At 48.4% G+C, this 57,671-nt stretch carries 49 protein-coding genes; 34 read left to right on the top strand and 15 right to left on the bottom strand.

Annotation, left to right across the window (positions count from 1 at the left end; all coding sequences use genetic code 11):
* Positions 1-15: 15 nt before the first annotated feature.
* Together ACFSB2_RS14675 and ACFSB2_RS14670 are read left to right on the top strand one after the other, a co-directional pair.
* Positions 16-162, top strand: coding sequence for a DUF5343 domain-containing protein (locus ACFSB2_RS14675; RefSeq protein WP_377943824.1), 147 nt, complete (start codon positions 16-18; stop codon positions 160-162).
* Positions 163-798: 636 nt separating this feature from the next.
* Positions 799-1,920: a Fic family protein gene (locus ACFSB2_RS14670; RefSeq protein ID WP_377943823.1), complete on the top strand. Its 1,122-nt coding sequence runs from the start codon at positions 799-801 to the stop codon at positions 1,918-1,920.
* 331 nt (positions 1,921-2,251) lie between these two features.
* Here the strand turns inward: ACFSB2_RS14670 and ACFSB2_RS14665 are convergent, their stop codons facing one another.
* Entirely contained in the window at positions 2,252-3,661 is a 1,410-nt protein-coding gene (locus ACFSB2_RS14665; protein ID WP_377943822.1) for an MDR family MFS transporter, read from the bottom strand.
* Positions 3,662-3,797: 136 nt separating this feature from the next.
* Here ACFSB2_RS14665 and ACFSB2_RS14660 point away from each other — a divergent pair, with 136 nt between their 5' ends.
* A complete protein-coding gene (locus ACFSB2_RS14660; protein WP_377943820.1) occupies positions 3,798-4,391 on the top strand; it encodes a TetR/AcrR family transcriptional regulator in 594 nt (197 codons plus the stop codon).
* Between the two features lie 116 nt (positions 4,392-4,507).
* Positions 4,508-5,628 (top strand): IS3 family transposase gene (locus tag ACFSB2_RS14655; protein ID WP_377943819.1). Its coding sequence is split into 2 segments (ribosomal slippage): positions 4,508-4,757 and positions 4,757-5,628, totalling 1,122 coding nucleotides; the frame shifts between segments, so codons are not numbered across the junction.
* 409 nt (positions 5,629-6,037) lie between these two features.
* On the opposite strand, the gene ACFSB2_RS14650 is transcribed toward ACFSB2_RS14655, so the two are convergent.
* A complete protein-coding gene (locus tag ACFSB2_RS14650) occupies positions 6,038-6,397 on the bottom strand; it encodes a MerR family transcriptional regulator (RefSeq protein ID WP_377943844.1) in 360 nt (119 codons plus the stop codon).
* Positions 6,398-6,492: 95 nt separating this feature from the next.
* Here ACFSB2_RS14650 and ACFSB2_RS14645 point away from each other — a divergent pair, with 95 nt between their 5' ends.
* Positions 6,493-7,203 carry an SDR family NAD(P)-dependent oxidoreductase gene (locus ACFSB2_RS14645; RefSeq protein ID WP_377943818.1) on the top strand — a complete coding sequence of 237 codons (711 nt, stop codon included), beginning with the start codon at positions 6,493-6,495 and terminating at the stop codon, positions 7,201-7,203.
* 583 nt (positions 7,204-7,786) lie between these two features.
* On the opposite strand, the gene ACFSB2_RS14640 is transcribed toward ACFSB2_RS14645, so the two are convergent.
* On the bottom strand, positions 7,787-8,017 hold the full coding sequence (locus tag ACFSB2_RS14640; RefSeq protein ID WP_377943817.1) for a hypothetical protein: 231 nt from the start codon (positions 8,015-8,017) through the stop codon (positions 7,787-7,789).
* Positions 8,018-8,424: 407 nt separating this feature from the next.
* On the opposite strand from ACFSB2_RS14640, the gene ACFSB2_RS14635 reads away from it, so the two are divergent.
* The 6 genes from ACFSB2_RS14635 to ACFSB2_RS14610 all read left to right on the top strand — a co-directional run bounded on the left by ACFSB2_RS14635 (position 8,425) and on the right by ACFSB2_RS14610 (position 15,288).
* Positions 8,425-9,642 (top strand): MFS transporter, encoded by a 1,218-nt coding sequence (locus ACFSB2_RS14635; RefSeq protein WP_377943816.1) that lies wholly within the window; start codon positions 8,425-8,427, stop codon positions 9,640-9,642.
* A gap of 209 nt (positions 9,643-9,851) precedes the next feature.
* Positions 9,852-10,325 (top strand): hypothetical protein, encoded by a 474-nt coding sequence (locus tag ACFSB2_RS14630; RefSeq protein WP_377943815.1) that lies wholly within the window; start codon positions 9,852-9,854, stop codon positions 10,323-10,325.
* 99 nt (positions 10,326-10,424) lie between these two features.
* A complete protein-coding gene (gene pdxR / locus ACFSB2_RS14625) occupies positions 10,425-11,885 on the top strand; it encodes a MocR-like pyridoxine biosynthesis transcription factor PdxR (RefSeq protein WP_377943814.1) in 1,461 nt (486 codons plus the stop codon).
* Positions 11,886-12,118: 233 nt separating this feature from the next.
* On the top strand, positions 12,119-12,982 hold the full coding sequence (locus ACFSB2_RS14620; RefSeq protein ID WP_377943813.1) for a GNAT family N-acetyltransferase: 864 nt from the start codon (positions 12,119-12,121) through the stop codon (positions 12,980-12,982).
* Between the two features lie 502 nt (positions 12,983-13,484).
* Positions 13,485-14,111, top strand: a complete 627-nt coding sequence (locus ACFSB2_RS14615) for a TrmH family RNA methyltransferase (protein ID WP_377943843.1) — start codon at positions 13,485-13,487, stop codon at positions 14,109-14,111.
* Between the two features lie 37 nt (positions 14,112-14,148).
* Positions 14,149-15,288 carry a protein kinase family protein gene (locus tag ACFSB2_RS14610; RefSeq protein WP_377943812.1) on the top strand — a complete coding sequence of 380 codons (1,140 nt, stop codon included), beginning with the start codon at positions 14,149-14,151 and terminating at the stop codon, positions 15,286-15,288.
* A 1,088-nt stretch (positions 15,289-16,376) separates the two neighbouring features.
* Here the strand turns inward: ACFSB2_RS14610 and ACFSB2_RS14605 are convergent.
* The gene (locus tag ACFSB2_RS14605; RefSeq protein WP_377943811.1) at positions 16,377-17,159 is read right to left on the bottom strand and encodes a DeoR/GlpR family DNA-binding transcription regulator; all 783 of its coding nucleotides are present in this window, start codon (positions 17,157-17,159) and stop codon (positions 16,377-16,379) included.
* Between the two features lie 628 nt (positions 17,160-17,787).
* Between ACFSB2_RS14605 and ACFSB2_RS14600 the strand changes: the two genes are divergently transcribed.
* From ACFSB2_RS14600 to ACFSB2_RS14560, 9 genes are all read left to right on the top strand, one after another.
* Positions 17,788-18,846 carry an SIS domain-containing protein gene (locus ACFSB2_RS14600; RefSeq protein WP_377943810.1) on the top strand — a complete coding sequence of 353 codons (1,059 nt, stop codon included), beginning with the start codon at positions 17,788-17,790 and terminating at the stop codon, positions 18,844-18,846.
* A gap of 18 nt (positions 18,847-18,864) precedes the next feature.
* Positions 18,865-19,719, top strand: coding sequence for a class II fructose-bisphosphate aldolase (locus ACFSB2_RS14595; protein WP_377943809.1), 855 nt, complete (start codon positions 18,865-18,867; stop codon positions 19,717-19,719).
* Positions 19,719-20,654 (top strand): 1-phosphofructokinase family hexose kinase, encoded by a 936-nt coding sequence (locus ACFSB2_RS14590; RefSeq protein WP_377943808.1) that lies wholly within the window; start codon positions 19,719-19,721, stop codon positions 20,652-20,654. Before ACFSB2_RS14595 ends, ACFSB2_RS14590 begins: the two co-directional genes overlap by 1 nt.
* A 54-nt stretch (positions 20,655-20,708) precedes the next feature.
* Positions 20,709-22,166 carry an FGGY family carbohydrate kinase gene (locus ACFSB2_RS14585; RefSeq protein ID WP_377943807.1) on the top strand — a complete coding sequence of 486 codons (1,458 nt, stop codon included), beginning with the start codon at positions 20,709-20,711 and terminating at the stop codon, positions 22,164-22,166.
* A 53-nt stretch (positions 22,167-22,219) separates the two neighbouring features.
* Positions 22,220-23,482 carry a family 4 glycosyl hydrolase gene (locus tag ACFSB2_RS14580; RefSeq protein ID WP_377943806.1) on the top strand — a complete coding sequence of 421 codons (1,263 nt, stop codon included), beginning with the start codon at positions 22,220-22,222 and terminating at the stop codon, positions 23,480-23,482.
* Between the two features lie 46 nt (positions 23,483-23,528).
* Positions 23,529-24,869, top strand: coding sequence for an ABC transporter substrate-binding protein (locus tag ACFSB2_RS14575; protein WP_377943805.1), 1,341 nt, complete (start codon positions 23,529-23,531; stop codon positions 24,867-24,869).
* 88 nt (positions 24,870-24,957) lie between these two features.
* Positions 24,958-25,875: a carbohydrate ABC transporter permease gene (locus ACFSB2_RS14570; protein WP_377943804.1), complete on the top strand. Its 918-nt coding sequence runs from the start codon at positions 24,958-24,960 to the stop codon at positions 25,873-25,875.
* On the top strand, positions 25,875-26,717 hold the full coding sequence (locus ACFSB2_RS14565; protein ID WP_377943803.1) for a carbohydrate ABC transporter permease: 843 nt from the start codon (positions 25,875-25,877) through the stop codon (positions 26,715-26,717). Before ACFSB2_RS14570 ends, ACFSB2_RS14565 begins: the two co-directional genes overlap by 1 nt.
* 423 nt (positions 26,718-27,140) lie before the next feature.
* Positions 27,141-27,395, top strand: a complete 255-nt coding sequence (locus tag ACFSB2_RS14560; protein ID WP_377943802.1) for a DinB family protein — start codon at positions 27,141-27,143, stop codon at positions 27,393-27,395.
* Positions 27,396-27,523: 128 nt separating this feature from the next.
* Here ACFSB2_RS14560 and ACFSB2_RS14555 read toward each other — a convergent pair whose 3' ends face one another.
* The 3 genes from ACFSB2_RS14555 to ACFSB2_RS14545 all read right to left on the bottom strand — a co-directional run bounded on the left by ACFSB2_RS14555 (position 27,524) and on the right by ACFSB2_RS14545 (position 30,853).
* The gene (locus tag ACFSB2_RS14555) at positions 27,524-29,029 is read right to left on the bottom strand and encodes a sensor histidine kinase (protein ID WP_377943801.1); all 1,506 of its coding nucleotides are present in this window, start codon (positions 29,027-29,029) and stop codon (positions 27,524-27,526) included.
* Complete coding sequence (locus ACFSB2_RS14550; RefSeq protein WP_377943800.1) at positions 29,007-29,699, bottom strand: response regulator transcription factor; 693 nt, start codon at positions 29,697-29,699, stop codon at positions 29,007-29,009. The genes ACFSB2_RS14555 and ACFSB2_RS14550 overlap by 23 nt, the downstream gene beginning before the upstream one ends.
* A 221-nt stretch (positions 29,700-29,920) precedes the next feature.
* On the bottom strand, positions 29,921-30,853 hold the full coding sequence (locus ACFSB2_RS14545) for a hypothetical protein (protein ID WP_377943799.1): 933 nt from the start codon (positions 30,851-30,853) through the stop codon (positions 29,921-29,923).
* 993 nt (positions 30,854-31,846) lie between these two features.
* Here ACFSB2_RS14545 and ACFSB2_RS14540 point away from each other — a divergent pair.
* The 3 genes from ACFSB2_RS14540 to ACFSB2_RS14530 all read left to right on the top strand — a co-directional run bounded on the left by ACFSB2_RS14540 (position 31,847) and on the right by ACFSB2_RS14530 (position 35,009).
* Positions 31,847-32,632: a phytanoyl-CoA dioxygenase family protein gene (locus ACFSB2_RS14540; RefSeq protein ID WP_377943798.1), complete on the top strand. Its 786-nt coding sequence runs from the start codon at positions 31,847-31,849 to the stop codon at positions 32,630-32,632.
* Between the two features lie 132 nt (positions 32,633-32,764).
* A complete protein-coding gene (locus ACFSB2_RS14535) occupies positions 32,765-33,988 on the top strand; it encodes an enolase C-terminal domain-like protein (protein WP_377943797.1) in 1,224 nt (407 codons plus the stop codon).
* 61 nt (positions 33,989-34,049) lie between these two features.
* Positions 34,050-35,009, top strand: a complete 960-nt coding sequence (locus ACFSB2_RS14530) for a DUF4380 domain-containing protein (protein ID WP_377943796.1) — start codon at positions 34,050-34,052, stop codon at positions 35,007-35,009.
* A 185-nt stretch (positions 35,010-35,194) separates the two neighbouring features.
* Here ACFSB2_RS14530 and ACFSB2_RS14525 read toward each other — a convergent pair whose 3' ends face one another.
* A complete protein-coding gene (locus ACFSB2_RS14525) occupies positions 35,195-35,962 on the bottom strand; it encodes an ANT(4')-I family aminoglycoside nucleotidyltransferase (RefSeq protein WP_377943795.1) in 768 nt (255 codons plus the stop codon).
* 502 nt (positions 35,963-36,464) lie between these two features.
* Here ACFSB2_RS14525 and ACFSB2_RS14520 point away from each other — a divergent pair.
* Positions 36,465-38,117 carry a glutamine--tRNA ligase/YqeY domain fusion protein gene (locus ACFSB2_RS14520; RefSeq protein WP_377943794.1) on the top strand — a complete coding sequence of 551 codons (1,653 nt, stop codon included), beginning with the start codon at positions 36,465-36,467 and terminating at the stop codon, positions 38,115-38,117.
* 94 nt (positions 38,118-38,211) lie between these two features.
* Here the strand turns inward: ACFSB2_RS14520 and ACFSB2_RS14515 are convergent, their stop codons facing one another.
* Positions 38,212-39,411: an MFS transporter gene (locus ACFSB2_RS14515; RefSeq protein WP_377943793.1), complete on the bottom strand. Its 1,200-nt coding sequence runs from the start codon at positions 39,409-39,411 to the stop codon at positions 38,212-38,214.
* Positions 39,412-39,714: 303 nt separating this feature from the next.
* Between ACFSB2_RS14515 and ACFSB2_RS14510 the strand changes: the two genes are divergently transcribed.
* On the top strand, positions 39,715-40,479 hold the full coding sequence (locus ACFSB2_RS14510) for an SDR family NAD(P)-dependent oxidoreductase (protein ID WP_377943792.1): 765 nt from the start codon (positions 39,715-39,717) through the stop codon (positions 40,477-40,479).
* Positions 40,480-40,963: 484 nt separating this feature from the next.
* Complete coding sequence (locus tag ACFSB2_RS14505) at positions 40,964-42,211, top strand: GNAT family N-acetyltransferase (protein ID WP_377943791.1); 1,248 nt, start codon at positions 40,964-40,966, stop codon at positions 42,209-42,211.
* Between the two features lie 240 nt (positions 42,212-42,451).
* On the opposite strand, the gene ACFSB2_RS14500 is transcribed toward ACFSB2_RS14505, so the two are convergent.
* The gene (locus tag ACFSB2_RS14500) at positions 42,452-43,075 is read right to left on the bottom strand and encodes an NUDIX hydrolase (protein WP_377943790.1); all 624 of its coding nucleotides are present in this window, start codon (positions 43,073-43,075) and stop codon (positions 42,452-42,454) included.
* A 241-nt stretch (positions 43,076-43,316) separates the two neighbouring features.
* Here ACFSB2_RS14500 and ACFSB2_RS14495 point away from each other — a divergent pair, with 241 nt between their 5' ends.
* From ACFSB2_RS14495 to ACFSB2_RS14485, 3 genes are all read left to right on the top strand, one after another.
* Positions 43,317-44,117 (top strand): hypothetical protein, encoded by an 801-nt coding sequence (locus ACFSB2_RS14495; RefSeq protein ID WP_377943789.1) that lies wholly within the window; start codon positions 43,317-43,319, stop codon positions 44,115-44,117.
* Positions 44,118-44,192: 75 nt separating this feature from the next.
* Positions 44,193-44,753: an RNA polymerase sigma factor gene (locus ACFSB2_RS14490; protein WP_377943788.1), complete on the top strand. Its 561-nt coding sequence runs from the start codon at positions 44,193-44,195 to the stop codon at positions 44,751-44,753.
* Entirely contained in the window at positions 44,750-45,121 is a 372-nt protein-coding gene (locus tag ACFSB2_RS14485) for a hypothetical protein (RefSeq protein WP_377943787.1), read from the top strand. The genes ACFSB2_RS14490 and ACFSB2_RS14485 overlap by 4 nt, the downstream gene beginning before the upstream one ends.
* A 65-nt stretch (positions 45,122-45,186) precedes the next feature.
* Here the strand turns inward: ACFSB2_RS14485 and ACFSB2_RS14480 are convergent, their stop codons facing one another.
* Complete coding sequence (locus ACFSB2_RS14480; RefSeq protein ID WP_377943786.1) at positions 45,187-45,951, bottom strand: class I SAM-dependent methyltransferase; 765 nt, start codon at positions 45,949-45,951, stop codon at positions 45,187-45,189.
* A gap of 195 nt (positions 45,952-46,146) precedes the next feature.
* On the opposite strand from ACFSB2_RS14480, the gene ACFSB2_RS14475 reads away from it, so the two are divergent.
* The gene (locus tag ACFSB2_RS14475) at positions 46,147-47,223 is read left to right on the top strand and encodes an undecaprenyldiphospho-muramoylpentapeptide beta-N-acetylglucosaminyltransferase (RefSeq protein ID WP_377943785.1); all 1,077 of its coding nucleotides are present in this window, start codon (positions 46,147-46,149) and stop codon (positions 47,221-47,223) included.
* Between the two features lie 123 nt (positions 47,224-47,346).
* On the top strand, positions 47,347-48,579 hold the full coding sequence (locus tag ACFSB2_RS14470) for a diguanylate cyclase domain-containing protein (protein ID WP_377943842.1): 1,233 nt from the start codon (positions 47,347-47,349) through the stop codon (positions 48,577-48,579).
* 296 nt (positions 48,580-48,875) lie between these two features.
* Here the strand turns inward: ACFSB2_RS14470 and ACFSB2_RS14465 are convergent, their stop codons facing one another.
* Entirely contained in the window at positions 48,876-49,253 is a 378-nt protein-coding gene (locus ACFSB2_RS14465) for a VOC family protein (RefSeq protein WP_377943784.1), read from the bottom strand.
* 149 nt (positions 49,254-49,402) lie between these two features.
* Complete coding sequence (locus ACFSB2_RS14460) at positions 49,403-51,103, bottom strand: ATP-binding protein (protein ID WP_377943783.1); 1,701 nt, start codon at positions 51,101-51,103, stop codon at positions 49,403-49,405.
* A gap of 223 nt (positions 51,104-51,326) precedes the next feature.
* Between ACFSB2_RS14460 and ACFSB2_RS14455 the strand changes: the two genes are divergently transcribed.
* Both ACFSB2_RS14455 and ACFSB2_RS14450 read left to right on the top strand, forming a co-directional pair.
* Positions 51,327-52,175: a DUF72 domain-containing protein gene (locus tag ACFSB2_RS14455; protein WP_377943782.1), complete on the top strand. Its 849-nt coding sequence runs from the start codon at positions 51,327-51,329 to the stop codon at positions 52,173-52,175.
* 217 nt (positions 52,176-52,392) lie between these two features.
* Positions 52,393-53,685: a homocysteine synthase gene (locus ACFSB2_RS14450; RefSeq protein WP_377943781.1), complete on the top strand. Its 1,293-nt coding sequence runs from the start codon at positions 52,393-52,395 to the stop codon at positions 53,683-53,685.
* Between the two features lie 221 nt (positions 53,686-53,906).
* Here ACFSB2_RS14450 and ACFSB2_RS14445 read toward each other — a convergent pair whose 3' ends face one another.
* Positions 53,907-55,139 (bottom strand): MFS transporter, encoded by a 1,233-nt coding sequence (locus ACFSB2_RS14445; protein ID WP_377943780.1) that lies wholly within the window; start codon positions 55,137-55,139, stop codon positions 53,907-53,909.
* 141 nt (positions 55,140-55,280) lie between these two features.
* Positions 55,281-56,093 carry an Fpg/Nei family DNA glycosylase gene (locus ACFSB2_RS14440; protein WP_377943779.1) on the bottom strand — a complete coding sequence of 271 codons (813 nt, stop codon included), beginning with the start codon at positions 56,091-56,093 and terminating at the stop codon, positions 55,281-55,283.
* A gap of 199 nt (positions 56,094-56,292) precedes the next feature.
* On the opposite strand from ACFSB2_RS14440, the gene ACFSB2_RS14435 reads away from it, so the two are divergent.
* On the top strand, positions 56,293-57,671 hold a 1,379-nt coding region (locus ACFSB2_RS14435), incomplete at its 3' end, for a HEAT repeat domain-containing protein (protein ID WP_377943778.1).

Below are 57,671 nucleotides of genomic sequence, written 5' to 3'. Positions count from 1 at the left end.
GTAGGGTGAGTTGGTATGGCTCTTACAAGCTCATATTTACAGACTACCAAAAACATAAACGATTTTTTCAATGCTTTGATTGCTGCAAAAGCGCCAGAAAGGTTCAGCCAGAAGTTTCTACAGCAGTTGGAATTCACGAGTTCGAATGACCGACCTTTATAATCAAACGGCACTCCGGCGAACCGGAAGGGCCTTCGATCAAAAAACTGCCCTGCAACCTCTTGTCTAGGCATATCTCGATGGAACCGACGTTTCGGTCCTTGATTTCGAGTCAGCGAATCATCATGTACAGTAGCACCTTTTGCTGCTCTAGCGGAGACTTCTCCATTAGTGGAACTTCGTCAACAGTGCCTTGACGACAAGCGGTATAGGTGACACGTTTACGTGCTGCTGAGATCCCAGTTACGTACACAGTGCCAATTGACGAGTTTTCAAGTGATCGGCATCTGCCTTAAGTTCCTTTAAGCGATTCAACGTTAACTCTTTCGTTGCCGTCCTTGACCACCCTGGTAACTAAGGCGAGGCTTTCGCTTGCACTCCTCTATTCTAGCCTCAGTGCTTGATACCCATCTTGCCGTTGTTCACGATGGTGTTGTGCTCCAATTTGCCAACCACACCGAATATCTGCAAGGCGTATCTGTCGATCAGCGTTTCTTGCATGCACTAGGAATGTGTTCAAGTTCCTACCGTGATCACTTGCATCAGGCTTCACGAATTTCGTTGTTTTCCTAAATAGGGAAACGAATTTTCTCTAATTGGGTTATAATAGAGTAAAATAGCGAAGGTGGTTGACAGTCAATGTATCAACCCCGATTCACGTATACCAACGATATTGTTAAGGATTTAATGTTAATTGAAAAATCAAAGGTCATGGTCGATATTCTTCCGATCCCAGTGGACGTAGCACGAAGTCTACGAAAGGAAGCCCACCTTAAAATGACGCATTACTCGACGCGAATAGAGGGCAATCCATTGAGTTTGGAGCAGGTATCGGAGATTGTGCAGTCTCGTCATGAGGCTGCACGGATTCGTGCAGAAGAAGAAGTAAGGAACTACTGGGATGCACTGACTTTCCTCGACACCGCGAGAAAACTAAGAGTGCCAATCACAGAATCATTTATTCAACGTTTGCACGCGATTATTGAGAGAAGTGGTGCAGGTCGAAGAGTCAAGCAAAGTACCTACAGGGGGCCAACGCCTCCAGGAGTCTTGTTTGCCGTTTACGATACTCAATCCCGCCAACCCGACTACATTCCACCTGAATGGACAGATGTGCCCGAGCTGATGAAAAATTTCGTCGAATGGGTTCAAGTAGAGCAGTCATTGCCTGTGCCGATAAAGGCCGCAATAGCTGCATATCAGCTCTTAACAATTCATCCTTTCGAGGATGGAAATGGTCGAACTTCAAGGGCGTTAGCTACATATATACTTTCAACGGGCGGATACAATCTACGTGGATTTAATTCCATGGAAGAATATTATGTGTCAGACCTTGAGGGTTATTATAGAAACATTCAAATGGGGTTACCAGTCTTGTACTACGACGGTCGCAATCATCCTCCAGATTTAGCGCCTTGGATCGGCTATTTTACTCGAATTATGGGGTATGCTTTTGAACGCGTGGCTTCTAGGGCAAAGCAGAATAGTCAACCTGTGGTCCACCCATTGGTCTCAAAATTGGAACCTAATGAAATCGTGCTATTACGCGCTCTATTAGACCGTGATGGGTTTATAAAACCTAAGGAGATTGCAGATTTGTTTCATGTATCTCCGCGCACAGCAACTAATTGGGCGAAACGGTGGTTAGAGAAAGGACTTTTAAGTCCAGCCGGCGGTGAACGCAGGATTACTCTATACGCTGTCGGCTCTGAATATGCTGGCTTGAGTCAGTCTGATCTTGGATATATCATGAAGGATTAATCATTTTCCCGAAGCGATTTGATTGAACTTGCCGTTTGACCTGTTACGGTGAACCATACCAAAAATAACGGCAAGCGTTATAAGCTTGATCAGAGACGGTTCTAATGGGGAACCTCGTGGAGAGAAGAACCTAACGATCTGCCCCTTGGCAAGATCCGTTTCAGGGTTGCAGGTGGCGCGTTCACCGGAGGACCGCGCGTTGGTGCTGCAGGTGATCCAGAGCGTTCGGGTTAAGGTTGAATGGGAAAGTGATTCTTGACCAAGATTAAAGTGTTGAACCAAGGCTTCCCGGTTGAGAGCCTTGGAACCTTTACCATCAACGGAGTACAGTTTAAATTTCGTGCCTTTTTTTATTGGTCAAAAATAGTGCTGGAATAAAGATAACCACATTCAGTACGACGGCCACCAGAAACCCGTCGTGGTAAGCCGTAGTCAGGCGCGCGAGGGTCGAGGTACCATCTTTTATTTGCGCTGCTACGACCGTGGCTAATACAGCGGATCCAAATGCGCCACCTATGTTTTGAATAATACGTGTCGCAACACTGGCTTGGGGAATTTGCGTTTTCGAAAGACCGGTATAAGAATCTGCCATGACCGGAATGGTAATGCCTCCTACGCCGATTCCGCGAATGAACAACGCGATGGCAATCAACCAAAACTGTGTTTCGGATGAGAACCACAAAAAGGGTATCGTCCCGATAAACGTAATGACTGCCGCTATGATGACAACATTTCTGGCGCCGCTTTTATCAATCAGCTTCCCAATTAATGGCCTTGCAATAAACATGCCCAATCCTTGTGGAATGAGCGCAAGCGCGGCAACGATGACTGTCTCTCCTTGAATATTTTGAAAGAATAGAGGTAAGAGCAGCATAGGGCCGTTCGTCCCGATACCTGCCAAGAATAATGCGATGATGGATGCGGTAAAGCTTCTAAACTTGAATAAACTTAAAGGCACAACGGCGTGTTTAGGCCGTAACGAAGAATAAATGAAATACCCAATTAGTAAAGCAATCCCAATCGCTACAAATATGATAGTGTAGGAATTATCAAATCCAGCACTTGATGCGGCTTTTGTAATTCCATAAATGAAGCTGGCAGACAACACGCCTAGCAATAAGATGCCGAACCAATCCAGTTTTGCTTGCCTATCGGCTGCAGCAAATCTCGGTAACTTTGTGAAAATGAAATACAGTGCTATCAGGCAAACAGGGACGTTTATAAAGAAAATCCAGCGCCAGGTCAAGTAATTTACGAAGACCCCACCAATGACTGGTCCAAGGATAGGACCGATAATAATGGGCATTCCTACAATTGCCATCAATTTCCCGATGTTCTTTTGCCCCGCCGCTTGGACTAACAGCGTTGTTAATAATGGGATAATCAGCCCGGCACTAAATCCCTGAATCAGGCGGAAAATAATGAGGCTCTCAATATTCCATGAAACCCCAGACAGAAGGGAGCCAAGTAAAAAAAGACTTTGTGCTGCCATATAAATGATCTTGCCATCGAAACGATTGATGAGCCATCCCGAAAAGGGGACGCCTATGCTTGTTGTTAAGACATATCCCGTGGCGACCCATTGAATGGTATCGAGCGAGGTGTTGAAATCCTTGCCCAAATCATTTACTGCCATATTTACCATCGTTGAGTCCAGCATTGGTGCAATGGCACCAAGTACCAGGACCAATGCCACCCCGATGAGCCCTTTAGGCAATGCGTCTTTCGTCTTTCCGGTCATGCTGTATCTCTCCTCAATTAGGATTCATTTTGTATCTTATTTGTACTGAGTGTACACCAGGAGCAAATAAAGTACAATATGTATCTTAAAATTTGTGATAAAATCAACTTGAGACTAGTCTGGATGTGGTTTAAACATGGCTGATGAACGAAAAAGAGGACAGGAGTTAGAAGTGGCGATTCTCGAAGCAGCCGATGAAATTATCAAAAACTTAGGATACGAGCAGTTGACATTCCAAAATGTTGCCAAACAAGCGGAGACAAGTCGTTCTGTGATTTACCGTCGCTATGAGACACCGATTGACCTATTACGTGCATTGGTGCGGTACAAGCTTGAAAGGGCCCTCGGTGGGAATATGATTGACTTGTTCGAGGAAAATGGCAGTTTGCGTGCGGATCTATTGGCCGCTATACGGCTCTATCATAAATTCTCTGAAGCAGTGGGTCCGGAAGTCCTAAGTGCGATGCTGTTTGAATTGAGTCAAAAAAATCAAGGATCACAACGATGGGTAAAGCAGGCACGAGAAGGTAATATTGAGTTGATGAAAAAGATCCAGGAATTTGCTAGCCAGCGCGGGGAGATCAACCATGAATTCTCGACACTGCAAATGACGCTGCCTTTTGATTTATTGCGCCTTGAGTACATCATCAACAGCGGAAATGTAACGGACGAGTACATGACTCAATTGGTAGATGAAGTGCTGTTGCCTATTTATTTAGGGAAAAAATAGAGGTCCCTCCGGCGAGACGGAAGGGCCGAACGTATGCCCTGGACCGGCTACACTTTGTTAGACAGAAAAATTAAGGTCGAGTAGACTGGGGCTACCGAAATAAAGGAGCGTCTACAATGACCCAACGGGAACGAAGGACTTTCACGTCCGAATTCAAGCAACAGATGGTTCAACTTTATCTGAATGGAAAGCCACGGAAGGACATCATCCGTGAGTACGAGCTAACGCCATCAGCATTGGATAAGTGGATTCGGCAAAGTAAAACGTCAGGGTCATTTAAGGAGAAGGATAATCTCACGCCTGAACAGGAAGAGCTCATTCGTTTGCGCAAAGAAAATAAGCAACTGCTCATGGAGAACGATATTTTAAAGCAAGCTGCGCTGATAATAGGACGAAAGTAAATGTGATTCGCAACAATGCGCACAAATACTCGATATCAGCAATGTGCAGCGTCCTACAATTACCCAGAAGTACGTATTACTACGAGACCCAGGAAAAACAATCTGAAGACGAACTGGTCGAAGCAATTCAAGAGATTTTCTACAACAGCCGAAACACCTATGGCACTCGCAAGATCAAAGTTGAATTGAAGAAACGGAACATGATTGTATCTCGACGAAGGATCGGCAGAATCATGAAAGAGGCCGGACTTGTTTCGGTATATACCGTAACACAATACAAGCCTCATGTGGATTCCTGCAACGAGTCAAAGGTAGCAAATGAGCTTAACCGGCAATTCCAGCAAGAAGAGCATCTAGCCGTCGTTGTGAGTGATCTAACATACGTAAGGGTCGAAGGAAAATGGCAATACGTATGCTTGTTAGTTGATCTATTTAATCGCGAGATTATCGGTCATAGTGCCGGTGCACACAAAGATGCAAAGCTTGTTCATCAAGCTATTGCGTCGATCCAGGGAAACCTGAGTAACGTCCAGATGTTTCATACGGACCGTGGAAACGAGTTTAAAAATAAGCTTATTGATGAAGCCCTGACAGCGTTTCAAATTCGGCGTTCCCTGAGTTTGAAAGGATGTCCATATGATAATGCCGTAGCTGAAGCAACATTCAAAATCTTCAAGACCGAGTTTGTTCGGGGGCGTCACTTTGAAAGCTTGAAACAACTAAAGCTTGAATTAGATGATTATGTGCACTGGTACAATCACATCAGAATTCACGGTACGCTCGGCTACTCAACACCGATTGAATACAAATCTACCCATCTTAAAAATATTGTCTAGTTTAGTGTTGACGATCCACCCTTTGTTGTATTGTACCCTTGGTGATTCAAAAGGTTCGCGATGTCCCTCAATCTGTTCAGCGCGACTCTCGTGCCTGCAGGTCGCGAACGTGGCCATGCTCATCGCAGGCGGTTTTCGTCGTCGCAGTCGCCATTCAGGCCAACCGAAGCCGCCATCGGGAGCAGAGTGCAACTGCAGGTTCGGAAGCTCGCAATGGGTAGGACATCTTGTATGCCCGTAACCGGGAGGGGCACGCTGGGGGCACAAGTCTGGCGACCACGGCGGTTGCTAGATTCGCCTTGCCGACGAGTTTTCCTGTGGGGTCAATCGACTCAAGTGTCGCTGCTCATTTCCGATGACGGAAAATGGGTGGCAATTTCGTTTCTTATGTAGGGTGAATACACGTACGTCAATAATTTTCCCCACGATAATAACGCTCAAGCTTATGATCCAAGTGAACGAGCTGTGATCGTTTCTCTTCAATTTCATTCAACAGTTTTTGCCTCTGGTTTTGAATGAGTTCGATCCGCTCGGGTAAAGTAGAAGTGCCGGCATTGACCAACTCGCGGTACGCTTTGATTTCCTGCACGCTCATGCCAGTTTCACGCAGGCATTTGATGAAAATCAGCCAACCGACTTCGTGCTGAGTATACAGGCGGTTATTGTGTTCGTCGCGTGCGGCTGGTTCTAAAAGCCCTTTTCTTTCGTAAAAACGGACTGCCCCTATATTCAATCCCGTTTCTTTGGCGACTTGCCCAATGGTAAACATTTTGCTCACTTCCAAACTTCTTCTTTGACCTACACCAAGTGTAGCATAGTAGACTTGAGTCGTTGGAATGACACTTCACGAAAGAAGGACCAGAAATGAAACAAATCGCTTTTGTGACAGGCGCGAATAAAGGGATTGGTTTTGAAATCGCCAAACAGCTTGGTGAAATCGGCTGGACGGTATTACTTGGCGCGCGCAGCGTTGAACGCGGCGAAGCTGCAGTTTCTGAATTGAAAGCTCGGGGATTAGATGTGATATTTGTGCAAATTGACATGACGGATCTGGAGAGCATTGAAAAATCAGTCGAAACCATCAAAGAAAACTACCCTGATTTGACGCTCCTTATCAACAATGCGGGTATGCCGGGCAAATTTTCCCCTTCATTTAGCGAAACCAAAGAAGAGGATTTGCGCAACGCGTTTGAAGTGAATTTCTTCGGCACATTTCGCTTGAATCAACTTCTCTTTCCATTGATCAAGAAAAACGCAGGCACCATCGTGAATGTTTCAACCGATATGGCGTCGCTGCATCACATGCAAAACTTTGCATTTGCGCCAAACGCGTTTGACTATAATTCGTCCAAGACGGCAAACAACGCAATGACGGTGTCCATGGCGCTTGAGTTAAAAGACAGCAAAGCGCAGGTATTCGCGGTGACGCCTGGTTTCACCACAACCGATTTAAACGGCAATGCAAAGGGCGGTAAATCAAAAGACGCTGGGGCGGCCATTATCGTGGATTATGCAACCGACGGGAAGCGTCACAATGGGGAATTTTTAGATGAAAATGGCGTCATGGCCTGGTGATTGGATGGGCAGGTCCCGCAGCATGTGGGGCCTGCTTTTTGTATAGATCCGTTGCTTTGACGGCCGATGGAAAGTCCAAGCAGTTTGCGAATCGGGATGCTAGCATTTATGGATGACTGTCTTCAAGGTTGGCTGCAATACACCGTCAAAAATAATATCTAACAGCTTTGCGTCAGGACGGCCAAATCCTGCCCTGTTTGATCCTGATACCACACCTGAACATGCCTCGGTATGTGCCCCACAAAAGGTGAACCAACTCGTCAAAGCGAACGTTCTCCCGGATCTCGCCGCGTGAATTGGCTCGCTGGTAAGCGGCTTGGAACATGGTATTGGCAGGATCCAACGCTTGTATGCCAATGTGGAATTTGATTCAACTTTTGGAAGCGGGTCGGTTTTAAGCGTGTTTGGGATGGAACCACGTGGACAGTGGGTAATGAGTAAGTGACAGATACGGGCCTCGATCAATGTTGAGGCCCGTTGTTTTCATTGTGGCAGGTGGGTGCGCTTTGCATGGTCTGTACATATGTGAGATTTACATAAAAAAACTCACTCCCCAGAAGGAAGTGAGGGATTTGCCATGAATTCAATGGTGCGTGTCGCCGGAATCAACCTTGTGGCCATAGTGTTTCTTCACATTTTCGATGGCGTCGCCGTCGATTAAATACTCCGCGTTTGGCGTGCTCAGTTTCAGGATGCGTCCCTTCAAATCAAATGTGGAATCTCCCAAGTGAATTTCATAAGAGTCTCCTGCTGCCGTGGTGACGATCAATTCTCCCCATTGTTGGAGTTGTTCTTGAACAGCTTCCATTTTCATGATGCCATGCCTCCAAAATATTAGAATTTGGTCGGTATTAGGCCGGGAAAGTCGTGCGGCCATGTCGCCAACGATAATCTTTAATATCTTTGTTACCTTTTCTAAGCTGATGTATACGTGGAATCTGATTTGAAACGATGAAATGCAGGGAATTTAGCACAGCAAGTTATAACTGTCGTTCCTGGCTGATGATAACGAATGTTGAACAGTAAATTTGGGATTCGCAATTGCGGAGGATATTATCTGAATGGTCATTGTTTTCACGTGAAACATCCATGCGGCGAAAGGTGGTTGCTCTGCTTCACATTGAAGAAAGTCATATAAAAATAATAGTATACTGATAAAGTATCTCAAGTAAGAGGTTTCAAACGTCTTGTTCATTTCCAGCAAAGGGGGTGCATGATATTTTGCAACAGTCAAAGGACTCCATTCTCAGGCAATCATCATTTACAAATTATTGGATCTCTCAAATTTTGTCATCGACATCTTTCCAGATGTTATCTGTCGCCATCGGATGGCAAATGTATTCGTTGACGCACAATGCTTTTAGTCTCGGTTTCGTGGGACTTGCCCAGTTTATCCCGATGGTGGGGCTTACACTGATTGTCGGTCATGTGGCGGATCGCTTTGACCGTCGCAAGATCGTGTTCTTATGTCGATTTATCGAAGGCGGCATCGCTGGCCTTCTGCTGTTTGAGAATCTGGTCGGGACGCCGAATCGCGAACAAATTCTGCTAGCAGCGGCGGTGATCGGCGCTTGCCGAGCTTTCGAAGGGCCTTCGTCTTCTGCGCTCTTGCCGCAGTTGATCCCAACAGAGAACCTGCAGCAGGCCATCGCGTGGAGCACTTCGGGCGGGCAATTGGCGCAGATACTCGGACCTTCGCTTGGTGGGCTGCTTTATTCATTAGGCCCTTCTTACGTGTACGGTGCTTCCACTGCGGCGCTGTTCGTCGCTGGGATTCTCACTTGCTTCATCCACGTGGAGAGAAGCGCTCGCGAGTTGAAACGCGTATCCATACGTTCACTTTTCTCTGGTTTGGCTTTCATCTACCATCGTCCAGTGATTTTAGGCACCATCTCGCTTGATCTCTTCGCTGTTCTGCTGGGTGGGGCGACGGCGCTCCTGCCGATCTTTGCGCAGAATATTTTACATACGGGCGCTTGGGGGCTGGGGCTTCTGCGGACTGCGCCGGCGATCGGCGCATTGGTGATGTCGCTCATTTTTGCGTATTTCCCGCTCAAAAAGGCGTATGGTCCCACATTGTTCGGGGCGCTCGCCGTTTTTGGCTTGGCCACGATGCTTTTCGCAATTTCAACCAATATGATCGTGTCTTTGGTGGCATTGTTTCTTGTCGGGGCTTCGGACGTCATCAGCGTTGTGATCCGCTCTTCACTTGTTCAGTTGCAAACGCCTGATGAGATGCGGGGGAGAGTGAATGCGGTCAACTCGCTTTTCATCGGGACGTCCAACCAATTGGGCGAGTTCGAGTCAGGGATGGTGGCAGGGTTTATTGGCGCTGTTCCGGCGGCATTCTTCGGTGGCCTGGGGACAATCGTTGTCGCGGGTCTGTGGATGTATTTGTTCCCGTCGCTCAGGCGGATGCGGTCGTTGTCCGAAGGGTAGAGCACACTAGGGGACATGTGAAAATCCGTCAGACTGTATGACCAAAAGACTTTTCACAAGTCCCCTAGTTGATTGCACTCATCTCGTGTCTTCTCTTCAGTTATGGCAAGACAATCCCATCCTTTTTTTCACGTGAATTGTATCTACAAACCTCCTGTTTGGCTTCGCTATAATCCGTTGCAAGTTCAACGGATTTGGGGGGAAGCAAGATGAGCGAATTTACGTTGAGATGGTTGCCGGACAAGCGGATGTACAGGGAACTCCGCAGGATCGCAAAAAGCTGGCCGCAACACCAGCAAGAAAGCATGGATAACCTCGGTTTGATTCTCTACGAAACCTGGTCAGCCGTTCAGCGGTGGCAACCATTTCCGAGCGTTTGCGTCTTAAGCTGCAATGACGAGTGTGTAGGTGTTTTGTGTGGCTTTTTATGGCCGCGTCAAGGCGCTTTTCGCATTCAGCACATCGTCATTGCCCAGCCTAGCCGCCATGATAGGGAACAGTATCGAGAAATCCAGCACAAGCTTGTCGAAGCGGCTATCGATTTCAGTCAAGAGAACGGGTATCACGGATGGGTAAGCTGTGCGCCAGAAGAGAAGGACGCGCCGATGTGGACAAAACTGGGCTTTCGTCTCGATGTCGATGGGCTCACATACCGACGGATGGGATATTTCGCTGGGCTATGAGGACAATTTGGCATCTGAGTGTACCTATATTGTTTCTATCCACAAAGGAAATGTCCCAGTATAATTGTCCCAATCAATCATTCGTTTGGGGCGATTTTAATGCAGCATATGCAAATTCCACTCAATCGAAACTCGTCGGAACCGATGTACCTGCAGATGGTCCAGTTCATCAAACAGCAGATTGCTGTTGGGAATCTTTCTTCAGGCAGCGTTCTGCCGTCTATTCGCACGATGGCAGAACGGCATGGTGTCAGCAAGACGATTGTCTCGATGGCCTACGCAGAACTACAAGCCGGTGGACTGGTGGAGGGGCGAGTCGGGCAAGGTACGGTGGTCACCGCCTCTTCTAAGTCATCTGCGCAACCCGTGTATCTATCACCTGAACTCTCCTCAACCCCTGGGTTGATGTACGATTTTCTCAATCGTCCAGCTCAGGAATGCACCATCAATTTCGCGATTAATTCTCCATCGCCTGATCATCTGCCATTACAGGCGTTTAACCGGTATTTGCGGGCTGTGCTGAACGATGGCATTGGCGCTGCGCTTCAATATGAACCTTCTGAAGGGTACGGGCCGCTTAGGAAAGCCATTGCCAGGCATCTGATGGATCGCGGGATCGTCGCTGCGCCGGAGGAGATCATGATCACATCTGGCGCACAGCAAGCCATCAGCCTTGTCATTGGCGAATTGGCCGCGCCTGGTGAGTGTGTCGTGGTGGAAAGTCCCTGTTACATGGGCACGCTGGGCATCTGCGCCGGGCACAGTGTCCGGGTTGTCCCCGTGTCCGTCGCCAACGGCGGGATCGACATGGACGTCGTGGAGGACGTATTCAAACGCATGCGGCCTCGGTTGCTCTACACCATGCCGTCATTTCAAAACCCGACCGGCGTGACGCTCGATCTCGCTCGTCGCAAACGTCTCATCGAGATCGCCTCGAAGTATGATGTGACCATTGTCGAAGATGGGGTCTGCAGCGAGCTTCAGCTGTTTGGCCAATCCCCTCCAGCCTTGCATGCGTTGGGTGGGCCTGTGATTCATTGCGGCTCGTTTTCAAAGTCGTTGCTACCGGGGTTGCGGATTGGCTATATAGTGGCGCCACCGGACGTCATCCGTCGTCTGACCTTGCGCAAACAGATGTATGATATCAGCAATCCAGGGTTGTTTCAGCGCGCGCTCACCATTTTTCTCGACAATGACCAATTCAATCCACATTTGCGGAAGGTTTTGGCGGTATACCGTCAACACAGAGACGCGACTTTAGAAGCTTTGCGAAATTACATGCCAGAAGATGTGACCTGGAGCGAACCTGAAGGCGGTCTTGGCATTTGGGTGCGCTGTCCGCTGCAGATAGATACCACAGCGTTGTATCTGGACGCCAACCAGGCGAAAGTCACGTTTGCGCCCGGCAGGGTGTTCTTTGCTGCAAATGCGCCGACGAATTATTTGCGCATCAGCTACGGCGTGGAGACGCCAAAACGGATTGATGAAGGCATCGGTCTGCTCGCCGAACTCATACGAAAGCATATGAATCAGGCAGTGGGACATCACGCGATTTTGTGATGGAAGGCTGCTGACAAAGCTGAGTTCATCTGAATGGGACTAAAGTCGGATTTCCCACTATTCAAACAGTGGTAAAATTATCATATTGGCGCAAGAAAATAACGGGCCTACCTTTAGTTGAAATGCAACCACATAGGTATAGGGGGGTGAAGTAGCTGTTGTATGAAATCAAAACGCTGACATCACATAACTATAAAGACGTGGTTTGTGAAGCATCTCAGGAAATGCCTTCTGTGAATGTACTTTCAGATCAGGAACAGAAGTGTCAATCCAACACAATCCTGCACCGTGTTGCGGTGGTCAGTGAATCTGGTCAGATGCTTGGATACGGCAGGGTCGTAAGCGGGCCATGGGATCCAGGTACCAGCCCAGGGGACTTCAATTTCGTGATTTTGGTTGCAAAGGAATGGCGGAAATCTGGCATCGGCAAGCATATATATGATCATATCCTTCAGTTTTCCAAACAAAATGGTGCAAAACGCCTGTCTACATTTGTCTATGAAACAGAACAAGAACAGTTGAACTGGCTGGAGAGATTGGGTTTCGCGAAGAGCATCCATACGTTTAATTCCGTCCTTGACTTACAAAAGTTCGATCCCCATTCGTTCTCGACTACTTTACAATCTGTTCGATCTACTGGTTTGAAATTCGCTACTTTGGCGGATTATCCAGATACGGACGAGATGTTCAGCCGGTTCTTTGATGTGATGATGGAATTGACCAGCGATGTTCCCAATGCCGATAGGATGCAATTCCCGGACTTTGATACCATGAAGTACATATGTAAACATATGGCGCCGTGGGAGCCGTCCGCCATTCAGCTCATTGTGGATGATCATCGCTGGGTGGCGATGTCAGTCCTCACGCGGATGCCAGATCAGTGGTATAACTGTGTTCTTACGGGGGTGGATCGCGATTATCGTGGTAGAGGGCTTGCGTTGGCAGTCAAGGTAAAATCTGCTGAGTACGCGAAGAATAACGGTGGGCAATTTATTCGGACCTACAACGATTCCACGAATGATCGCATCCTTCGGGTGAACCAAAGAATGGGTTTTGCAGCGCAGCCAGGTCAATACACACTTGATAAAATGGTTTGATGACAAGGAACCATTGTTTTTTGAATCTTCATCAATTATTATAATCACATCCATTGTGCGAGGTGAGCCATACAGTGATACATGCCGTTTTTGGTCAGTTAATGTAAATTAACTGAATCGTTGTTCGTCGCGGAAAAGCATAGTCTTGTTTGAGTATGCCCGTTTAGGAACAACGTTGTGAAGAACGATGGCATGTGACACCTATGGTTTCATCGGAAAAGATACGGACTAAATTCGTGCGTTCTGTGCGGAATTTATATGCGCTTTTGGGTAACTCCATTTTTGGCTTACCCAAAAAGGCGATATCTTCTTCCAAAGAGGCTGTAGATGAGCGTCAGCGTTCATCTACAGCCTCTTTGTGTTGATTTAGGCATTCCAATATTAAAGGGGGAAGTGGCTCCGTGACACCAACAAGGCCAAAACCATATAAAAAAATCTCGAATACGCGTATTCCTTTGGCGTATTCCCGACACTGGAGTTACTTGACGCACAGTTGGATAAAGTGATGTACATCATCATCAGTTCAAGAATAACGCCCGGCGTTGGGGAGGAGAAATTATACGAAAAATGCGCGATGGGGGGCATCGATATTTACATCAATGACCAGTGGATCGAACGGCTATCGCCGCGGGAGGGCTGCCACGCAATCGGTGTATTTCGCAAATATAGCAAATCGGTCGATCACGACGCGAATCATATTGTCCTTGTGAATCCAAGCAATATGGGCAATCTGGGGACGATTCTGCGTACGGCCCTAGGTTTTGGCATCATAGATGTTGCCATCATCCGCCCTGCCGTTGATATATTCGATCCACGCGTCGTCAGGGCTTCGATGGGCGCTATTTTCAGGATGAGATGCGCGTATTTTGATGATATTGACACATATTTGAGCGAATTCGGCAATCGCCGGATCTACGCGTTTATGGTGAATGGCAGGCACTCGCTATCAGCTATTTACAATCATCATCCGCACGGCCCGTTCAGTTTGATCTTCGGCAATGAAGCAACGGGTTTGAGTGAGGAGTACCACAACCTTAGTGAGTCGGTGTACATCCCTCACGATGAATCCATTGATTCACTGAACTTGGCCATTGCGGTAGGCATCGCGTGCTATACTTTTTCTACGTAGATAAAGAGCAGTTCCAAGCGGGAGGTGAGGTGCCTCGATGCGGTTATCACCAACGGAGTCTGATATGTCTTATGAGGCTCGGCTTGCGCGTTTCGCCGAAGTGTCCACTGCCCTGGCGCTGCTTAGTGATGAACGGCTTCGCGAGTTAGTCGCAGAAGCTACCATCTTTGGTACCGGTATTGGTGGCACGACGGCGTTGTTGCGGCTTGAGGACATATCGGTGTTCGTGAAGATCATTCCACTTACGGATTTGGAAATACAAGCGGAGCATGTCATGTCCACCGCAAATGTATTCCAACTTCCAACGTTTTGCCACTATGGTATAGGTTCACCGGGGAGTGGCGTGTGGCGCGAGGTCGCCGCGCACGCAATGACCACCAATTGGGTGCTGGCGAAACGTTCCGATAGCTTTCCGTTGATGTATCACTGGCGGGTGCTCTCAAACCACGAACGCAGAACGCCTCTTCACGAGGAACTGAGCGACATTTCACGCATGGTCGCGTTCTATGACGGTTCCACGGCGGTGCGGAATCGCCTTGAGGCAATTCAACAGGCCGCGAATTGTGTCATGCTATTCTGTGAGTACGTCCCCTATCATTTGCACGACTGGCTAACCGAGCAAATCGCCTGCGGCGAAGAAGCAGCGAACACTGCGTTCGCCATGGTGGAGCACAGCTTGCGCTCCTCGACTGCGTTCATGACCGCGAACGGGTTGCTGCACTTTGATGTCCACTTTAGAAATGTGCTCACCGATGGACGGCGTCTTTACATTTCAGACTTCGGTCTTGTGACATCCGCTCGCTTTGAATTGTCCGAAACAGAAAAGGAATTTTTCGCGCAGAATAGGCTGCATGATGGATGTTATGTGGTGATGGAGCTTGTGAATTGGTTAGTCAGCGCTTTGACTGGCGCGGAGGAACGGAAAGCGCGTGTCGACTTCATACGCCGGTGCGCTGATGGTTACGAACCAACAACAGAGATGATGGCTTCAGCCGCAGCCATCATCAAGCGGTACGCACCCATAGCTGCTGTGATGAACGAGTTTTACGGTAAGCTTGTTTGGGAGAGCAGAACGACACCCTTCCCAGTCGAGGAGATTCAGTCGGTTTGTGCAACAACCGGGTTTGATCCAGTGCTGTCACCGAAAGCTTCTGCCTTGTCTGAGTCGGGAATCTAGTGTTTCGCCTATGAGGCGTGATCGCGATAATGGAGATTTTTTATGTATAGCACCTTTACGAACAAGTCGATTACGGCATTTTGTACACCTGAGTGTATATTTTATGATATAAATGTGGCAACAATGGAACAGACAGTTCTGTAATAATTTTATAAAATTTGACTGATCAAGTCCGAATTTGTGTGTACTTTCCCTCTTCGGTTATTTCTTAAGCTGGTTGCCTATCAAACTGGGTCTTTCACCAGGCCCAGTAGTCGTCCATCGTCAGATAGACTTGTCGTCCACTGCTCATCCATCTCCATCAACAAAGCTCCCAGTCCCCAGATCGAGTTTTGACATGGCGATCGGTCACCGTACAAGTCAACGATGGACTGACGTGATCGAAATTTAGAAACGAGTTCCATTGAACAAAACAAGAAGAACATGTAGTGTATCCATGCTAGAGTTCCTTTTCGTGGATTTGGACAGACACTACCCTTCCTTCATGATAAGGAACTTTTTATTTATCTTCGACCTCTGAAGACAAAATACCGTGGATCTTACAAGAACATTAATGCAACGCTAGTGATAACAGTTCGAGACCCATACTCGTCAACATCAGAGATTCAGGAACGCACCTACCAATTATTTATCACGCATTGTATATAGCGGTGAACGAATGGTGAAATCAAATTCGGATTTTTTAATCCTGTATAATAGCAAAAGCCGGATGGGGCCTATCTATCCAGTGTCTTTTGCTATTATTTTCGGAATGAATACATTTGCTGCGAATCAAGTGTGTCTGCAACCATGTGGTGACAAATCAGCCCGCTCTGAATTGTGAGCGCGCTCCTACCATGACATGGGATATGGGCAACCACATCTTGTGAAGTTCATGGGACAATGCATCCGCGACCTGTAAGGATCAGTTCGGGCCGGAGGTAGGCTGGAAGTGCATGATAAACGAATGAGATCCTGGAAAACTGCGTTATTGTGACCAAGCGAAACGCGCCTGATACACTTGTTCACAAACGGCATGTTTATTGCAATACGGACCAAGTTCTTTTATGAACATAAAATCACAGTAATAGAACTCGGTTATCTGTCTTCTAGAATTTCGATGAATTTCTGTGTGCCGACAGAACCTTACAACCTGCCTCTTGTAATTGTTCGATGTAATTCTCCGGTGCTTCACTATCGGTGATAAGTAACGCCACCTCATCCAATCGAGCTACCGGCGAGAATGCCACCTTTTCAAACTTACTATGGTCAGCAACAATTACGGGTTGAGTCACAGTATGGAGCATCGTTCTGTCTGTACGGCTTTCCATTAGGTTGGGCGTAGTAAATCCAGCCAAAATGTCCACACCATCTACCCCGACGAAAGCGTAGTCCGCGTTCATTGTAATTAAAGCTTCATCAGCCATATGTCCAGATGCGACATAGGAGTTTCTGCGTACAATCCCACCAATAACCACCAAATTTACTGTGTCATAACCAACCACTTCTGTAGCTATATTGATAGCTGGAGTCACGATGGTAATGTCTTTTTTTTGGCACAATTCGCGAGCTATGTATTGAGTAGTCGTTCCACCGCTCAACATAACTACTTGCCCGTCTTCAACCAGAGATGCTGCCACCTTCGCAATTTCTCTTTTCAACGCATTATTTTGACCCAGCTTCTCCTGAAGCCTTATCTCCAATTGAGGTGAGCTGTTTAATACAGCGCCTCCACGTACTCTTCGTAAATATCCTTGGGACTCTAGAATATCGAGATCTCGTCTCAAAGTAACATCACTTACGCCAAACTGAAGTTGTAATTGTTCAATGGTGAGTTCTTTATTTTTTTTGGCCAACTCGGTGATTGTTCTGCGCCTTTCACTTGCATTCATCGTTTTCACCTCAAAGTTCAATCTTGTTCACCACTTTATTGTTTGTTATATCTGATTTTCATTTTAGCACATGATTAGGGGAAATTGCGACCATTCATGTTATTTTAGTGTTATCATATGTTTATATTTTATTTCTTATTTTGCTTAAATTTGATTGGTATGTGTTGATTGTTTTGTTTTGATTCAATGATTACCGATAGAATATCGCTTGGTTTTAATCAATAAAAAGTGGACGTTATAGAATTTATTCCAATGCAATTATCCGTGTATATCTTGCCTGTTCATGTTTTGTTTATTTTACGATATATTTATATTTTTATTTTATTTTAATTATTTTATTGATCGAATCTTTGTCGGATGATAATATGAGTTTCGAATAACGATCATTATTGTGTTGTGAAGTAGATTATCCGCGGAGACTTCTACCACTGGAAAGGGGATGAAATCATCACTGCTCCGCAATTGTGTAGCAAGACCCGCTTATCGGTAGCATGTTGTCGTCATAGGAATGACAGGAGCCTTTGTACTAGTCGGAATATTGAACAATTAGTCATGACGGTAGTTTTGATAAAAATGAAAAGAGCGTGAAGACGCACGAACGTTGGTGCAGAATGAGGTGGTGCTGATAATGGATGCAACTTTTGAAGAGATTACAAATCAACCGAATTCGTGGGCAAAAACCCTCGAGGTTATGAGTGAAATGTGGCCGAGCTGTGGGATATCTTTGGAAGCCGGTAATACGCATGTTTTGTTTATTGGATGCGGTACTTCATTTTACTTGGCACAAAGTGCAGCTAGATTATTCCAGGAAGTCACAGGTAAGGTTTGCCTAGCTGTTCCAGCCTCAGAAATTATCTTTGCTGATACAAGTATCATTCCTAATGATGTTCCTGTTGTAGCCTTTGCGATTTCGCGTTCGGGAACAACATCCGAACTTCTGATGGCGGTTGAACACTTGCAAAAGAACTATCCGTATGTTGAAACGGTCGCTGTCACTTGCCATTCTGACCAAATGCTGGCGAAGATATCGCAGACTGTGATTAGCCTGGATCACGCAAGTGAAAAATCTGTTGTAATGACACAATCATTCACAAATATGCTACTTGCATTGCAGTGGGTTGCAGCCACTAGTGCAGGAAGGGAAGACCTATTAACTGAACTGAATCAATTGCCAGTAATACTTGAGCGCGACATTTCAAAGATGATGGATTTCGGAAGACGGATTGGAGCGAATATCGATTTCAAACAGTACATTTTTCTTGGATTGGGTACTTATTATGGTTTAGCTACCGAGGCAACTTTAAAACTGAAAGAAATGACCCAGACTCCTTGTGAATCTTATAATCCTTTTGAGTTTCGGCATGGTCCGATTTCCATTGTTGAAAATGGGACTTTCGTCGTGTTTTTGGTCATGAGGGAAAATATATCCTACACCTTGGATATCATTGCAGATGTAAAGGAAGTTCATGGGCAGACGATCGCACTGATTCCGGATTCTATATCCGATAATTGTGGGGCTGATTTTGTTCTTCCTCTTGATGGCGCTCTTACCGATTGGGCGCGAAGCTTGTTGTATATGCCTGCACTGCAGTATTTGGCGTATGCTCGTGCGAAGTTACTTGGATTAAACCCAGATCAACCTCGCAACCTAAACCAAGTGGTTGTTCTAAAAAGCGTTTCTCAGTAATGATTGGAGGAAGACCTCGTGCCGCTGGTTACGACGCAGAAGATGTACGTGGATGCTATGCGCGATGGATATGCCGTCGCAGGTTTTGCTGGATATAATCTGGAGACCCTTCGTGCTTTGGTTCAGACAGCTGAAGAATTGAGAGCGCCAGTGATTGTCCAAACGACTCCAAGTAATATTGAGAACATTGGGATTGACTATCTTGTTGAAATAGTTAGGCTGGCAGCGGAAAAAACGAGCACACCGGTGGCGCTACATCTCGATCATGGGGATTCCCTAGAACGGGTTGAGCAGTGTGTTAAACGTGGGTTCACGTCTGTTATGATCGACGGATCCGCACTTCCATATAACGAAAACCTTGAACTTGCTAAAGAAGCAGTAAAGATTGCGCATCGATTTGGTGTGTCTGTGGAAGCAGAGCTGGGTCACGTGGGCGGCGTGGAGGAGGAGCTTCTTCCTGAAGGAGACCATGCGTTCTACACCGATCCAGGCCTGGCAAATTCATATGTTCGCGATTCGGGGATTGACTCTCTCGCTGTTGCAATAGGAACGGCCCATGGTTTGTATCAAGGAGAGCCTCATCTCGATTTTGAACGCCTTGCGGCGATTCGCTCAAGTGTCTCAGTACCACTTGTACTCCATGGGGCATCTGGGGTACCTGATAACCTAATTAGAAATTGTATCAAGTACGGCATTAGCAAGATTAATATTGCAACAGAACTTAAGATTCCTTACGCAAATGCCCTTAGAACATTTCTACAGGAAAACCCTGATGAGGTGGATCCGAGGAAATATTTCAAACCAGGTTTACATGCTTATGTTGATGTAGTGCGGGAAAAGATTCGACTGGTCAATGCAGAAGGAAGATATTAATGGATCGCATCTTCGTGATAACAATGAATCCTGCCGTTGACGTTACTTACAAGATGAATCGTTTCTTACTGGGCGGCACAAACCGAGTTGCGGAAGTATGGCGTACTCCTGGTGGCAAAGGATTAAACGTTCTTCGTGTTCTTCACTCGTTGTCCATTCCCGCATCTGGTGTTGGTTTTTTAGCTGGAAAAGCAGGGGAATGGATGCTAGAGAGAATGCGAGAATTAGGAATTGACTTTGAGGGGGTGATGGTTCCAGGAGAAACGCGCTCCACCATCACAATGATTGGTGATGATTGTGTCACTGAGTTGTTGGAGCCTGGCCCAACGGTTTCTATGGAGAGCGCGAAACAACTACTTGAACATATTTTACAGTATACCCATTCAGGTGACTATGTGGTGTTAAGTGGCAGTCAGTGTAAGGGATTACCTTTAGATTTCTCTGCTGAGTTTGCCCAAATGGCAAAACGACGAGGATGTTTGGTTTGCGTTGATGCTAGTGGTGCAGTATTAAAGGAAGTGTTACGAGAACCACCGGATATCGTCAAAGTCAATGACTCGGAGTTTCGAGAATTTATAGGTGAAAAGGAAGATGCTTCTCTTTCAATATTACTAAGGTCAGCAGGTGAGCTTCTACGAATGGGAAGTCGACTAGTTGTTATTACGCAAGGAGCTTCTGGGAGCATTGCTGTTACTGAAAATGGAAAATGGATAGTGCAGGCGCCAAAGGTTCCCGTGCTGAATGCTGTTGGGAGTGGCGATGCTTTTTTTGCAGGGTTGATTGCTGGTTTATCCACAGGAGTTGCCTTGCAGGATGCGTTAGTGCAGGCGACGAGTTGTGGTGCTAGTAATGCAATGTTTTCACAGGCTGGCGTAGTTGAGCCGGACGACATTAACCGTCTTGCACAACAAGTCAAGATTCTTCCTGTAGGTTAAGCATTCAATATTGATTTCTGAAGTTTCAAGTCTTTAGAAAGGAGGGGGAATTGAATGCAGGATAGATTTGTGCTTGTGGGGTTGGATTATGGAGGGACTGCTATTAAAGCAATCGCTATAGATGAGATGGGCACAGTAATCGCTAAGGCTACAATCTCAAGAACAACGATTGCTTCAATGAGTTTTTCATTTTCTGGGCATTTGTTCGAGGGACTTTGTTCACCAGATAGCCTAGTTGATGCTGGGGTAACGTTGCTTCAGGAAATTCGTAGGGAAATCGGCCCCACGCCCATGTCTGTAGCGATCTCCGCGACAGGGACTGCATTAGTCGTGGTAGACAGTACAAATCGCGCTATTGTTCCTTGTGTTAATCATTGGGGAGTTCTCGCGGATGAATTAGATGACGCAATTCCGCTTGATCCTGATACTTATGCGAGGATATCTGGTTTTCCCAAAAAATACCATCCTCCGATATTTCAATTGGCTTGGATGGCTCAACAAGACACAATGTTTCGAAGGCAAGTTCATCGAATTATGTCCATCAGTGATTACGTTGCAAGTCGGCTATGTGGTGTGTTCGCAACTGAGCCGTCAACTGCAGCCGCATCTGGTGGCTGGGATCATGATAAACAAGCTTGGTCTACCACTATCTTGGAGGCAGCATCATTGTCTCGAGAATGGTTTCTGAATCCAGTATCCAGTGGATCTTGCTTGGGGCAAGCAGATAGTGGTTTTCATCTTGGGCAAACCATCGTAACAACTGGTGGTCATGATTATCTATGTGCTGGTTTATCGGCAAATACACTGAATGTACATGATTGCCTTAATGTGCTTGGAACTTGGGAAATGGTTGCGCGATTTGAGCCGGTGGAACATTGGTCAACTATTTCTAAGAGGGATACGGGGCCATTACTCCATGATAGACACGTTATTCCTGGCATGATTACTAGCACATTAGAATCTTGGTCTGCTGGACAACTTGAGTGGATTAAGAAACTGTTGAGAATTACTGGTGAGCATCGACTCCCTAATGAAGAAGAGGTTGGAATGCAGGCAATTCACGGAAGGTACTTCAAGCCTTTTTTAGGACCACAGTTATTTCCGTGGACGTGTCACGACGCTGCTTTGGTTGGTCTTGATAGCAATGTTGGATCGAACGAAGTTCTGCGTATGGTAATGGAGGCTCTTGCTTATATTGGCGCACGTATGATTGAGCAGTTAGATGTAATTACTGGTATTCCTAGTACGCGAATTATAGTCGGAGGTGGATCTAGTCGAAATCGTCTGCTTATCCAAATCAAGGCGGATATGCTTAACAGGTCGATTTTTGTACACAAGCAGGCTGACTTATCGACTATAGGAGCAGCATTGCTATCTGGTATAGGTGTAGGTCTGTACAAAGGATACCAAGAAGCAGCAATGGTGTTGTGTGATCAAGTTGAGGAAGTAGTACCTGATACTGAGCGGCACTTTAAGTACAGGGAACTGTTTGATTCCTTCCAGTGGGATTAATCATCATGACATGTTGTTTGTAAAATAGCTCTATTAAAGGAGATCTCAAACCTATGAAGAAGATTCGCGTAACTGTCATTGGCGCTGGTAGTGTTTTCACTCCTGAGTTGGTTCAATTACTACTAGATCGAAACCTGGCTGTTGAGGAATTAGTACTCATGGATATTGATCGTCAACGTCTTGATATCCTTTCTTCTTTTGCAGAAAGGCAGATTGCGCAGGCCGGCGCAAATACTAAAGTGAAGAGTGTAGATTCATACCGAGATGCAATTCCAGGAAGTGACTATATTTGCATACAGGCGCGAATTGGTGGCAACCACATGCGAACTCTGGATGAAGAGCTCGCTCGTAAGTATCATATCCCATTTGTTGAAACTGTCTCGATACCGGGACTAGGGGCGTTTTTACGGTCAGTACCAGTCTACGACGAGATAGCCGACTTGATTAAAGATCATGCGCCCAATGCGATGGTAATGAATTTCTCGAACCCTGCCGGGGCTCTAACGGCCTATCTACATGCAAAAGGTATCACGCAGGCTGTCGGAGTGTGTAATTCACCAATTGGATTTGCTTCGACAGTTGCTGAGCTCCTCAACGTGCCCAGTGAATCCGTTTGGATGAACTGGAAAGGACTAAACCACTTAACAGTTGTTGATCAATTGCTTGTTGATGGAAAGGATGTAATGACTGAAGTTATAGAGAAGGCTTCTGAATGGTCTTCTGGTTTTCCGTTTTCACGCAGCGTGATTGATGATACTGGGTTGGGATTGAGTAGCTATTTTCAGTACTATTTTCACTCGGGTAGACGCATGAGAGAGTTGCTGGAAAAAACAGTAAGTCGTGGACAAGAGGTTATTGATCTAGAAAGGAAATTGCTCACAGAATATGCTCGTCAGAATACGGTTTCCATACCGGACCTATTGAAGTCCCGCGGTGGATATAGATACTCAGAGGTCGTTGTCGACTTAATAGAGAGCATACTTACAGATAACCACAAGATTCACTATGTAAATGTTCAAAACAACGGAACGATTTCGGGATTGCCAGATGATACGGTGGTCGAGGTACCGGCCATTGTGGAAAATGGGGCAATTTTACCGCTTAAGACAGGGGAATTACCTGTATTAGTAAAACCTTTGGTTCTTACCATGGCAACGGTTTACAAGTATTGGGTATCTGCTGCTCTAGCGAATAGCCTCGCGGATCTACGCAGGTCGTTATTAATTCACCCGTTGTTTCCGGATGCAGAGCAATCTGAACAAATATTGGACGAATTCTTTGATTTGAATAAAGAATTTGTACATCCGTATTACTAAAGCCTGATTTCGATTGGGATTGTGCACCTAATTAGGAGGGATATGGATGAAAACAATAACGGCAAGGGTAGGTTTGTTATCCGTTAGTTTGGGTGTGGGAATGAGTTTTCTGGTAACTGGGTGTGGGACGTCAAAAGGATCGAACTCATCAGGTAGTTCGAAAACCAGTCAATCCATTACTACGGGTATTAACAAGGACTACTCAGGAACTACTATCACTGTTCTTTTACCACCATGGGGACAAATGCCGCAGTCATCCCTTGATGAATTTACAAAACAAACAGGCATTAAGGTAAAGATGGAAAGCATGTCGTGGGATAATATTCATCAACAAATCGTTACATCAGAAGCTGCACATATTTCCCCGGCCGATGTTACGGAGGTGGACTGGTCTTGGGTAGGCCAATTTGCCGACTCCGGTTGGTTTACGCCGCTAAATGATTATATGTCCAAGAAGGCGGTTCAAAATAATGCTGCAGCGAGCATATTCACAGTTAACAACAACTTACTTGCAATGCCATATAGCCTTGATTATCGGGTCGTATTACTTAATATGACCGAATTTAAAAAGGCAGGTATCAATACAGTACCAAAGACTTGGACAGATATATTAAATGATGCAAAGGAATTAAAGAAGAAAGGTATTGTGCAGTATCCGATCGCAGTGCCGATGTCCGTAACGGAAGCGTCAGCGGTCTCTTGGTTTGAACTAATCAAATCGGATGGTGGGCAATTATTTGATAATAAATGGAATCCGTTGTTTGAATCACAATCTTCAGCCGGAGCTCAAGCATTAAGCTTTGAAAAGAAACTGTACGATCAAAAATTGGTTCCACCTGGTGAAGTTACATTGACTGATGTTGAAAATGGTGATCTCTTTAAGGCTGGCAAAGCTGCAATTTCGCTTGAATCCAGTCCAGGTGGCTTGGCAGGTTATCTTGATCCAAAGACGTCAAATATATCAAAAGATGACATAGCTATGATTGCTCCGCCAGGCCAATCTCCCGGTCAAAGTGGTACATTTGGCCTTCCTGAAGGATTGGGTGTCCCGGCATTGTCCAAAAACAAGGGTGCAGCAGCCATGTTCATTAACTGGTGGATGCAGATGCCTCAACAAATTACCGCGTATGAAAACCCAAATATGGGAGATCTGCCGACTGAGAAGTATACATTACAACAATTGAGTAAAGATAATAAACTTGTAGATGGTAAGGATATCATGAGTACAGTTTCTAGTGTCAAGCCACTATTTCCACAAGGAACGCCTTCTTGGTATCCACAGTTTAGCAATGCAGCGGCTACAATGATTCAGTACGTTGTCGAAGGAAAGGAAACTCCTAGTCAATCTCTGAAAACGCTAGCAAAACAAGTAGATTCCTTCCGTTAAAATTCGTAAGAAACTCGGAGAAGGGGCATGTGGATTCCACTTGCCCTAGATGGTTTTTAAATATTGAAATAGAGGAGGTCGTTCATCTGTGAGTACAGTGCCGACGGGCAAATTAGATAGCATGAGATCTAGTAATAAAAAGCCTAGTCAAATAATAGGGTATTACTTTGTAGGTCCAGCTTTAATTATTATTGTGCCACTTGTTCTGTATCCGCTTGTCGTGAGTCTTATCGATAGTTTTAGAGTTGATAATTTGTTGCAGGCCAATAATCACAAATTTATCGGATTTGGGAATTACGCTGACGTACTGAAGGATTCGTTGTTTCTCCATTCAGATTATAATACGTTGGTATACCTTATCCTTACCACTGTGGGGTCGCTCATCCTCGGTTTAGTAATGGCCTTTTGGTTGAAGAGTATTACTCGTTATAGGGCACTTTTCTTAGTTTTAATTGTATTACCTTGGGCTGTTCCAGGAACTGTTGCGGGTATATTGTGGTCGTTCATTTACAATCCAACAACAGGGCTCTTAAACAGCATATTAATGACACTTCATGTCATAAAACAGAATGTTGTTTGGTTTAATGGGTCTTGGATTGGGCTGGTGCTGATCACATTAACATTGCTATGGCAAATAGCCCCAATTACAGCAATCATATTTTTGGCAGGGTTAGAAAGCATCCCTCCACAATTGTATGAATCCGCAGAGATTGACGGCAGCCGAACGGTAACGACATTTCTTCACATAACTTTGCCACTATTAAGACCCTCGTTAGCTATTGGTTTACTAGATGCAGGGGTATTAGGTATCGGCGTGTTTGATCAGATATATGTTCTTGCTGGATATTCACCAGGTACGAAATCGGCAGTGATGCAAATCTATTTATATGCCTTTCAAAACTTGAACTTTGGAGCAGGAATTAGCGCATCGATAGTGTTGACAGTTGTCACCTTGCTTATCAGTTTAATATATTTGCGCTTTCTTTATAAGGAGGTCGTCTACTAATGAATAAAGTAACACGTCGTATTCTACAAATTATCATTGGTATTGTACTTCTTTTTTGGTCACTGGCTCCATTATATTGGGGGCTGATTGTTAGTCTGTCAAATCCATCTGGATTACAAGCTGTTCCTCCGCCGATTATTCCGAAGCCTTTTACAATTTCTTATTACACTAGCTTATTAAATGGTCATTCTGCAGTTTCTTTAACATTTTTACATGAGTATCTTAATTCAGTCATCGAAGCCGTATTGACTACGGTGGTTACTGTTGCGATCGCTGCATTTGCAGGTTATGGGTTTATACGCTTAAAGTTTAAGGGATCGACGGCCATCTTTTTCGTAATTATTGGAACAATGTCTTTGCCGATATATGCAGTTCTCATACCTTTGTTCCAAATGATAACCAACATGGGATTAACAGATACTTACTTTGCGATAGTGGTCATTAATTGTTCGGGAAGTCTGCCCTTAGCAATATGGCTCATACGGAGTCACGTGGCGTCACTGCCTGTGTCAATCGAAGAGGCTGCCCGAATCGATGGTGCAAGCAGAGGTAAACTTGTACTGCGGATTGTAATACCCCTTATTGCCCCGGGCATGGCCTCGACATCTATTGTCGTGTTGTTGACCTCGTGGTCATCTTTTTTAATACCTTTAGTATTTGCACCAACGCCACAAGCAATGCCACTAACAGTCTTGATTACCCAATATGCAACCAAGTATGCTACAAACTATGGATTACAGGCTGCTGCAGGAATTCTCGCCTTAATCCCTCCGATTATCGTAGTGGCCTGGTTTAATCGACATTTGATTCGCGGCCTTTTGGGAGGGTCTGTAACTTCTTGATGGACAGTGTAACTTCATACTATCCTCCTTTGTCAGTGTCAAATCTTAGTTGGGGTTAGTAATTAGGGGCTGCTGAATGATTTAAGACGCAGCCCTGAACATATGAAATTTCATGTCCAGGAGTCCCCGACAAAATGGGCTTTCTGTGGCGCTGCATGAACTTGGACAATTGAACGTCCCCTGTTTTCCCTTGATTGAATGAAGAACTTTGCGTTAAGGCGTCGTGTACAGACGGGTCAAGCTCTTCCTATTGGACAAGCAAAGTTTAAAAAGAAACTAACTCATAATTCAAACCACAGCTTATATCTCACCGGAATTTATGGTCTTCCTATTTTTTAAACAAGTATCGGTTTGACTGGTAGCAGTCCGCGTTTTAGGTATTCACGATTGAATATCTATCGACGACAGGTAGTGAATACTTGAGTGAATTTGTTCATGATTTTCTCATCGTATATATATGATGTGCCGATAGAGACGTCCATATTGCTCATCGAGAGTCTGCAGAGCAGATTTGTGACTTTGTTGCGCAAACTGGGTCCATCCGATTTCCAGCGGACAGTTTCGACCCCAGCATACGGGGACATGACGCTGGATTCAGCGCTGCAGCGGTACGAATGGCATGGGCGCCATCATATCGCGCACATCACTTCATTGCGCGAGCGTATGGGGTGGTCATAAAGGTCGTGCGCATTCTGCTGTGCCGATGCCTCGGTGGATGATACGGGGACAGGCGCGTGATAGCGTGATCGTCAATGTAAATTGGTGGGGCGTTGCCGATCACGCTGTTTCACGAATACCGAGTAGTATTACAAATGTTGCGCCAATCCCGCATCCAAGATGACAGTTGCTTTAAATAAATCGCCGTCCACTTCCAGATTCAAGTCCCCGCCGTGGAGATCGACAATCGACTTGGCAATGGCCAGTCCGAGCCCCGAGCCATCCGTATGGCGGGAGGCATCGCCGCGTTTGAAACGTTCAAACAGCTCGTCGATGTTGTCGCTCAGCTCATATTTGGTGATGTTTTTGAACGTCATCTCGACCTTGTCCTCGGTTGTGGCGATGGAGATGTAGACCCTGGTATGATCCAACGCGTATTTCAGGATGTTTCCAATCAAATTATCAAACACCCGCCATAACTTTTGCCCGTCGACAACACAGTAAATCGGCGTATCCGGCTTTGTGACGCGAAATTGCAGTGTGGACTGGCGGATCATTTCATCGTGTTCTGCCAGTGCTTGTTCCAACAGTTGGCCCATGTCGACTTTTTCTTTGGCCAACTCGATACTGCCGCTCGCCATTTTCGATATCTCAAACAGGTCGTCAATCAGCACTTTCAGGCGCTTTGATTTGCGATCAATAATCTCGACATAGGCATCGCGGTGTTCGGCGGCGAGTTCAGGGGTCTGCAGTAATTCCGTATATGTGATGATGGATGTCAACGGCGTGCGCAAGTCGTGGCTGACATTCGTGATCAAATCCGCTTTGAATCGCTCGCTTTTTGCTTGGGCTGCCTGCGAAGTTTCCATGCCTTGTTTCAGTGCGTTCACATTCCTGGCCAATGTGGCCATCGTTGACGCGCCATGGATGACGAGGTCTGGTTGGATGTTTCCTCGAGCGAGTTCGGTGGTATGCAAGACGATACGGTTCAGATGGCCGACCCGCCTGCAGATGATGGTCAGCGCAGGAATGGTCACTATGATGAACAGCGGCACATAGACGACGATGGTTGGCGGTGAGATACACACCACCAAGAATCCAAACCCGGATGCAAAGATGATGCCCAGCAACAACAGCACCTGCACACCATTGCTACGACTTAAGAAGGCATCGTGAATCGCGGTGCGTGTCTTGTAAACCACGCTGTTCCTCCAAGATGTCTGCCATTCGTCATGATTGTAAAATCTTTGGAGGATGCAGTAGGCTTGGGCCATGGTCAATGCAACGAGGATGGTGCAAGTCACCAGGCTTCTGACATGTTGTAAAAATTCATAATAGTAGTCCAGTCCGATATCCGTCAGCTGGGAAATGGTGTATATACCAATGATAGTGATGATGGCAAAACTGATGTCGATAGGAATTTGATTGTAGTATTGCTGCCACTGCCGCATATCCAGTGACTCAAAGATGGCCACCCGCTTCAGTACGAAAAGACTGAACAGCAGGGCGCCGATACTGCAGATGATATACAGGTACAACGACAGTTGGTTTGCGTAATCGTGGTGAAACAGGAAAAGAGAAATCCCACTCAGTCCAAAGGTGAACAAGAGCAGCCAACCACAGATGATGATTCTACTTTTCAATTTTGTATCCAATGCCCCATACCACCTTTAGATACCTTGGATTTTTCGGATCGATCTCGATTTTTTCGCGGATCTTGCGGATATGCACGGCGACGGTATTTTCGGCGTTGAAACCAGGTTCCTTCCACACGCGCTCATAGATTTCCGCTATCGAAAACACACGCCCTGCGTTGGTCATCAGCAACTCGACAATCTTGTATTCAATCGGAGTTAATTTCACCACTTCACCGTTTACCGCGACCTCTTTCGCCGATGAATCCAGTGTCAGGCCGTGCAGTTCAATCACCTTGTCGTTGCCTTCATAAGTGCCAAGCGTCACATATCTGCGAAGCTGTGATTTCACTCTGGCGATGAGTTCTAGTGGATTGAATGGCTTTGTGAGATAGTCATCTGCGCCAATTTGCAGTCCCAATATTTTGTCGGTGTCTTCGCTTTTTGCGCTGAGAATGATAATGGGGATGTTCTTCTCCTCACGAATTTTGAATGTCGTTTTGATCCCATCCAGACGTGGCATCATGACATCCAATATGATCAAGTGAACATCACATTCGTTTAATTTTTCGATGGCCTCTATGCCGTCTTTTGCCTTGATGACGGTGAGTCCCTCGTTTTTCAGGTAGATCTCGATGGCATCGCGCAGTTCCTTTTCATCGTCGACGACCAAGACAGTGTGATTGTGCACGGTATACCCACCTTTTTCATGGCTTGCTGAGGATAGTGTAGGCCAAAACTATGAAGAAGAAGGATACATGAACCTTAAGATTCTCTTAAATTCAATCGGATTCTCCTATATTTTAACCATATATCGGTTGGTGGCGCTTTGGATAATGGTGGGGAGATGGGGCGTTACAGTTCGTAAATGAGTTCCGTGCATTCACGTATCGATTCATTACATCGTCTTCCTTAGTCCAAGAACTTGGTTAGATTCACGGAATGAACTTGTGCCGTAATACTATTGAAGCCCTCTGCTGCCATGGCCCAAAATATTTCAGGGTCTTTGAACGAGATCCTACTGACAACCCGATGGATATTTAACTCTTTCATGCTGACCAGTGCAGTTTGAAGTAATCTTCGTTTGTCTGACTTGTCAACCGGGGATTCGGGTTTAAAAATCAAGCCAAATGCCAACGCATTATATTCATCGTACTTATAAATTACCTTGTAAGAAGCTATTCCTTGTATTTCATCTGAACCCGGCTCTTTCAAGGTAAGGATGACATGATCTGGTGCGCCAGATTCGCCATCGCTCAAATATTGTTTTCGAAATAACTCGGCATCCAGGGGATCATTGGCAAGCAAAATCTGATGGATATCCGACAGTTCTAGAGCGGGATTATGTTCAATCCGACTCGTGTCCAGCTCAGTGGGAGGATCCCATTTCCATAGATTCATGTTTGTTGAGGTATAAATATACTCGTCCGGAATGAACCCCAGTCTCTCCCATAGCGTGATCATTGGGCTTCGTATCTGACCGAAATTGATATATTCCCTCAGAACGATCCTCGAACGTCCTTGTCCTTGGACCGCATCCATGCATAGATGTAAAAGACTTTCCAAAATTGATGCGTCTGTATCTATAAATCCACAGACAAGTGATGCCTCTTGCCGCTCTTTAGGGAATCTTACACCCATGAACGCGACGATTTCCCTACCTTTCAGTGCCAGGAATCCCGCGTTGTTCTCAAAGTACTGCTCTCGCAAAAGCGCTGGGGTGTGCCCGCCAAAGGACATAGGTGTGGATGGATGATAGATTCGAATGGTCTGATTCAACAGTTTTAAGACGGCTCCATAGTCATCGTTGCCGCTCAAGGGCCTGACATGAAATGCTCTTCCCATATCAAACGCCTTCCTTTCGTGTTTGGTGTATTACTAGTGTCTCGAATGGGAAAGCGTCCGTCCATACTGACTATTTTTTAAAATAATTTCGTGGATCAAGTTTCCTCTCTATCAGAGTGATGGACTTTTTGAATTTTTCCCGACGCAAGGCAGGTTTATATCGACAATATTCCAGGATTTAGTTAACATTAGAGTAACACACGACTTATTGAACGGGGGACAAATAGTGACTGAATTACTGAATGATTTTAGGGACTTTTTTAGTCATTATCAGTCAATTTGGAACAGATGCGACACAGATGGAATATCCGATGTTTGTTCAACGGATTTACATGTACGGTGGGCGTATCCTGGTAATCAAATATCCGACTGGGGATACAAAGAGGCTTGTGAGGGCTGAGGTCAAGCCTTTCGTTCTTATGCAGGACGCAATCCAAAGTGGACATTCCATGAGATGTCTTTTACAGCCATTAGTTAGAATGAAGTATTGGCTTTGTTTTGGGTGACGTTTGAGATGGACGATAGACCTACTGAAGAAGCAAACATGTTTGTGGAAACCTTTTGCAGAGAAAAATCGGGATGGAAATTGATTCGAAGCTATGTTGAATCTTCGATATCTAAAAAATTTGTTGGGTTATAACATTCGGTAGTGATGAATTAAATATCTTTAAAACAATGACGCTTATAGAAGGACTTAGGTGCCGTAATGAACACATATGCTCAACAATACATTTAAGATACAAATCCATCAGGCATAATCACACCCATAGTCTAGTATCTAGTGGCATCTAATTATAAATGTTCAGTGTTGACAAAGCATTTTAATACATATTTAATATATATTAAATATAAATTTAGAGTAGCTAGTCGTTTCCCTTGTAATAACGGCCTCGTGGCACGAGTCTTGGTAAGGTGGCCGGAAGGTACAGCTTACGTCTTGAAGTTCACATCAGAAAAGTCAGTTGATTTAGAAAACGCGTGGAGGTGACCCACATGTTGGATCCGGTAGTCGAGCCCGGTGAGTTGACGGAGTTGGATCGATTCATTTTTGAATCGTGGGGTTATTTCATTATTCCCGATGTTCTAAACCAAGATGAAATTCGTTCTGTTCTGGAGGCGTCACAACGATTGCATTCTGGGCACAAGGGGGTATTTCAGCAGGTTGGGAACGGATTTGAGCGCGAACCGTCCATTGAGCGCCTGCTCGACCATCCTGCAGTGCTCCCCAAGGTTCGAGGGCTGTACCAATCGGACAATGTCATTGTCCAGGCTGCGTGGTGTACATTGCAGCCAGCACATGGAAAGACGGGTGGATGGCATCAAGACGGATCGAGCGCATTCGATTTTCGGCAGCTAGGTTACCCAATCCCGCTTCTACAGTTGCGGGTGTCGTACTTGCTCACGGATCAAACTCGACCTGGGATGGGGAATCTGGAGTTGATTCCGGGCAGTCACAGGAGCCGTGTGCCATTGCCTGAGCACGTGCGCACGGAACACGCAGAGACGCCAATCAGTCATATCGTGTGTGCTCCAGCGGGTTCCGCGCTGGTATTTCACAACGCTGTTTGGCACCGGGCTTATGAACACAATGAAGACTATGATCGGTACACCATGCACTTTGTGTACAGTCCACCGTGGATGCGATACGCTGACCGTTTCGAAAACACAGAAGCGTTTTTAGCGCGTACAACACCGGTTCGCCGCGGGTTGATGGGTGACCTGAGCAAGCCTGATGCGGCCTACGCTGGCGGTTACCATACACCACCCTATCTTCCGTGAATCTTACAGTGTTTCGGATGTTGGCGCTTACAGGGGGCGCAGATAGTAAGGCATTTGAATTGCCTACGGAGGCATTTGAGCATGGTCAGTTGAGGTTTTTCTAAGAGATAAGGCTGATTTGGAGGAATTTGAGTGGCAAAAATTAAGGCAGTGCGCTGTATTCGGACGAGACGGAATGCCAGCTGGACCATCGTTAAGGTGGAGACAGACCAACCGGGTTTATATGGGATCGGCTCGGCCAGTGACGCGTATAATCCGAACGCAGTCGTGACTGTTGTGGAAGAGTTGCTGGCTCCGCAGTTGATTGGGAAGGATGCTGGCCACATCGAGGATCTCTGGCAAGCGATGTATGCGAGCGGCTATTGGCGCAATGGTGCGCTGGTGAATACCGCTATCAGCGGGATCGACATGGCGCTGTGGGATATCAAGGGAAAGGAGGCGGGGATGCCGGTCTACAAGCTCTTGGGCGGTCCCTGCCGCTCAGCTGCGCCCTGCTATGCCCACGCCAGCGGCCGCGACATCAAGGAGTTGGAGGAAGACGTCCAGCGCTATATCGATGAAGGATACCAGGTGATACGGTGCCAGATGGGCCAGTACGGCGGCGGCGGTTTTCTCGACGCAAAGCACGCTGTGTTGCCCGACAATGCATGGAGCAACCAACATGTGTTTGATGAGGAATCATACCTCATCAACATTCCGAATATGTTCGAATCGCTGCGAAGCCACTTTGGTCCGAAGATCAAGTTCACCCACGATGTGCATGAGCATTTGTCACCAACTGCTGCGGTGGCGTTGGCAAAGCTGTTGGAACCCTATCGCCTGTTCTTTTTGGAGGATGTATTACCGCCGGAGCAGATTCACTGGTTTCGACAATTGCGCCAACAATGCAGCACGCCACAGGCCATCGGGGAACTATTCGTGAATCCGCATGAATGGACCACCTTGATTAAAGAGCAGTTGATTGACTTTATCCGTCTCCGCGTTTCCAAAGCGGGTGGTATCAGCGCGTGTCGCAAGGTGGCCGCTTTGGCTGAAGCATTCGGCGTTCGGACGGCATGGCAAGAGGGCGGAGACAACGACCCCGTCAATCAGGTCGCCTCGCTTCATCTGGACCTCGCCGTGTGGAATTTTGGCATCCAGGAGGAGAACCACTTCCGGCCCGAGGAACTGGAAACTTTCCCAGGGCACGCCATCCTAAAGAATGGGTACCTGTATCCCAGCGACCAGCCAGGGCTTGGCATCGACATTGATGAGGAAAAAGCGTCGGCGCTAATGGACGATGAGAGACGATTGCACAAGTATCACAGTCCTTACCCGATTGACCGGAAGGCGGACGGCACCGTTGTTCGGCCCTAACTGAAGCCACAAAACGAAGGTCGACGGCAAGTAGTGGCATTAAACGATGGAGTGGTGGACAGTGAGTGTACGCAGAGGGTTGTACCACGGATTCGAGACCATTGACGTAGAGTGGATGGATTACAAGCTGTCGATCGCGCCGTCAATTGGCGGGCGAATCATCAGTTACTCGTTCCAGGGGATGGAAGCGTTTTATGTGATGCCTTCCCTTGAGGGGAAGTTGTTTGACCTGTCTCTAGGGGACGGCGAATCCATCGAGCAAAAGCGAATGGAACTGGGCATGAAATTGTACGGCGGCTTCAAGACGTGGCTCGCGCCGCAAAGCCGATGGCAAAGCGCCCCCTATATGGATTTGGATCTTGCTGAACACACAGCCGATTGGATAGAGGAAGGCGACACGGTCACAGTGACGTTGGAGAGCCCGGTCTGTCGCGAGACAGGCGTGCAGTTCGTCCGCAGAATCCGCGTTGCCTTAGACTCGCATGCGGTGTACGTGGACATGGGTATGCGAAATCAAGGCCGAGAGCCCGTGGAGTTCGGGCTGTGGGATGTGACACAAGTGGTGAGTCCGGGCAAGGTTTATTTTCCGCTGGGGTCATCCATGGGACTGTCTTCGCTCTATACATTTGAAAGGCCAATGCCTTCATGCGCGCAGGTCTTTCCCAACGGCGTTGCAAGCGTTGACTGCAGCCCAAACGACGGTGTTTACAAGATTGGGACAGCGTACTCAGAGGGCTGGATGCTGAACACGATTCAACATCCCGACGGCGCCTTGGGTTATCTCAAACAGTTCGAAGTGTATCCTGACGCCGCATTCGGGCACGGGTGCGCCGTTGAGGTGTACAATTCCGAAGACTATCCGTACTATGAGGCGGAGATTCATGCTCCCATGATGACACTGATGCCCAGTGACGAGTTTTTCACGACACAGGTTTGGTCCCTGTTTCCAATGAATGCGGCATCTGCCTCGGATGTGAGATCCATCGTGGCCAAGCATTTGGTGGACACGCTCCCGGTGTAGTTTGCCCGAACAACGGATCGTATGCGGCCATGAGCTTATTGTTAGGCATCACCGGGGCCATCTACCGGAAGCCGATCTCTTTACGCTCGGTGACGCATCGTTTCCCGGATTTAACTGGGATGTACTTGTAACAGTTCATAAACAAAGAAAACAGCCCCGCAAATTCTCTGCGGGGCTAGCATGATTCAAAACGGCATTCGCTCTCCATCAATTGTGTAGTGATGCTCATCTGCCCAGTCAACAATTCCATCCCAGAAATCTCCACAGGCTGTCATTGTCTTTGAATGTTCAGCCAATTCTCCACTCATGACGAGCTCTGCGACTGTATCGAACCCATGTGGGCGATTTGGCAGTGCCAGCGCCTCAGGCAGAACCTTCGCGCCTGTGGAAAAGAGGCTCTGGTTGTGTAGCCCAACCAACATGGCGCCGTAATGCGCAATCTGCATAGCCAGGTAGGGCAAGTAACTGTATGGACCATTGGGGCGTAGATTCCGCAACTTCCCCATAAACTCATACTCATTTATCAGGACTTCATTTATCGCGCGGTTGAAATCTGATTGTGCGGGGGACTCAACCGCAGTCCGCAAGTCGTGGAAAAAACCGTCGGGATCGTACAAGCTCAGTGTGGAAAAGTATGCACCGTGCGTCAACGGCCATCTTCCTTTAACCGTCGCGGCGTTTTTCAGCAGGATGTTCGCGCTATAAACATCCACCTCTGCCCTCCAAGGGCCTGCCGACCATTCATAACAATATTCCACTGTCTGACCGGAATCGTGTAAAACGCAAAACATCTCAATGTCCGAGAAACAGCCATCCGTTCCTTTGGCCACAGAGCCATAAACACCAATGGCTTGAATTTTGCTCCCATATACCTCATGTAATCTCTTGGCAATTTCACGGCATGTTTGCAGTCTTTCACTGCGTGAAATCGCCTTTGGCCCGCTTATGTTCATCCGTGTGCAACCCCCTCGTAATGTTAGGTAAGCAGTCACGAGCGATGAACGGAGGCCCTCTCGCTTAGCGGGGGATTTTCGTCTTTGACATGAGTGATCCTCCTGACATAATACGCTTTCATCAAACATACGCAAACGATGTTGCTTTCGCAAGTAAGAGAAGGGCTACCGTGTCAGCCGTATAGAGAAGCATAGAAAACCAGGCTATTAGGCGCTGTGCTATGATGGGGACATGGACATGGCGGAGATGAAATCATGTTTGGCGCCAGTATACCAATTAAAGATTCTGATGCGAGCGGTGCAGTGAACATTGGGATCGCACAGAAAGTGGACGTCAAAGACTCGTTGGACTACAGTTGGTTCATAATGATATTGTGAACAGTTGGCGAGTGGTATACTGACAAAAACAAAACCAATCCAACTGGATGGTGGGTGAAGACGGTGTTCGCGCTCACCTGAGGTTTGGTATGCATAGAAACAACTCCGGCGAAAGGTTGATACGATGCAGAACACGTCAATCGCTTCCGACTTTATTCGGGAGATCATCAGTGAGGATTTGAAAACACATAAAGTCACAGAGGTGGTGACTCGCTTCCCACCAGAGCCCAATGGGTACTTACATATCGGCCATGCCAAATCCATCTGTATCAATTTTGAGATTGCTAAGGAATTCAACGGCAAGACCAATTTGCGTTTTGATGATACCAATCCGCTCAAGGAAGACGCCGAATATGTAAAGGCGATACAAGAGGACATCAAATGGCTCGGGTTTGAATGGGACGGGCTATTTTTCGCTTCTGATTATTTCGAGGAGATGTATCAGCGCGCGGTATTGCTGATAAAAAACGGCAAGGCATATGTGGATGATCAATCTGCAGACGAAATTCGCCAGGCCAGAGGCACCTTGACAGAGCCGGGGCAGAACAGCCCATGTCGCACGCGTTCGGTTGAGGAGAATCTCGATCTCTTCAAGCGCATGCGCCATGGGGAGTTCAAGGATGGCGAAAAAGTGTTGCGCGCCAAAATTGATATGGCTTCACCAAACATCAATCTGCGCGATCCGGTGCTCTACCGCATCTCTCACGCGACACATCACAACACAGGTGACCAGTGGTGCATCTATCCGATGTACGCGTTCGCGCATCCGCTCGAAGACGCGATCGAAGGGGTGTCCCATTCCCTTTGTACACTCGAATTCCGCGATCAACGCCCTTTGTACGATTGGGTGATTCGCGAATGCGAGATGCCGCATGTTCCGCATCAATATGAATTTAGCAGATTAAGTCTCACCGATACGGTCATGAGCAAGCGACTTTTTCGGCAGTTGGTGGAAGAAAAGACGGTCGATGGCTGGGATGATCCACGTATGCCGACCATTTCGGGTCTGCGCAGACGTGGGTTTACACCGGAATCGATTCGGGCGTTTGTGCGCGAGTTGGGCATCACGCTCGGCGGTGGTGACGTGGATTACCGGATGCTGGAGTACTTCATCCGTGAGGACCTCAAACTCAAAGTGCCGCGCGCGATGGGCGTTATCCGACCGCTCAAGGTCGTTATCACCAATTATCCCGAAGATCAGGTGGAGATGCTGCCAGCGGAAGTGAATTCGGAAGTGCCGGAGATGGGGATGAAAGAGATCCCGTTTTCACGCGAGATTTACATTGAGCAGGAGGACTTCATGGAAAATCCGCCGCCGAAGTATTTTCGGTTATTTCCCGGGAATGAAGTCCGCCTGAAGAATGCATATTTTATCAAGTGCAATGATGTCGTGAAAGATGAGGACGGCAATGTAGTGGAATTGCATTGCACGTATGATCCCGAGACCAAGAGCGGCAGTGGATTCACAGGGCGCAAAGTCAAAGGCACCATCCATTGGGTCGATGCAAAGCGCGCCATCCCTGCGGAGTTCCGCTTGTATGAGGCGCTGCTGACACCGGATGAAGGGGACGGGCGCGAACTGATCGACCGGGTCAATCCTCATTCGCTGCAGGTGGAACATGGGTACATTGAGCCAGATTTGCAAATGGCGCAGCCGCAGGACAAGTTCCAGTTCTTCCGCCACGGTTATTTTAATGTAGATCCGAAGGATACAACGCCAGATCACAAAGTGTTTAACTTGATTGTCGCCTTGAAAAGTTCGTTTCAGATTAAATAACGATTTATGCAAATGGCGAGCCGCCCTTGGCTCGCCATTTGTTTGTCGCAAAGGGGCTGGGGAACATCAGGGCATCTCTCGCCTGTTCCCACCATTATTCAGCCTGCACGTTTGCCTGATAGCGGTGGCGTATCGCATGTAGGATGCAAAAGATCAGTAAGAACAGAGCCAGCAGCGCTGCGGCAAAAGCGAGCATCAGCCAAAGCACATGGTTTGGCGTGAGGCGATCCATGGCGTATCCGATGACGGCAGGAAACACAGCCCCGCCGATTCCGGCGAACGCGGTGACGGCGCTGGTCACCGTGCGCTCCATGCCAGGGAACGTGTGATTGGCGTACACCATCGTGATGGAATACACCGCGGACATCGCGAGTCCCAAACCAAACACCGTGGCGTACGAGGCCCATGGACGGTGGAGCTGTGTCAAAAGCAGAAAGAACACGATGCACAGGGAGATGCTCCACAGCAAATACCGCTCATAACTCACGCGGCGGACAATCCATGCGATGGCGATCCGCCCGCAGACCATCGCGATCCAAAAGGTCGTTGAACTAAGCGATGCGAAATAGGGTCGGACTTTCATATATACAGTGAAAATCGTCGGCATAAAACTGTTCAGACTGCCCTCCACGCCGACATAAATGAAAATCATCAGGAGAAACAGAGCGAGTACGCCGTATTTTGAGAAACTTCCCTTGAATACAGGCGGATCGGCCGTGCGGGCGTCCATTTGTCCTTCGTCTGCCGTCGCTTGCAGCGAAACGGAAATCGTCTGCCAGAAGATGGCCAGGAAAAGGGCGAAACCACCTGCCACTAAAGAAGTGAGACGCCAGCAGTGCGCTGCGATCAGTCCGCTCGCAATTGCGGGCATGCAAAGCGCGCCACTGCCGAAGGCGACCTCCAGGCGGCTCATGAATATCGCTCGTCTGCCTGCAAACAACTCCATAATATACGATGCCACTGCTGTTTCTAGCGCTGATGCGCCGATGCCGTTTAAAACGACGAGGATATCCACCCAGAAGAGCCGCGGCAGAAACAAAATCACGGTCTGCGCAATGGCAACCGCGAGCGCCGACGCAGAGAGGATAAACCGATAGTGGTATCGCTTCATGCAGCTTGCAGTCAGCGGAACGCCAATGATGAAGCCAATGGATTGAAGCAGGATGAGAAACCCGCCCATGGCATAGTTCACATGATAGTGGGCCAGCAGTTCAGGCATAATTGCTCCGAAGAAAACACTGGTGATGCCACCGAGAAAGTACATACCGTAAGATGCCCAAACAAAACGCTGCAACCAGATATCCCCCTAGTCCGCCATACCCGTGCTACATCTTGCACCAGCAGCAGCATCAAAATGCCAGGCACTTGAGGCATCGCGAATGGTCGGTGTTTCTCCACCAACTATACTATAAATTCAGACATAGGCTGTATGCTCACTTACCGTGTGTGGCAACGGCACAGTTTGAACTTTACTTTAGGTAACTAAGTGAAGAACGAGTAACCATAGCAAAGAGATTTCACTACTTACAAAATTGCAAAAACAGTACTATGGTACAGAGGATGAATGCAACTTTAGCGGAGAGGACTGTGAAAGCGGATGCGTATTGATTTATCAGGTAAGATTGCCATCGTCACAGGCGCAACTGGCGAGTTAGGACGCGTAATGGCGCGATCCCTAGCGCAATGCGGGGCTGATGTCGCCGTGCATTATATGCAAAACGCCCAAAAGGCGAAGGAATTGGTAGAGGAACTTCAAGCCACGGGCGTTCGCAGTGTAGCTGTGCAAGCAGATGTCACCAATCAGGATTCCATTTCGCAAATGGCCAAGACGGTGCAAGCGGAATTGGGCGATCCCGATATCGTGATCGCCAACGCTGTGATTCAGATTCATCCTTGGTCGAGTGTGCTGGAAGAGGACCCGAGTGATTACGAGAGCCAGTTTCAGTCATGTGTCATGCAATCTGTCTATTTGGCCAAGTCGTTCATTCCCGGCATGGTGCGCAAAGGCGGCGGGCGCTATATCGCCATCAATACCGAATGCGCCATGGAAGCTGCAGCGAATTCTTCGGCGTATGTGGCCGGCAAGCGCGGCTTGGATGGCATCGTGCGGACGTTGGCGCGGGAAGTCGGAAAGCATCAAATCACGGTCAATCAAATTGCGCCCGGCTGGACCGTCAGTGAACAATACTACGATGCGCCGGAGGATCATGACGCCGGATACCGTGCGACGGTGCCGCTTGCACGGCGGGGGACGGATCAGGAAATCGCGAATGTGGTGGCATTTATGGCCTCTGATTTGGCTTCGTTTATCACGGGGGCGTATATTCCGGTTTGTGGCGGGCGGATCATGCCAGCCATCTGAGTTTTGGTCAAATGGCGTGCCGATTGGCGCGCCATTTGGCTATCGCATTCAAAATGTCTAGATATGGGGCCATAGCCCGCAAATACTAGACTGCGCTTTGACCTTCTGTTAATCTTTTTGAGAAATGGCTTACCAATTGCTGCTGTGGGAAGGAGCGTTTTCACTCCATGCCGGCAAACTTGTGATGGTTGGATTTTGAATAGCGCGTAAAATCGTATCCTGTTTTTTTGTGTCGGAGACACATTCCAGGGTAACTGCGCCTATTTTCAACCATACAAGGGTGCGAGCAATAGCGGGGGAAATGCAATCACTGCGCGGTGTATCTTTAGAGATAATGTCTTTTTATTGCGGGATCACACCAGTGCATTTGTATCAAATTCCCACACTTTTATCCGTATTTAGCCACGTCTGGCAACCCCTTGAGGCGCAACCCTATCGTTCTGTCTCCGACACATTCCTAAAATGATGTCGGGAGGACCACACCATGTCACGTCAATTCCAAAAGTTAGATCTCTCTTTTGTTGATTCCATTGTTCATACCGCTGTGCATGCTTATCCTGGCCAGGGTCAGTCTGAAGCGCATCAGCAACACATCAAAGAATGGGCCACCAACAGCATCGTCAACTGGCCGTGGCAAGACCTATTTGGCATTGTGGAGGAAGGTGAACTGCTTGCAAGTTTGTGTCTGTTTACGATGGATTTCAATGTGCGCGGTTGTATCTTGACCGCTGGCGGGATTGGGTCAGTACAAACTGCGCTCTTGCATCGGAAACGAGGCGTTGCCTATGACATGATACAAAGTGCGCTTCGACACTATCGCGCGCATGGGGTGAGTCTGGTGACCCTATATCCATTTCGCGCTGGCTTTTATCGCAAAATGGGGTTCGGCTATGGAGCCGAGGTGAGGCAATACCAGGTCAGTCCCAAGGATTTCCCGCATGGTGAGACAGCGGGAAGTGTACGGGAGCTTACGGGTACAAACGCGGACAGGCAAGCGACAATTGACTGTTACGATGAATTTTTTCGCAGGACGCACGGCATGAGCGCGCGATTGGATCGATCACTGGGCGATGTATTTGCCCCCGATAAGGTTGTGATGGGCTACGAGGAAGAGGGGGTATTGAAGGGGTATCTCGTCTTGGCATTCGTGTGCCAGCATGCTTTAAAGAGCGATCTGAAGCTCGTGGAATTGGTGCATCACACACCTGACGCGCTCAAGGCATTCAGCGCTTTTTTGCACAGGCAAATGGATCAATTTGAGAAAATTATCATTGAGACGCAAGATGATACACTGCAATTTATGTTGGAGGACATTGCTCGTCACACCTATGACACCTTCGCGTCACGGTATGTGGAAACCTGCAGCATCGGTCTGGGCCTGATGTACCGCGTGGTGGATGTCGCGGGGATGTTTCGCGCAGTGGAGAACCAGCCGTTTGATGTGACGGATGTGACGCTTAAACTGGATATTTTGGACGATTTTTTACCTGAAAATTCCGGTACTACTATTGTTAAGTTTGAGAATGGCCGGGCAATGCTGGTCAGCGACGGGCCGTGGGATGTCGAAGTGAGTATGGATGTTGCCTCATTCTCGTCATTGTGGATGGGCGCAGTGGACTTGCGCAGCCTGCTGCGGCTGGGCCTGGCGACCGTTTCTGCGCTGGACTGGGTTCCTGTGCTCCAAAGATTATTCCGCACGGACACCAAGCCGATGTGCTGGGGGCATTTTTAGATCTGGCTTGTGCGCGAGGATACGCTATTTCATCGTACATTGTACGTGAGTGAGTGCAGATAGGTATGCCGAAAGGCGCCGCAAGGATTTCCGTGTACGCCTGTGTCTTCCGAGCGAAAAGCGGCATCTCTCGGATGCCTGCTGCACACTTGAAAATTAAGCGCCTATAGAACTGGAGAATCGGCGAACCGAAGAGGACCCGAAATGCCGAGGGAATCGGTTCTATTCTCAAAAAGACGCTCAATCAAAATCAGTTGCCAGATGAGGGGCATCGTGATGCTGGAACATCCGGTGAATTTGCGCTTTGGTGACGCGATCCACCGATAATGGCGGCAGACCATCTTCGGCATAGAAGCCGATGGCATCCGTCTCTATGCTGGTTTTCGGAGATCCTCCTATGCGTTCGCAGCGGATAAATAGTTTGTATACATGCCAGAACATAGGCGGGTGAGGATGTTTTTGCCGATCCCACACCGCCAGCATCTTGACTGGCTTTACTTTGTAGCCCGTTTCCTCTTCCACTTCACGTACAGCGATCTCGCCCACGCTTTCACCGATATCCGCCCAACCGCCGGGCAAGGACCAACGGCCATCTGACGTCTCTCTGGCCATTAGAATCCGCCTGTCATCATCAAAAACAACTGCGCGAATGTCGGTCTTGGGTGTCGGATACCCACTTTCCAGTGAAAGGATCGCCTGAATATCCTCTTTTTGCATCTCAGTATGTGCAGCGAGCATCTCTGCAGCAAGTGTTTGCAGATGGGTGTACCGCTCTAAATCGAAGACATCTTTGCCATAGGTTAAGCCGCTTTGCGCAATCGATTGGATCTGCTGCGCCCATTTGAGCCACTGTAATTCGTCCATTGATCTCGCCAGCCTCTCTGCATCTGCAATGACTAAAGCATAGCGCTAGACATTATCATACGCAGAATCAGAATTCGCAGACAAGTTCCTTGGTTGAATGCCAGCGTAACTTGATACATCGACAGGTCGACAAACTGTATCATAGCTCATCTAAAAAATTTTCTGCCGATTCAGCCAACAGTCTGTGCACTTGTGCGTCTTTATCTATGAGCAAACGACTTGAGGCGAAGGAGGAAATACAATGGAAGAGCATGGGCAGCAGAATGAAGTGTTGGAAACGCAGGCACAGCAAGAGGAAGCACAGGTACAGGAAGTAGAGACGCAAGAGGATACGCAGCCAGAGGCGCAGGTAAAGCAAGGTAAAATCATGAATGTTGGATTCCTTGATTTGCGTGGTGTTCGCTCAGCAGAAGAGTTTTCTCGTATTGAATCAATTATGAACGTCGGAATGATCTTGGTGCAGGAGGATCAGATGGCTTATGTCGGCACTGTGCCGATGGAAAACGTCGGTGGTATTGTCCCCGTACCAGTCGGGCCAGACGTTAAAATCCTCTCGGGGCAGATGGAGATAAGTGGCGAATCACTGGCCGCACAGGGAGACGAGAATACGATTCTCGTTCTGGCAGGTCAATTGATATTAACGTCGCCAGTCACAGCGCTGAAATCACAACTTGTCGTAGCTGGGCAGCTTCTCGCGCCACGCGCAAGCGAAAGCGTTATCGGAGCCAAGCTCCAGTATTCAGCTGGGCAGATCCTCTATTACAAGGGCGGCACGCCTCGCATGTTAGTTGGGAATAACACCATTACGGCAGATTTCCTTGAAATGGCTTCGGATCCACTCACCTTAATTCTCATTGGCGACACTCGGTTTACATCAGAAGTGACGGTTGATCTACTTCGGAATAAGGTTCATGATCTGGTCTTAATCGGAAACGTGCACGCTCCTCTTCGCTTGCACGGCGCCCTGCAGTATCTCGCAAGCACAAAAGTCGGGGATCTTATCGACAGCGAAGCTGCAAAGGAGACCACCTCGCAGGAATGACGACGAGGTGGCCACTGGTAGCAAAGGCGTTCGCAGATGACCGGCGGCGCATACACTGCGAAGGGAGCGTCCAACATGATGCAGCATGAGCAGCCAGATGCCGCGCGCAAAGCGGCGTTTGACAACTTGTTTGAGGCGCTGCACGAGTCGGTGTTCGCTTATCTGTTGGCCCGTACGGGGCAACGGGAAACCGCGCGGGATCTCATGCAGGACGTGTTTCTCCGCGCGTGGCGGACGCCGGATGGTTGGCTTGGGCAGTCTGATGCCGCGCGGCGGTATTGGCTGTTTACCGTCGCCAAACATGTGGTCATTGATTATTTTCGGCGGCGGTCCGTTCAGACCGCTGCTTTCTCTCGTCTGCAGTCCGACATCTCGGCACCGGCTGCACCGGCTGCTGAGGAGCGGATCGTCAACGAAGAAATGTGGCGTGACGTCCATCAGGCAGTGATGGAACTGCCTGATGATTTGCGTCTTCCGCTGATGATGCAGACAGTCGGGGGCATGACCAGCCGTGACATCCAAGAAGCGCTCGGCATACCGGCAGGGACAGTTCGTTATCGGCTGACCGTGGCGCGCAGGCAACTGAGATCGAAGCTGCAGCTGGGCGAAGCAGCATCAGGAGGCGAAGGTCAATGACGGATCGCGAAAATGGATTTGCAGCGCAACTAGACGCTTGGGCAAAAGCGCAGCGGATGCGTGCGGTGGAAGTGCAAGAAGTGCATGCCGCGCTATGGCAGCGCATATATGAGGAATCATCTGCGCCAGCAGTTGGCGCCGCGCCGAATCAGAACGAGCGCGAGCCATTGGTGGTGGAGTGGTGGTGGCCAATGCTCCAGCTGGCCGAGTGGATACAGCCGGAGCGAATGGCGAAATCGATGAATTTCTGTCTGCCAAAACACATTGCGCAGTACACGGGCAACTTCAGCCAGGGCGGCTACTTCGATGGTTGGAGCGGTAGATATGTGTACCCAAACGCGGCAGCTAAACTGAAGCGACATGTTTAACTATCCGGCGTATGGGTGTCATTTTGTATCTGTCATCTCACAGATTTTCACAATCCCCTGGGCAGTCATTGTGTCGGCTTGGCGCATTTGATGATGAAAGTCGCTGGGAGAAGCTGTGCCTTTTCGGGGGCGTACCATCTGGCTGGGTTGCCCTGTTCAGTCGTCTCCGGAATGCATGCGTCCTCTATGACCCTGACAATTTGAAAGCCGGTTTGGGTGAGTTCATTCAGATACGTGCTCAACTTGAATTGACTCATGACAGCGTGATGTTGATTCCATGCCTCGCTTTGTTGCAAACCTTCCTCGTGGTACGATTTTTTGACCACATACGCCCCCTCTTCATATTGAATCCGGTTGTGCAGAGGATGTTCCCAGCTAAAGATAAAGATGCCGCCAGGCTTCAGATAATTGAACGCGTTTTGTAGCGTCTTCCGCAAATCTACTGTCCAGCCTAGCGCATAGATGGAGTAGACGATGTCAAACGCCTGATGGGGAATGCCGGGGTCCTGCTCCATAGGGCCCTGAAACAGTTTGACGATGGGCGCATAGGGGAGGAGCACAGTTTGGGCGGTGGCAATCTGTGTATCGGATAAATCGATTCCCCAAAGTTCAGCAGCGCCGCGGGACGCCATGTACGCCAGCGAATGCCCGCTGCCGCAGCCAATATCCAGCACTTTTAAATTTTTCACATCACCAAATAAGTTCAGTTGATCTTCTGTGGGCGCAAATGGGCCGTAAGTCGGCAGCGCGGTTCTGCCAAAGAAGCGCGGTGCGACTTCATCCCAGCTTTGTTTATTCGACTGGATAAACGCCTCCTGTGTGGTCACCATAGTAGGCCATTCCTTTCTATCCTGTAATAAAGTCGATACATCAGGTTGACGATATTACTAGCGATCATACCAATAAGCCAACAATTGATCAGCTGCTTGAGCACATGTAGGACAACCTTTGTGCGATGTTCTACAGACGTCCGGCTTGCACTATAATGGGTAGATAATTGTCCGTGGTATCGGGGGTGTTCAGCATTGAGAACCATCGTGCTCACCGGAGGCGGATCGGCAGGTCACGTGATGGCGAATTTGGCGCTTGTCCCGTCTTTGCGCGAACGGGATTGGAACGTGGTTTATATCGGATCGCGCCAAGGCATCGAGCGCCAATTGACGCAAAATCTCGACATCCAGTACGAGGCGGTCGCTACTGGGAAGCTGCGTCGTTATTGGGATGTTGAAAATTTAAAGGATCCGTTCCGGGTGCTAAAAGGCGTGGCGCAATCCTACAAATTGCTTCGGCGGCACCGTCCGGCTGTGATCTTCTCAAAAGGCGGCTTTGTGGCCTTGCCAGTTGTCGTCGCCGCCAAATTCCTGCGCATACCGGTCATTCTGCATGAGGCGGATTTGACGCTTGGCTTGGCCAACAGACTGGCCTTGCCTTTTGCTGCAAAAGTGGCCGTCACATTCCCGGAAACCGCAGCACATCTACCGCCCGCCAAGGCTGTATATACCGGATTGCCGCTCCGGAAAGAAGTGTTTTCCGGCAGTCGGACAAAACTGCTCGCAACATACCAATTTTCGCCGCAGTGCCCCATTTTGTTGGTGACGGGCGGCAGTCTTGGCGCGCAAAATATCAATCAGGCGATTTGGCGCCAACTGGCGCAGTTGACCGCTCGGTTTCAAATCATCCACTTGTGTGGAAAAGAGAAGACGAATGGGTCGCTGCAAGCGATGCCCGGCTACATCCAGATGGAATATGCGCAAGACGAGATGCCGCATCTGCTGGCCATGAGTGATGTCGTCATTTCGCGCGCAGGATCGAATACCATTTTTGAGTTGTTGGTGATGAAGAAACCGAACATTTTAGTGCCGCTGCCTGCTTCTAAGAGCCGTGGGGATCAGTTGCTCAATGCACAGCTATTCGCTTCACATGGGTACTCGGTGGTTGTGGAAGATGAAAAACTGCCGTCTACGGATCTCTCCGCGTTGGTGGATAGGGTGTATCGTCAGCGTGCGGTTTATATCGATGAAATGAAAAAAGCCGCAGTGCCTGATGGGGTGGAGGCCGTTATGCAATTGATTTCCGAGTATGCGAATGCGGCGGGGGTTTGAACAGGCGGCAGGAAAGATGTACAAAACATCTGTTATGATAGACGCGGCACTCGTTGCCGAAACTATACTGGATTGAGAGAGAAATCCCCTTTCTGAAACAGAAAAGTGGATTTGTGCGTGATTATGGTGCGACATCATTTACTTACATTGCCTGGCGCATTTCAGCATTTCTTTGAACACCATCTAGATGCGATGTATGTCGTCGATTTGGACGGTCGTGTTTTAAGTGCGAATGCTTCGGCCTTGAAAATGTTTGACTTTACAATGGAGGAGCTATCCCAGACATCATTGGTACAACTGTTGGATGGGCCTGGCGCTAACTTCGGTAACTTTGATGAGACCTTTGAGGGTCGAACTGAATGGGCAATTCTGCATAAACGAGGCCATTTGGTTTATGTCAGAGTGACATGTACCTCACTTGTAAGTGATGGACAAGAGATGGGAAAGTTAATTGTGTTAGAAGATATCACGGAGCAACGGGAACAATATAAAAAATTGTTAGAGATTCAGGAAATGTTCGCGTTCATTTCGGAGAAGTCGCAAAACATTATTTCTTCATTTTCAGCAGATGGCATGTTCACTTACATATCTCCAAGTGTAAAGCCACTGCTTGGGTATACGCCAGCAGAGGTCATAGGGAAACCCGCGGTGGCCTTCAATCACCCAGACACCAATGAGGAACTGTTCAAACTTCGAATGTCGTTATCTGCAAATCAAGATACGGGGCGGTTTACAGGTCGTCTTCGGCACAAAGATGGTGAATATCGGTGGTATGAGACCACAATCCAATTCATTCGAGATCAAACTGGTGCCATCAGACAAACAATAGGTGTGGGCCGCGATATCACGGACCGGAAAGAGGCAGAGGACAAGATCTCGTACCTCGCTTACCACGACACCTTGACCGATTTGCCAAATCGTCGGTTGTTTCATCGACGTGTCAGTCTGGTTTTGGAAAGGAACATACATCAACGTCACAGCCTGATGTTACTTGATTTGGATGGCTTTAAATACGTCAACGACACTTTTGGGCACGAAATGGGAGATCTACTGCTGATGGAGGTCGCTCAAAGGTTGACCCGTGTCATTGGCGATACAGGGGTTGTCGCTCGTTTAGGCGGCGATGAGTTCACGGTGTTTCAGGAGAATATCGTGGACAAAGATGATTGTGATCTCACTATGGATCGCGTCAAGCGCGCAATCGCTGAACCGATCGTGATCGAAGGCAAAGCGCTTCATGTGACAGCGAGTATCGGTGTCGCGTTTTTTCCTGCGGATGGGGATTCGGTTGAGAAGCTGATGAGACATGCGGATGTCGCAATGTATTGTGCCAAACAAGGGAGAAATCCGCCTTGAGATATCGATAGATTTCGATCACGCCTCATTTCCCAGCGGCTGGCATGCGGGAGAAACGGCATCACCAGCCAGGAAAGGGAGATGAGTGAACAAAGGTGATCGTCAATGAGATAGGTGATGGAAAAGCGAACCGGTACACGTCCTTGTTCACGCACGGGTGCTGTCGATTTCATGTTCCTGCCATAATGAAATCCTCGTAATAGGGCGGATGGCAGGGTGATGATGCCGATGATAAATAGTGCCCATGTGATCCAATCATTCATGTATCGCGATTCCTTTCCGTCGTAAACCTTCCCCTACACAGCTGGGACTTCACTTTGAATGGCGACGGTATTCCCTTCTGAATCCGTAAAGAAAGCCATCCATACAGCGATATCCCCTAATTTCCCGATTTCGTGGGGTGGACCGTGAAACATAACGCCGCGTGTGGACAGGACATGAAAGGCTGCTTGAATATCATCCACACTGTAATACAAGACAGAACTCGGATGGTCAAAATTCGGATCTTCGGGCGTACCCAGCATCAACCGCACTTCTCCACAGGTGAAAAAAGCCATCCCGTTTGTTTGCCACACGTATTGCAGTTCCAGTACATCGCGGTAAAACGCAATCGCCCGCTGTAAATCACGGACGTTGATGGATACTTGTCCAACTTTTTGAATACCTAGCGTCAATGTCTACGCCTCCTCTTGCTTCCAATGCCTAAACTCAATATAGCGAATGGGCCTCTGGCCTGTCTTCTCGAAAATCACTTAGTTTGCGATAAGCCATCGGAGTGTGGCCAGTCCTCTGCCAAAAGGTGGAGCAAAATGAGCCCAGGCTTTCAAATGGGCGCAAGGGCTGGTTCACTGACAGCGTCCATACAGTTGAGCAGCACCCGCACCGTGGTGCCGTTTCCCGGACTGCTTTCATAGTGAATTTCGCCATCGTGCTTCTGAATGATCTGATGCGACACCATCAAGCCGAGTCCTGTCCCGGTCCCTTTCGTCGTATAGAATGGTTCACCGAGGCGGCGGATGGTGTCTTCAGGCATGCCGACGCCTGTGTCCTGAATGGTGACGCCAATTTTCCCAACCAGGGCGACGGAGGCGATGGTGACCGTTCCTCCGCTCGGCATGGCGTCGATGGCGTTGCGCACGACATTGATAAAAACCTGTTTGAGTTGGTTTTCTTCGCACCACACCGGTAAAATCGCGGAGACAAGCTCAGTTTTGATCTCGACATTGGACATGTTGGCCTGTGTCTCCAAAAGGGCGGCCACATTGTGCAGGATGGCATTGAGATCACTCTGTTGAAAATGCACCGCCTGAGGCTTGCCAAGGACCAACAGTTCATTGGAAATCAACTCGATTCTCGCCAACTCTTGTTGCATGATGGAAATATATTCACCCGCCCCCGATGTTTCCCGGTCAATCAAGGTGAGAAATCCGTTGAGTGAAGTGAGTGGGTTGCGGATTTCGTGCGCCACGCCTGCAGCCAGTTGGCCAACTGCAGAAAGTTTTTCCGATTGCCGAAGCAGTTCTCCTGCAGCGCGCAGTTCTGTGATGTCCTTGACCAAACTGTAGTAACCAATCACCTCATTGTCTACAACAATGGGCACAGTTGTACATTGCGCTGATATGATATTCCCATTCTTGTGTTTCAGCGTGAACTCTGTCTCGCTGACTTCTTTCAAATGCCGGATGTTGTCCATTACGCCCGTGGCCAATTCATAATCCTCGGGGAACCAAAGTTTAAAGCGCGATTGTCCCAACAATTCAGCGACTTCGTAGCCCGATATCTGCGCAAACGCCTCGTTCGCCAGTGTGATGTGATTTTCCATATCGACGGCGCAAATGCCGATGGGATTGTAATCGACGAGCGAACGGTACCGTTCCTCGCTTGCCTGCAGGGCGACTTGTGATTGCAGGAGCGCTCGGTGCATCCGCTGTTCCTCAATGACAGATTCCATGGCAATCATCGACAGTGCCATGATGAGAAACTGCAAGGGGACTGCGACCGCGATGAGCTTCGTCAGAGGTGGCACAATATGAGATAGCTGCGTCGAGTAAAAGGCGAAGAGCAAGCCTGTGACGGTGCCAAGTTGAATGACGAGCGTGAACACGCACAACATGAGCACCGTTTTGATCCGCTGCGCAATACAGTAATTCTCATAGCGATTGCACATCCAGAATGGGAGCGCGGAATAAATGACAATCGCCATGATGGCGAAAAGCGCGCCGTTGTGATCGGAAAACAGTTGGTACACTGCGAGAATCGGCACCGATATGAGCCCACTGCGCCGTTTGCCGTAGAGGATCGACAAAATAATTGGAACACACTGGAAGTTCTCTGCAAAGCCAAATATGTGAATGGGGGCCATCTGATCCAAAATGGCGGCGATCCCGCCATAAAATCCGAATACCAACGTGTCGATGCGCGGTTTGCGGAAGTGACTTATCGGTGCGGCTAGGTGATAGCCGAGGATGGGAATGAGCACAATCGATAATTGAAACATGGTTCCTGTTAGCATGGCAATCGTCATTCTCTACCTTCTATGTTTTTGGCTGACGCACTATGCGACAGCGAAGGAATCAAGTGTCTCCCACTAATTTTACAAAATGATCATAGTGACTGTACACTTTTGTAGAGTTCAAGCTTGGCTGATGTGCTATTGGCTGGGTCTGATGAACTGGCAATCTCTGCTCTCCACGCTGTGTATCAAGCGCGATGCACAGCTTTGATTTCGCTGCAAAGGGGATGATGTGTTGATTCAAATCGGGCTGTCGGGTTGGGGAGATCACGATGATTTGTATGTCCATTTGGCGAAGGCGGATCGAAACAAACTGAAGACATATAGTGGTCATTTCCCGATTGTCGAGTTGGACAGTTCGTTCTATGCCATCCAGCCTGAGCACAACTATTTGAAATGGATCGACGAGACACCAGAGGACTTCTCCTTTATCGTCAAGGCGTATCAAGGGATGACTGGGCATCTGCGTGGGAACAACCCGTACAAGAGCGCGGGGGAGATGTTTGCCAAGTTCAAGGCGTCGATCGAACCGCTCAAGGCGAGCGGGAAATTGAAGGTCGTGCTCTTTCAGTATCCGCCATGGTTCGATTGCACGAAGGAAAGCGTCCGGACATTGCGGTATACGAAAAGGGCGATGGAAGGCACTCCTGTGGCGCTCGAATTTCGCAACCAGACTTGGTTTCAACCAGGTTTACAGCAAAAGACGCTCAAGTTCATGGAAGATGAGGGCTGGATTCACAGCATCTGTGATGAACCGCAGGCTGGGATTGGGTCTGTGCCGACCATTTTGCATGCGACAGATCCCCAGTTGACGCTTGTTCGCTTGCACGGACGTAACGCGGGGGGCTGGAACAATACAGGGGATGCCAATTGGCGCGATGTTCGGTATTTATATCGATACAATCAAGAAGAATTGGTGGAATGGCAGCGCAATATCGAACAACTACAAGAGATGACAAAAGACATCTGCGTGATATTTAACAACAACTCTGGCGGTGACGCTGCAGCCAACGCCAAGCAGTTGATGGACATCCTAGGCATCCATTACGAAGGTCGGGAATCGGGCATAATCCCTCTATTTTAAAGCGTTGGAACGCCGTGTGTAATGCGTCGCGTACCAGTAGAACTATGAAAATGTCAATCCATCAAGGCATCGCGGATGGCGCACAACAAGGTATCGGACTATTTTCAGGATAGACGAGTTTTGCAGCGGCATATGTATATTTCTCTTTTAATCTATAGGCATAGTGAGGTAAGATTTATCCAAGTGCTGTATATCCCAACTATGGAGGGTGAGCCCATTGTCCACAGAGAACCATTTCCGTCCCGAGACATTAGCTGTCCACGCCGGACAAGAGATTGATCCCACGACATTTTCGCGTGCTGTTCCTCTTTATCAAACCACGTCATACGGCTTTCGCGATTCCGATCACGCTGCAGACCTGTTTGCTTTGAAAGAGTTCGGCAACATCTATACGCGCATCATGAATCCGACAACGGATGTGTTTGAGCAGCGGGTTGCTGCGCTGGAGGGTGGCGCCGCTGCACTGGCGACTGCCTCTGGACAGGCTGCGATAACTTATTCAATTCTGAATATTGCATCGGTTGGGGATGAGATTGTGTCATCAACCAGCCTCTATGGCGGCACGTACAATCTGTTTAAACATACGTTTGCCAAGTTGGGTATCACCGTAAAGTTTGTCGATTCATCCAATCCGGAGCATTTCCGCGACGCCATTACAGAGAAGACCAAAGCGCTCTACGCGGAGACCATCGGGAATCCGAAGGGTGATATTCTCGACATTGAAGCAGTCGCGGCTATTGCGCACGAACATGGCGTTCCATTGATTGTGGACAACACGTTCCCTAGTCCTTATTTGCTGCAACCTATTTCGTTTGGCGCAGATGTAGTCGTCCATTCTGCGACAAAATTCATCGGCGGTCATGGCACGTCCATTGGTGGTGTCATCGTCGACAGCGGCAAGTTTGACTGGACGGCAAATGATAAATTCCCTGGCCTGACAAGCCCAGATCCCAGTTACCACGATGTAGTTTACACGGATGCGGTTGGCCCAATCGCTTACATCATCAAAGCCAGGGTGCAGTTGTTGCGCGATATGGGCGCTGCCATTTCGCCATTTAACTCGTTCCTCCTGCTGCAAGGGCTGGAGACGTTGCATCTGCGCATGCAGCGGCATAGCGAAAATGCGCTCAAAGTCGCACGTTTCTTGGAGCAGCACGACGCGGTTGAATCCGTAAGCTACGCTGGCTTGGAAAGTCATCCATCCCATGGCTTGGCGCAAAAATACTTGCCAAAGGGACAAGGCGCCATCCTGACGTTCGATGTAAAAGGCGGTGTCGAGGCAGGCAAAAAAGTCATCGGCGCGGTGAAGTTGTTCTCCCATCTGGCCAACGTCGGGGATTCCAAGTCGCTGATCATTCATCCAGCAAGCACGACACATCAACAGTTGACCGAGACAGAACAACTGGCGGCTGGTGTCACGCCAGGTATGATTCGGCTGTCCATCGGTACTGAATCCATTGAAGATATCCTAGAGGATTTGACGCGGGCGCTTGAAGCAAGCCAGGTCTGATCCTGCAAACCGTATGACGCAAGCGTCAATTGCCGTTACAGATGTGCGAACATTTGCACTCGTAACGGCAATTTTTAATTTTTCGCTATCCTGGAAATAAAGTCGATACCCTGGTGCTGCGCCATCCGCGCTCCGATTGACTGGCATTTTCATGGTTCTGCTGATGCGGGATGCATCGCGCATGGCGGCCTATTACCTTTTCCGTTCATCATACTTGCGATTTACACGTTCATCGCGTTGTAATTGGCTGTGGACCGGCGCTTTGCGCGCAAGGTGAACAGCATGCCGAGCAGAAATGTTCCAATCACGAGACACATGGGAATGCGCGGGTCAATGCTGTAGGTCCAACCGCTGATGATGCCTGCAGGCGCCGTGAAGACGAGAATCAGCACATTGAGCACCGACAGCATGGTCGCGCGATGCTCATCGTCAATGGCATTGGCGACGACCGACTCCACATAGGGATTGGCGATGATGGTGCCAACGGCGGTGAGGATGGTACTGATGACCACCAGTGTGAAATTGCCAGTTGGCATCACAATGAGAAGGAGGGTCGCCATGACAATCAGCAAAAACCCAAAGTTCATCAAGCGCTCCGCATGTTCCTCACGAAACCGCGGTACAACCGTCACCAGCAGAACCACCATCGTGACAGAAGAAATGGCCGGAAATAAAGAAATCATTGCGGCTGGGATGCGCAGATAGTCCACTTGGTAGACAGACACGAACGTGCCCTGTATGGTCGATTGGATGTTCCACAGCACATACACGCCAAAGAACAACAACAATATCCGATTTTTTAAAATATGCTTGAGTGTCTCCAAATAGCTTATCAGCTCTGCGCGGATGTTCGAGGTTCCATGGTCTGTCATTTTGCGCACGCCGATGTCCGTTTCATGCAGTCCCAGATGCCTGACATAATTCATCAGCGTCATGCTGAAGCAGGCCAGCGCGTACATGATGCGCACAGCGGGGACGAGCGTGAAGTGATCGACCAAAATACCGCCAATTGGCGCAAACAGTCCGCCGACCACATTGACAATCTGCAGTCCTGTAAATACGTACGTGCGTTTTTCGGGCTCAGTGTCCTCCACGAGCAAGCAGTACCAGGCTGTGGACGGTATCCTCTGAAAACTGTTAAAAAAAGCCGCCAGTACGAACCACCAGAAGTTTTGCGACAACGCCCACAACAATGTGCCCATCGACCAACTGACCAAATCAAACACCCAGAGCGCTTTGCGTCGCCCAAGTCTGTCTGTCAGGTGGCCGCTGATAAATGCAGAAAAGATTTGCAACAACATACCGATGGTGGTGATGAGTCCAATCTCGGTGTCCGTCACATGCAATTGCAACATGTACACAGAAGTATAGGTGGCATACATGCTGGCTGGCACGACGAACAGTGGTTCAGCAAGTACACAGGTTCGAGCATTTCCTTGGATTCGTCGCAACAAACTTCCTTCACCCCGCATTGATCAATGCTGTCTGATCACCATCATACTTGTACCGAACAGCAAAAAGGAAGTGAATTTTGTGGAGTGAAATCTGCTGATAAAAGCGGTTTCAGGGCTAATGCTGTCTGAGATATACACGCGCTACTGCTGGCAATGGCTGCAGTAGAACACTTTGCGTTTCGCGTGCGCTGTCTGGGTGATGGGCTGACCACAGGTCAAGCACGGTTCGCCGCCGCGATCATACACCAGGCAGTGCTCGTTGTAGCCGCCTGTGGATTCATCCGTTTTGCTGAACGGGAACTCCATATAGCCGCCATAAGAAATGGCGCGCGTGAGCGCTGTGTGCATCGCTTGATACAGGCGTGCCCGTTCATTCGGCTGAAGGCCTATCACAGGCTTCAGAGGAAGCACGCCAGCTGTAAAGCAGATTTCGTCCGCGTAGCAGTTGCCGATGCCCGCCATGCAGTGTTGATTGACGAGCGCAAATTTAATTGGCCCGCGTTTGGTCTTGAGCGCCGTTGTGAACGCAGTTTCTGTAAATGCGGCATCAAGTGGCTCTGGTCCAAGATCCGCCAACTTGGCTGCCAGTTCATCGCCTGTCAGAAGATGTAGGAAACCAAGCCGTAATCCCAGAAAGAACAACTGCTCGTCGTGGGGAAGAGAGAGAATGACTTGACTGCGGTGTGAGGGCGTATCTCGTGAATTGCCGAAATACAGCCAGCCGCCAAGCATCAAGTGCAACAAGAGCGCGTCGCCCGAGTCCAGCCAGAATACGAGATGTTTTCCCCGACGCGTCACGTCGGTGATTTGTCTGCCCCTGACGCGCCGGATGAAATCGGCGGGAGAGACATTGATGGTTTTTTCGCGCAGAATTTCGACGTGCTCGATGGGCTTGTGAACGACGGTCTGCAACAATCGGGTTCGGTAGGTCTCCATTTCAGGGAGTTCAGGCATGAGAGAGCGCTCCTTTTGTATTCTGTACACAAAACGAATGATAGGTTTCCAATCATTTTCCGGTCATTTTCTGCATATGACAAAAGCGGGCCAGGACGATGGTTAGTTTTCTACAAACATCACTTAACATTGTCTATGTTGATTCAATCGCTCCATTTTTATAATCAAAGTAATTCAGGTGAGGAGGTATCCATGCAGAATGGATCAAAACACACCATTGCTTTTGACAGATGAGCAGATGAGGAAATTTATCACCGAGGGCTTTCTGATTTTACAAACAGATTTTTCAAAGGAATTCCACGCGAGCCTGATGGAGCAGTTGAATCAAGTCTACGAAACCGAGGGCAATCCAGGGAACAACCTGCTGCCGCGGATTCGCGAAGTGCAAAAGATTTTCGATCACCCTGTCATCACGGGCGCACTGACCAGCGTGCTGGGCCCGAACTACATGCTGCACGCGCATCGCCATGGACATTTCAATGCGGTGCCGACACCTGGTGGTTGGCATAAGGACAGCTATTGGGGCTATAAGAGAATGCGCAATCACCACCCGTGGTGGGCCATGATTATGTATTTCCCGCAGGATACGCCTGTGGAATTGGGGCCGACAAGCGTCATGCCGGGCACGCAAAACTACGAGACACGGACGTTCACATCAGATGGATCAGCGGAAGAAGCGTTGGCAAGCGGTGAAGCAGGGACATTTGCACTCATTCATTACGATATTTGGCATCGTTCCACAGCAAATACACTGGGCAACCCTCGTTATATGTTGAAATTCGAATTTATGAGAACGGTTGCGCCGACTGCGCCAAGCTGGAACCAACAAGAACCGAAGTGGATCACACCTGCGCAAACAAATACACCAATAGCAAAACATGAACGCATGTGGGAAGAAACTTGGAACTGGCTGTCTGGTAAATTAGGGAGCTTAGCCAACACGTTGCCGGCGGACGCACAAAGGATCTCGGAACTTGCGACTGAATTGGCGGACGAATTTGAGCCGACTGGCTTAAATGCCGCTTACGAGCTTGCTTGCCGCGGTCCAAAAGCGACAGAGGCCTTGCTCGCGGCGTTGGCGCATGAGGATGTCCGCGTTTCGCGCTTGGCCGCATATGGCTTGTCCGTATCCGGCGCAGATGCGGTGGCTGGTTTGACGCAGGCATTGGACAGCGGTCGTGAAGAGACGGTCTGCCATGCGGTGTTCGCTTTGGGTGAATTGCGTGAACTGGCTCAAAGCGCCGTACCCAAATTGGTGGGGTTGCTCAACCACGCTTCCGAGCACGTGCGGCGTGAAATCGTCGAGTCGCTCGGCATGATTGGCACACCGGTGGATGCGGTTGTGCAAGGGTTGAATCGATGCCTGGAGGATGCGGACGTGCAAGTTCGCTTCATGGCAGGGTTGGCGCTCACGCGTATCGGCAAAGACGGTGCAGCCGCATTGCCTTATTTGGAACGCGCGCTAGAAGACGAGAATCGCTACGTTCGCGCCCATGCCGCAGAGGCGTTGCGCTATATTGGCACGGAACCGGCCAAAGACATGCTCATCAAAGTGCTGTTTAACAGCCGCTGGTGCTC

The sequence above is a fragment of the Alicyclobacillus fodiniaquatilis genome (assembly GCF_042678105.1).
Classification (GTDB): domain Bacteria; phylum Bacillota; class Bacilli; order Alicyclobacillales; family Alicyclobacillaceae; genus Alicyclobacillus; species Alicyclobacillus fodiniaquatilis.
This window is presented reverse-complemented; position numbering and strand designations above follow the sequence as displayed.

Excerpts from the sequence above, each read along its gene's own strand:
- ACFSB2_RS14470 (WP_377943842.1), top strand. The coding sequence starts at position 47,347 with ATGGTGCGACATCATTTACTTACATTGCCTGGCGCATTTCAGCATTTC.
- ACFSB2_RS14630 (WP_377943815.1), top strand. The coding sequence starts at position 9,852 with ATGAGCGAATTTACGTTGAGATGGTTGCCGGACAAGCGGATGTACAGG.
- ACFSB2_RS14660 (WP_377943820.1), top strand. The coding sequence starts at position 3,798 with ATGGCTGATGAACGAAAAAGAGGACAGGAGTTAGAAGTGGCGATTCTC.
- ACFSB2_RS14650 (WP_377943844.1), bottom strand. The coding sequence starts at position 6,397 with ATGTTTACCATTGGGCAAGTCGCCAAAGAAACGGGATTGAATATAGGG.
- ACFSB2_RS14440 (WP_377943779.1), bottom strand. The coding sequence starts at position 56,093 with ATGCCTGAACTCCCTGAAATGGAGACCTACCGAACCCGATTGTTGCAG.
- ACFSB2_RS14610 (WP_377943812.1), top strand. The coding sequence starts at position 14,149 with ATGCGGTTATCACCAACGGAGTCTGATATGTCTTATGAGGCTCGGCTT.
- ACFSB2_RS14675 (WP_377943824.1), top strand. The coding sequence starts at position 16 with ATGGCTCTTACAAGCTCATATTTACAGACTACCAAAAACATAAACGAT.
- ACFSB2_RS14605 (WP_377943811.1), bottom strand. The coding sequence starts at position 17,159 with ATGAATGCAAGTGAAAGGCGCAGAACAATCACCGAGTTGGCCAAAAAA.
- ACFSB2_RS14590 (WP_377943808.1), top strand. The coding sequence starts at position 19,719 with ATGGATCGCATCTTCGTGATAACAATGAATCCTGCCGTTGACGTTACT.
- ACFSB2_RS14640 (WP_377943817.1), bottom strand. The coding sequence starts at position 8,017 with ATGAAAATGGAAGCTGTTCAAGAACAACTCCAACAATGGGGAGAATTG.
- ACFSB2_RS14585 (WP_377943807.1), top strand. The coding sequence starts at position 20,709 with ATGCAGGATAGATTTGTGCTTGTGGGGTTGGATTATGGAGGGACTGCT.
- ACFSB2_RS14460 (WP_377943783.1), bottom strand. The coding sequence starts at position 51,103 with ATGACGATTGCCATGCTAACAGGAACCATGTTTCAATTATCGATTGTG.
- ACFSB2_RS14495 (WP_377943789.1), top strand. The coding sequence starts at position 43,317 with ATGGAAGAGCATGGGCAGCAGAATGAAGTGTTGGAAACGCAGGCACAG.
- ACFSB2_RS14510 (WP_377943792.1), top strand. The coding sequence starts at position 39,715 with ATGCGTATTGATTTATCAGGTAAGATTGCCATCGTCACAGGCGCAACT.
- ACFSB2_RS14565 (WP_377943803.1), top strand. The coding sequence starts at position 25,875 with ATGAATAAAGTAACACGTCGTATTCTACAAATTATCATTGGTATTGTA.
- ACFSB2_RS14480 (WP_377943786.1), bottom strand. The coding sequence starts at position 45,951 with ATGGTGACCACACAGGAGGCGTTTATCCAGTCGAATAAACAAAGCTGG.
- ACFSB2_RS14520 (WP_377943794.1), top strand. The coding sequence starts at position 36,465 with ATGCAGAACACGTCAATCGCTTCCGACTTTATTCGGGAGATCATCAGT.
- ACFSB2_RS14490 (WP_377943788.1), top strand. The coding sequence starts at position 44,193 with ATGATGCAGCATGAGCAGCCAGATGCCGCGCGCAAAGCGGCGTTTGAC.
- ACFSB2_RS14670 (WP_377943823.1), top strand. The coding sequence starts at position 799 with ATGTATCAACCCCGATTCACGTATACCAACGATATTGTTAAGGATTTA.
- ACFSB2_RS14485 (WP_377943787.1), top strand. The coding sequence starts at position 44,750 with ATGACGGATCGCGAAAATGGATTTGCAGCGCAACTAGACGCTTGGGCA.
- ACFSB2_RS14545 (WP_377943799.1), bottom strand. The coding sequence starts at position 30,853 with ATGGGAAGAGCATTTCATGTCAGGCCCTTGAGCGGCAACGATGACTAT.
- ACFSB2_RS14505 (WP_377943791.1), top strand. The coding sequence starts at position 40,964 with ATGTCACGTCAATTCCAAAAGTTAGATCTCTCTTTTGTTGATTCCATT.
- ACFSB2_RS14665 (WP_377943822.1), bottom strand. The coding sequence starts at position 3,661 with ATGACCGGAAAGACGAAAGACGCATTGCCTAAAGGGCTCATCGGGGTG.
- ACFSB2_RS14540 (WP_377943798.1), top strand. The coding sequence starts at position 31,847 with ATGTTGGATCCGGTAGTCGAGCCCGGTGAGTTGACGGAGTTGGATCGA.
- ACFSB2_RS14525 (WP_377943795.1), bottom strand. The coding sequence starts at position 35,962 with ATGAACATAAGCGGGCCAAAGGCGATTTCACGCAGTGAAAGACTGCAA.
- ACFSB2_RS14575 (WP_377943805.1), top strand. The coding sequence starts at position 23,529 with ATGAAAACAATAACGGCAAGGGTAGGTTTGTTATCCGTTAGTTTGGGT.
- ACFSB2_RS14600 (WP_377943810.1), top strand. The coding sequence starts at position 17,788 with ATGGATGCAACTTTTGAAGAGATTACAAATCAACCGAATTCGTGGGCA.
- ACFSB2_RS14500 (WP_377943790.1), bottom strand. The coding sequence starts at position 43,075 with ATGGACGAATTACAGTGGCTCAAATGGGCGCAGCAGATCCAATCGATT.
- ACFSB2_RS14645 (WP_377943818.1), top strand. The coding sequence starts at position 6,493 with ATGAAACAAATCGCTTTTGTGACAGGCGCGAATAAAGGGATTGGTTTT.
- pdxR (WP_377943814.1), top strand. The coding sequence starts at position 10,425 with ATGCAGCATATGCAAATTCCACTCAATCGAAACTCGTCGGAACCGATG.
- ACFSB2_RS14580 (WP_377943806.1), top strand. The coding sequence starts at position 22,220 with ATGAAGAAGATTCGCGTAACTGTCATTGGCGCTGGTAGTGTTTTCACT.